Consider the following 57671-nt stretch of genomic DNA (forward strand, 5'->3'; position numbering starts at 1 on the left):
GTACGAGGAGTTGGTGGCCCACCACGGCACCCACGGCCAGGCCGCGTTCTTCCTCTCCTCCCGCGGCCGGGACATCGAGGAACTGGCGGACCGTCACCGCCGGACCCGCGCCGCGCTGGCGGAGGTGACGGCGGCGATCCCGCTGACCTGGCGGCAGAGCCGGGTGGAGCGGCGGGATCTGGACCGTTTCCTGTTCGCGCCGGAGGACGTGGTGGTCGTGGTCGGTCAGGACGGGCTGGTCGCGAACGTCGCCAAGTACCTCGCCGGACAGCCGGTGTTGGGCGTGGACACCGACCCCGGCCGCAACCCCGGGGTGCTGGTGCGGCACCGGCCGTCGGAGGCGGCCCGGCTGCTGCCGGTCGCGGACCGGGAGGTCGTCGAGCTGACGATGGTGGAGGCCGTGGCCGACGACACCCAGCGGCTGCTCGCCCTCAACGAGATCTACCTGGGCGCCGCCGGCCACCAGACCGCCCGCTACCGCCTGGGCCTCGACGACGACGGGGGTGTCGCCGAGGCCCAGGCCTCCTCCGGGGTGCTGGTGGGTACCGGGACGGGCGCGACCGGCTGGCTGCGGTCGGTGTGGCGGGAGCGAGGCGCGGAGCTGCGGCTCCCGGGACCCGCGGAGGAGCGCCTGCTGTGGTTCGTACGCGAGGCATGGCCCTCGCCCGCCACCGGTACCTCCCTGGTGGCGGGCGAGTTGACGGCCTCCGCGCGGCTGCGGCTCACGGTCGAGTCCGAGCGGCTGATCGCGTTCGGGGACGGCATGGAGGGCGACGCGCTGGAGCTGACGTGGGGGCAGTCGGTACGGGTGGGGGTGTGCCGGGAACGGCTGCGGCTGGTGGGGTGACCGGACCCCCTGAGGGGCCCGGCCACGTCACCGCCATGGGTCGGGCCCGGCGCCGCCCGCCCGTCACAGCCGTGGGTCGACCGGCTCCGACTCCAGGGCCAGCACCCCGAACACCGCCTCGTGCACCCGCCACAGCGGCTCGCCCTCGGCCAGCCGGTCAAGGGCCTCCAGGCCGAGCGCGTACTCGCGGATCGCGAGCGAGCGCTTGTGGTTCAGGAAGCGTCCCCGCAGCCGGGCGAGGTTCTCCGGCCGGGTGTACTCCGGGCCGTAGATGATCCGCAGGTACTCCCGGCCCCGGCACTTGATGCCCGGCTGCACCAGCCGCCCCTCGCCGCTGCGCACCACGGCACCCAGTGGCTTGACGACCATGCCCTCGCCGCCGCGGCCGGTCATCTCCAGCCACCAGTCGACGCCCGCCCGGACCGACTCGGGGCCGGCCGTGTCGACGTACAGGCGTCGGGTGGTCTGGAGCAGACCGGTGCTGTCGTGCTCCACCAGCCGGTCAAGGAGGGCCAGTTGCTCGTCGTGCGGCAGACCCGTCAGGCTGCGGCCCTGGACCGCGAGGATCTGGAACGGCGCCAGGCGGACGCCGTCCAGGCCGTCCGTGGTCCAGCAGTAGCGGCGGTACGCCTCCGTGAACGCGGCCGCGTCCGAGGCCCTCGCGCGCTGCCGGTCGAGGAGGTCACCGACCTCGACGCCCCGCGCCGCCGCGCCCTCCAGCGCGGCCAGCGCACCCGGGAACACCGCCCCGGAGGCGGCGCCGACCGCGGCGTACTGCGAGCGCAGCAGCCCCGACGCCTTCAGCGACCACGGCATCAGCTCGGCGTCCAACAGGAGCCAGTCCGTCTCGAGTTCGGCCCACAGCCCGGCCTCGTCGATCGCCGCGCGCAGCCGCCCGAGGATCTCCTCGGTCACCGACTCGTCGTCGAAGAACGGACGCCCGGTGCGGGTGTACAGCGAGCCGGTCGGGCCGTCCACGCCGAAGCGCTTGCGCGCCGCCTCCGCGTCCCGGCACACCAGCGCCACCGCCCGCGACCCCATGTGCTTCTCCTCGCACACGACCCGCGCGACCCCGTCCTCGGCGTACTGCCTGAACGCCTCGGCCGGGTGCTCCAGATAGCCATCGAGGTGGCTGGTCGCCGTCGGGGCCATGGTCGGCGGGAGGTACGGAAGCAGCCGCGGGTCCACCGCGAACCGGCTCATGACCTCAAGCGCCGCCGCCGCGTTCTCCTCGCGGATCGCGACGCGTCCCTGGTGCCGGGTCTCGACGACCCGCCGTCCGTGCACGTCCGCCAGGTCCAGCGGCCGCCCGTCGTGCCCACCCGGCGCCTCCGACCTCAGCGGCTTGGTCGGCTCGTACCAGACCTGCTCCGCCGGTACGTCGACCAGCTCGCGCTCCGGCCAGCGCAGCGCGGTGAGCTTGCCGCCGAAGACGGCGCCGGTGTCCAGGCAGATGGTGTTGTTGAGCCAACTGGCCTCCGGGACCGGGGTGTGGCCGTAGACGACCGCGGCCCGGCCCCGGTAGTCCTCCGCCCACGGGTAGCGCACGGGCAGCCCGAACTCGTCGGTCTCCCCGGTGGTGTCGCCGTACAGGGCGTGCGAACGCACCCGTCCCGACGTACGGCCGTGGTACTTCTCCGGCAGACCGGCGTGGCAGACCACCAGCCGGCCGCCGTCGAGGACGTAGTGGCTGACGAGGCCATCGATGAACTCCCGTACCTCGGCGCGGAACTCGTCCGGCTCGGTCTCCATCTGGCCGATGGTCTCGGCGAGGCCGTGGGTGTGCTGGACGTTGCGGCCCTTCAGGTAACGCCCGTACTTGTTCTCGTGGTTGCCGGGCACGCACAGGGCGTTGCCCGACTTCACCATCGACATCACCCGGCGCAGCACACCCGGGCTGTCCGGGCCGCGGTCGACGAGGTCACCGACGAAGACCGCGGTACGGCCCTGCGGGTGCACTCCGTCGGCGTATCCCAACTTGCCGAGCAGGGACTCCAGTTCGCTCGCGCAGCCGTGGATGTCACCGACGATGTCGAAGGGGCCGGTGAGGTGGGTCAGGTCGTTGAACCGCTTCTCGGTGACGACGGTGGCGTGCTCGATGTCCTCGACGCCGCGCAGGACGTGCACCTTGCGGAAGCCCTCGCGCTCCAAGTGGCGCAGGGAGCGGCGGAGTTCGCGGATGTGCCGCTTGATGACCCGCACCGGCATGTCGGCCCGGTCGGTGCGGCCCGCGTTGCGCTCGGCGCACACCTCCTCCGGCACGTCCAGCACGATGGCGATGGGCAGCACGTCGTGCTGTCTGGCCAGGTCGATCAGCTGCTTACGGGCGTCCGACTGCACGCTGGTGGCGTCCACGACGGTACGGCGGCCGGCGGCGAGCCGCTTGCCGGCGATGTAGTGGAGCACGTCGAAGGCGTCCTTCGTCGCGCTCTGGTCGTTCTCGTCGTCGGAGACCAGGCCGCGGCAGAAGTCGGAGGAGATCACCTCGGTGGGCTTGAAGTGCCTGCGGGCGAAGGTCGACTTGCCGGAGCCGGACGCGCCGACGAGGACGACGAGGGAGAGGTCGGTGACGGGCAGGACCCGTCCCTGGATCTGGGTCTGGTTCTCGGTCATGCGGCCTTCGCCTCCTTCTCCTTGCGTACGGTGAACACAGCCATCTGGGTGGGCGGTCCCACCTCGGGGTCGTCCGGCCCGACCGGCACGAACTCCACCTCGTACCCGTGCCGTTCGGCCACCGCCGCGGCCCAGGCCCGGAACTCCTCCCGCGTCCACTCGAAGCGGTGGTCGCCGTGCCGGACATGGCCGGCCGGGAGGGACTCCCAGCGGACGTTGTACTCGACGTTCGGGGTCGTCACCAGGACGGTCCGCGGGCGCGCGGCGCCGAACACGGCGTACTCCAGGGCGGGCAGCCGGGGCAGGTCGAGGTGCTCGATCACCTCGCTGAGCACGGCGGCGTCGTAGCCCTTGAGCCGCTTGTCGGTGTAGGCCAGCGAGCCCTGGACGAGCTTGACGCGCGAGGCCTGCCGCTCCCCCATGCGGTCCAGCTTCAGCCGCCGGGAGGCGATGGTGAGCGCGCGCACCGACACGTCGACGCCGACGATCTCGGTGAACCGCGGGTCCTTGAGCAGTGCCTGCACCAACTGCCCCTGTCCGCACCCGAGATCGAGCACACGCGCGGCACCGGACGCCTGGAGCGCGGTGATGATCGCGTCCCGTCGCTGCACGGCGAGCGGCGTCGGCTTCGCCTCCTCCTCGGTCTCGGCCTCGACGGCGTTGTCGATCTCCTCGACCTCGCTGTCGTCGGCCTCGGCGAGGCGCACCAGTTCCAGCCGCTCCATGGCCTGGCGGGTCAGCGACCAGCGGCGCGAGAGGTAGCGGCTGGTGATGAGCTTCTGCTCCGGGTGCTCGGACAGCCAGCCCTCACCGGCGCGCAGCAGCTTGTCGACCTCGTCCTCGGAGACCCAGTAGTGCTTGGCGTCGTCGAGGACCGGCAGAAGGACGTACAGATGCCGCAGTGCCTGCGCGAGGGTCAGCGCGCCGGACTCCAGTTCGAGCCGCACATACCGCGAGTCGCCCCACTCGGGGAACTGGGCGTCCAGCGCGACGGGTTCGACGGTGACGGTCCAGCCGAGCGGTTCGAAGAGCTGCCGTACGAGACCCGGACCTCCTCTGGCCGGCAGCGCGGGTACCTCGACGCGCAGCGGCAGCGGCTGCGCGGCCCGCTCGGGACGGGCGTTGCACACCCCGCGCATGGCGCTGGAGAAGACACCGCTGAGCGCCACGGCGAGCAGCGAAGAGGCCGCGTACGGACGGTCGTTGACGTACTGCGCGAGCGCGGCGTCGGGCGCGCCGCCGCGGCCGCCTTTGCTCTTTCCCTTCCGGACCAGCGCCACCGCGTCGACCTCCAGCAGCAGGGCCGCCGTGCAGCGTTCGGGCCGCGCCTCGGGGTAGAGGACATGGGCCCGGCCGTAGGAGGTGGAGAACGCCTGGGCCTTCCCGGGATGCTTGTGGAGCAGGTAGCCGAGGTCGGTGGCGGGGCGTTCCGGGGTGCCGGTGGTGGTGATCGAAAGGAACACGGGCGTGCCTCAAGTAGGGTCTGAACTGCTGATATGCACACCGTACAGACCGGACATCGGCAGCACTCGGGAATTATCCGCCTGGAGGCTCACGTGACAGACACCGGATCGGGCGCTCACCCCATGGACACGAGCAGGCCCCACTCGGCGCGTATGTACGACTACTTCCTCGGCGGCAAGGACAACTACCCCGTCGACGTGGCCGCGGCCGAGCAGGTGACCTCCCTCTTCCCCGCCGTCAGCGCGATGGCGCGGACCAACCGCGCGTTCATGCACCGCGCTTCCCGGCTGCTCGCCGAGCGGGGTGTGCGCCAGTTCCTCGACATCGGCACCGGCATCCCGACCCGGCCGAACCTCCACCAGATCGTCCAGGAGATCGCACCCGAGGCCCGGGTGGTGTACGCGGACAACGACCCGATCGTCCTGCGGCACGCGGAGGCGCTGCTGCACAGCACGCCGGAGGGGCGGACGGCGTACGTCCACGGCGATGTGAGGGAGCCGGGGAAGATCATCGCCGCCGCGCGGGAGACGCTGGACTTCACCCGGCCGATCGCGCTGTCGCTGGTGGCGCTGCTGCACCTGGTGGGGGACGAGGACATGCCGGCGATGATCCTGCGCCGGCTGCTGCGCCCGCTGCCGCCGGGCAGTTACGTGACGCTCTCCCACGCGACCGGCGACTTCGATCCGCAGACCTGGGAGCGGGTGGTGGAGGTGTACCGCAAGGGCGGCGCCACGGCCCAGGTGCGCTCCCGGGCGGAGTTCTCCGCCTTCTTCACGGGTCTCGAACTGCTCGACCCCGGCGTGGTACTGGCCGCCGAGTGGCATCCCGAACTCGGGGAACGGCAGGGCGGTACGGAGATTCCGCTGTACGTGGGGACAGGCCGCAAGCCGTGACGGGGGACCGTCCGGTGGATGACTTGTCGCGACCGCCCGGTGGATGACCTGTCGCGACCGTCCGGCGGATGACCTGCTCCACCGGACGGTCCTGCGACGGCTCAGCCCAGCTGCGACTGCACCTGCGAGGAGATGAGCTCCAGGTGCTCCAGGTCGTCGAGGTCGAGGAGCTGGAGGTAGAGGCGCTGCGAGCCGACCTCCTGATACCGGCCGATCTTGTCGACGACCTCGCTCGGGGAGCCCGCCAGGCCGTTGGCCTTCAGCTCGGGCACCTCACGCCCGATCGCGGCGGCGCGGCGGGCGACCTCCTGATCGTCCTTGCCGACACAGACGACGAGGGCGTTGGAGTAGACGAGGCTGTCGGCGCCGCGGCCCGCTTCCTCGGCGGCGGCGCGGACGCGGCCGAACTGGCGCTCGCTGTCCTCGACGGAGGCGAACGGCATGTTGAACTCGTCGGCGTACTTCGCGGCGAGGCGGGGGGTGCGGGTCGGGCCGTGGCCGCCGACGAGGACCGGGATCTTCGCCTGGGCGGGCTTGGGCAGCGCCGGGGAGCCGGTCAGGTCGTAGTACGTGCCGTGGAAGTCGAAGGTGTCGCCGAGCTTCGTCTCCCACAGGCCGGTGACGATGGCCAGCTGCTCCTCCAGGCGGCCGAACTTCTCCTTCGGGAACGGGATGCCGTACGCCTGGTGCTCCTCCTCGAACCAGCCCGCGCCGAGGCCGAGTTCGACCCGGCCGCCGGACATCTGGTCGACCTGCGCGACCTGGATGGCGAGGACGCCGGGGAGCCGGAAGGTGCCGGCGGTCATCAGGGTGCCGAGGCGGATGCGCTTGGTCTCGCGGGCGAGCCCGGCGAGGGTGATCCAGGCGTCGGTGGGCCCGGGAAGCCCGTCGCCCGAGCCCATCTTCAGGTAGTGATCACTGCGGAAAAAGGCGTCAAAGGCGAGATCCTCCGTGGCCTTGGCAACGGTCAGAAGGGTGTCGTAGGTCGCCCCCTGCTGGGGCTCGGTGAAAATGCGAAGATCCATACCTCCATCCTGCACGCTCCGGCCCCGGTCAACCCCACTGGTCCCACCGGCCCCGCGCCGCCACGGTCGGGTGAAAATCCGTCAACGCGGCACACGGGGGCTGCCCGGGCCAGTGACCCGGCGAAGGTGATGATCGTTGCTGGGGCGGAGCCGGACCGACCGGCGCCCGCGCCGGCCGGTCAGCGCCGGGCGTCAAGGTGTCGGCCTCCCGTGGGGGCCTGGGCCGAGGAGGCCGTCATGTCCGAAGAATCCGTCCCGCAGCAAGGTGGCGAAGCCGGCCGGCCGAAGGGCTTGTTGCAGCAGATGGAGGAGCTGATGGCGGCCCTCAACGCGGACCTCTCCGCCCTGGACGCCGACCTCCAGTCGGCGGGACGGGGGGCGGAGGAGACAGAGGCCAAGTAGCGCTTCGGCGGCGGCTGAGCGGATCGCCCCGCGGGCAGTCGGCGGCGCTTCGGTGCCGCCGGTGAGCGGGCGTTGTCGCGGGCGCAGGGGGGTCCCCGCGTGGCGGGGATCATCCAGGCCAAGGCCGGTCAGCGCACCAGGGAGACCGGGGCCCTGCACCGACCGGTCACCGCCACGAGTAACGGCGCCCGCCCCCACCTCCCGGGACCCAGCCGCCACCCCGAAATCACAGCGCCCTCACCTCCCCCCGGCTCCACCCCGCGTCGCCGCCCCGGACCCAACCCCCCTCACCCCGCCTCCCGTTGCGGTATCGCCGGATCGCACTCCGCCAGCTTGCGCAGCATGTCGCGGACGCGGTCTCTGGATTCGTCCGCCGCGTCGATGGCCTCCATGCACTGCCAGTACGTGCCCTCGTCGTCCGCCGAGCAGGCGAGGCCCACCAGGGCGATGCCCACCTCGCCGAGGAGGCCGCCCAGGTAGAGCAGGGCCTGGCGGGCGTCGCCGAGTTCGGTGAGCTGGGCGGCGCGCAGGTCGGCGGTGTCGAGGTCGGGGCGGTCCAGGACCCCGCAGCCCCGGCCCGCCAGCTCCGTCAACCCCAGTGCCTCACCGCGCAGTTGAGGCGGTCCGTAGACCGCGAGTCTGCTCCCTATGGCCTGCGCCAGCGCTTGGGCCTGCCAGACCTCGGTCATGACCTGTGGCGCGTCTCCGCTCCCCGCGAGGGCACGCCTGCTCGTCACGATGAGCCGCACCGCGTCCATGGCTGCCCCGTCCACCCGAACTCCGTTGTCCACTACCCAGAGTGAAGGGACACGGGACGAAAAGCCAGAGGAAGGCGGAAATCTGTGGACAACGAATCGATTTCAGACCGGATTTCGACTGCGGAGAGTGAAAACGGATCGTACGGCTCCCCGGAGTCGTACCCCTCCCCGCAGACAAGGGAGCTCTACGGCGCCGGAAACCTCCGCTCGTTCCGGTCGATCTTCGCGTCCAGCGCCGCCAGCGGGTCGATCCCCAGCACCTCGCACAGCTGGAGCAGATACGCGAGCACATCGGCGACCTCGTCCGTGACCCGGTGCGCGGAGTCGGCGTCGTCCATGACCCGCGCCGACTCCTCCGGCGTCAACCACTGGAAGATCTCCACCAGTTCGGAGGCCTCCACGCTGAGCGCGGCGACCAGGTTCTTGGGGGTGTGGTACGGCTGCCAGTTCCGGGCCGCCGCGAACTCGGCCAGCCTGCGCTGAAGCCCCGCCACATCGAGATGCTCTGTCACGGCTCCAGGTGTACCACCGTGATCCCGTCCGTCCCCGCGGCCCAGGACGCGTCCGTGGTCGTACCGAGCAACCGGATGTGCCCCCGGTCGCACATCCGGGCCGCGAGCCGCAGCAGTTCGCCGCGTTGGCGCGGGTCCAGTCGGCGGTCGACGTCATCGGCGAGGACCGTCAGCGCCTGCATCGCCGCCGGCACCTCACCCGCCGGGTCGACCTCCAGCACCCCGGGCCCGGTGAACAGCACCAGGGCGAGCGCGATGTACCGCAACTCGCCGTCGCCCAGCCGCCCGAGCGCGGTCCGCGGACCGGCACCGCGGTCGAGCACCGCCCGGATCGTCCCGTCGCCGAGGGACTCGGCCAGCACGTCCGCCACCGGCCCCGCGCACCCGGCACGCACGGCCGCGACGAACTGCGCGTGCCGTCGGCCGCATTCCGCGCGGGTCCGCCCCAGCACGTCGGCGAGGTTGTCGCAGCCGCCGAGCAGCCGCCCGGAGCCGACGGGGACGGGCAGCCGCATCCGGTCGGGGCGCGGATCACAGGCGAACACCGACCGCAGCGCGACCACCATCTGTTCGGCGGCGGCGAGCACCCGGCGCTGTCCGTCGGTCTTGCCCGCCACGCGTAAGGGGAGCAGCGCGGTGCCGAGCCGGTCGTCCGGCAGCGGAGCACGGGTCACCGGAGTGGCCCCGGCGGTGTGCCAGGCGGCCTGCACGGCGCGGCGCGCGGGGTCGCGCAGGGCCGTCTCCAGCAGGACGAGGCCGCCGGACGTCAGCCGCTCCCCCACGATCCGCAGGTCGGGCTCGGCCTGGACGGCGACGTCGAGCCGGACCTGACCCTCGGGCCCGTCGGCCGTGCAGCCGATCCGGAAGCCGCGCCGCCGCTGGGCGTCGGGCCGGGCCCGCTCCGGCACGCACGCGTGCGGGTCGACGAACACCTCCCCGAGCTCTGCGCCACCCCCGAGCCGGGCCAGCGCCTCGTACGCCCGCAGCGCGCTCGTCTTGCCGCAGCCGCTGGGCCCGGAGAACAGGGTGAACGGCCCGAGCGGGAACGCCGCACCTCGGTGCGAGGCGAACGCGGACAGCCGCAGCTCGGTGAGGTGGGGGCGCAGAGAACGGTGGTCGGCGGGGGCGGGAGGCGCCGAAGAGGCTTCCGCGGCCCGGGGCCGTCCCTGCGACGGCACCACGGGCTCGGCGGAGACTGCCGACGTCGACAACACTGAGGACACAGCCATATCCGGACCGTAGGACTCCGCCACCGGCCGAACCGTTCCTCCGGGACAGCCTTCCTACGATCGAGGGACCGCACGCCCCCTGGCGCCCCCCTCACGCTCCCCGCTCACACCCCCGAAGCGCCCGCGGCCCCCTCCATCAGCCCGCTCACCTCGGTCCCGGGCGGCGTCAGCAGGAACACATTGCGGTCGACCCGGTGCATCCCGCTGTTCAGCCCGAAGACCACGCCCGTGCTGAAGTCGAGGACCCGCTTGGCGACGTCTCCCTCCGCGCCGGTCAGATCCAGCAGCACCGGTATGCCCGCCATCAGCGTCTCGGCGACCTCGCGGGCGTCCCCGAACACATTGACGCGGAGGACGACGAACCGGCGCCTGCGCTCCGTGACCGCTTCCGGCATCGCCCGATGGCCCACCGAGGACGGCCAGGCGTCCCGGCCACGCAAGGGAACGACCTGGGCGAGCCCTTCCCACTGTTCATCGGTGACGTCGTGGCTGTTCACCGGCTCCCCCCGAAATCGCTCGCCTTCATTGCCTGCACCAGCCAATTCTTACGCCAAGTCACCCGTTCGGCCCAACAGCGACACGGACCGCCACCGTCACACCCCCTCACATCGGGCCACCGAGCGCTGTGTGGCCGACGTAACTCCTCATGATCAAGCCATGTGACATCGACGTAATGGGCGATTCGTACGCTCTCGGCCATGAGCCGGCCGTCAGGAAAGAGCAGCGTGTGACCCCCACCACCCCCACGTCCCAGGTGCGCTCGGTCTGCTCCTACTGCGGAGTGGGCTGCGGGATCGTGCTGGACATCGGGAGGGGTCCTGACGGCCGCCGTACCGTCCTGAAGGCCACCGGCGACAAGGCGCACCCGGCGAACGCGGGGCGGCTGTGCACCAAGGGCGCCACCACGGCCGAGATGCTCGCCGCGCCCGGCCGGCTGACCACCGCGCTGGTCAGGGACGACCGCGGTGAGGAGCCGGTGCCCACGCCGATGGCGGACGCGGTCGCCGAGACGGCCCGCAGGCTGCGGCGGATCATCGACACGCACGGCCCGGACGCCGTCGCCTTCTATGTCTCCGGGCAGATGAGCCTGGAGGCCCAGTACCTGGCGAACAAGCTCGCCAAGGGGTTCGTCCGCACGAACCAGATCGAGTCGAACTCCCGGCTGTGCATGGCGAGCGCCGGGGCCGGTTACAAGACGTCGCTCGGCGCGGACGGCCCCCCGGGGTCGTACGACGACTTCGAAGGAGCCGATGTCTTCTTCGTCATCGGCTCGAACATGGCCGACTGCCACCCGATCCTCTTCCTGCGGATGATGGAGCGGGTCAAGGCGGCCGCCCGGCTGATCGTCGTCGATCCGAGGCGTACCGCGACGGCCGCGAAGGCGGACCTGTTCCTCCAGATCAAGCCGGGCACCGATCTCGCCCTCCTCAACGGTCTGCTCCACCTCCTCCTCGCGAACGGCCACACCGACCCCGCCTTCATCGCCGCGCACACCGAGGGCTGGGAGGCGATGCCCGAGTTCCTCGCCGACTACACGCCGGCGGCCGTCGCGGAGCTCACGGGGCTGGCCGAGGAGGATCTGCGCACGGCGGCGCGGCTGATCGGCGAGGCCGGTGAGTGGATGAGCCTGTGGACCATGGGCCTCAACCAGTCCACGCACGGCACCTGGAACACCAACGCCCTGGTCAACCTGCACCTCGCGACCGGCGCCATCTGCCGCCCCGGCTCCGGCCCGTTCTCCCTCACCGGCCAGCCGAACGCCATGGGCGGCCGGGAGATGGGCTACATGGGCCCGGGCCTGCCCGGCCAGCGGTCGGTCCTGATCGACGCCGAGCGCGCGTTCGTCGAGGACCTCTGGGAGCTGCCGCCGGGCACCGTCCGCAAGGACGGCGTGGGCAAGGGCACGATCGAGATGTTCCAGAAGATGGCCGACGGCGAGATCAAGGCCTGCTGGATCATCTGCACCAACCCGGTCGCCTCGGTCGCCAACCGCCGTACCGTCATCGAGGGCCTGGAGGCCGCCGAGTTCGTCGTCGCGCAGGACGTGTTCAGCGACACGGAGACCAACGCGTACGCCGACGTCGTCCTGCCCGGCGCGATGTGGACCGAGGGCGAGGGCGTCTTCGTCAACAGCGAGCGCAACCTCACCCTCACCGCCCCCGTCGCCGACCCGCCCGGCGAGGCGATGGCGGACTGGCGGATCATCGCGGCCGTCGCCCGCGAGATGGGGTACGAGAAGGGCTTCTCGTACGACAGCGCCGAGGACGTCTTCGAGGAGATCCGCCGCGCCTGGAACCCCGTCACGGGCTGGGACCTGCGCGGGGTGACGTACGAGCGGCTGCGCTCCACCCCCGTGCAGTGGCCTGCCGCCGCCGAGGACGGTCCCGCCCGCAATCCGATCCGGTACGTCGAGGGCGGCACCCCGCGCTTCCCGACGCCGACCGGCCGGGCCGTCTTCCACGCCCGGCCGCATCTGCCGCCCGCCGAACTGCCGGACGACGACTTCCCCTTCGTGCTGAACACCGGGCGGGTGCAGCACCAGTGGCACACGCTCACCAAGACCGGGAAGGTCGCCAAGCTCAACAAGCTGAACCCCGGCCCGTTCGTGGAGCTGCACCCCGAGGACGCGCGGGCGCTCGGGATCGTCGACGGTGACGGGGTGGAGGTGGCCTCGCGGCGCGGCCGGGCGGTGCTGCCCGCGGTGGTCACCGACCGGGTCCGGCCGGGGTGTGTGTTCGCGCCGTTCCACTGGAACGACCTGTTCGGCGAGTATCGATGCGTCAACGCGGTGACCAGCGACGCCGTCGACCCGATCTCCTTCCAGCCCGAGTTCAAGGTGTGCGCGGTCTCGCTGGCGAAGGTCCACGAGCCGACACCCACGATCCCCGCTCCTCAGGCGATCGTCCCCACGTCCGTCACCCCGGGCACCGACCTCTTCGGCCTCGCCCCCGCTCCGCCGCCCGTCCTCAGCGCGCAGGAGCGGCTCTACCTGACCGGCTTCCTCGCGGGCATCGACTCCGGCGCCCCGGGCGTCCCCGTGCTCCCGCCGGACGCGCCGTTCAGTCCGGAGCACGCGCTGTGGGTGAACGGCGTCCTCGCCGGCATGTACTCGCGTTCCGCCACGGTGCCTCAGGAGCGCCCCGGCCGCGAGATCGTCGTGCTGTGGGCCTCCCAGACCGGCAACGCGGAGGACTTCGCCGGCGCGGTCGCCGACCGGCTGTCCGAGAGCGGGCATCGCGCGAGCCTGCTCGGCATGGACGCCACCGACCCCGGCACCCTCCCCAAGGGCGCCGACCTGCTGCTGGTCACCAGCACCTTCGGCGACGGGGACGCCCCCGACAACGGCTCCGGCTTCTGGGAGCTGCTGGCCGCCGAGCAGGCCCCGCGCCTGGACGGGGTCCGGTACTCGGTGCTGGCGTTCGGCGACTCGTCGTACGACGACTTCTGCGGCCACGGCCGCCGCCTGGACGCCCGCCTCGACGAGCTGGGCGCGGTCCGGCTCGCCCCGCGCACGGACTGCGAACCGGACTACGAGCCGACCGCGGACGCCTGGCTGGACCAGGTGCTCTCCGCGCTGAGCGACACCGAGGCACCGCCACAGGCGCCGAGGAAACCGAAGGCACGCGCCCCCAAGCCCGCTGCCACCACCGCCCGGCTCGTCGGCAACCGGCTGCTGAGCCGGCCCGGCGCGGGCAAGGAGGTGCGGCGGTTCACCTTCGACACGAGCGGCACGCCCCTGACCTACGAGGCGGGCGACGCGCTCGGCGTCCGCCCCGTCAACTCCGCGTCCCTGGTGGAGGAATGGCTGGCGGCGACCGGTGTGGACGGCTCAACGGCCGTGTCCGTGGCGGGAGTCGACGAGGTCTCCTTCGCCGAGGCCCTGCACCGCCACCTCGACATCACCCGCATCACCCCCGACTTCCTCCGTTTCGTCGCCGAACACACCCGCGACGACCGTGAGTTGCGCCGACTGCTCCGCCCTGACAACAAGGACGGCCTGGCGAAGTGGAGTTGGGGACGGCAGGCGGTCGACGTCCTCGCCGAGCACCCGGTCCGCGCGAGCGCGGCAGACTGGGCGACCGTCCTCAAGAAGCTCCAACCCCGCCTGTACTCCATATCGTCGAGTCCGCTGGCCGACCCGCACCTGGTCTCGCTGACCGTCTCCGTGGTCCGGTACGAGAACCTGCACGGCAGGCCGCGCGGTGGGGTCTGCTCGCCGTTCCTCGCGGACGCGGACCCCGACACCGAGGTGCCGGTGTTCGTGCAGTCCTCCCCGCACTTCCGCCCGCCCGCCGACGCGACCACCCCCATGGTCATGGTGGGCCCCGGCACCGGAGTCGCCCCGTTCGTCGGCTTCCTCCAGGAGCGGCGCGCGCTCGGCCACCGGGCGCCCAACTGGCTGTTCTTCGGCGAGCAGCACCGCGCCAGCGACTTCTACTACGAGGACGAGCTGACCGAACTCCTCACGGAGGGCACCCTCGCCCGTCTCGACACCGCCTTCTCCCGCGACCAGCGCCAGAAGGTCTACGTCCAGGACCGGATGCGCGAACACGGTCCCGAGCTGTGGCGCTGGCTCCAGGACGGCGCCCACTTCTACGTCTGCGGCGACGCCTCCCGCATGGCGAAGGACGTGGACCGGGCGCTCAGGGACATCGCGGTCACGCACGGCGGTCTGAGCGAGGACGAGGCGGGAGCGTATGTGAAGCAGCTGGCGACGGCGAAGCGATATGTACGGGATGTGTACTGACCGTACTTTTTTACCGGTCTCACACCGGACTCTTCACCTCCGCTGCCCGCCCCGCTCACCGGGTCCGATTACGGTTCCGTGCCGTGCACTTGGCAGACATGACGCCGGTGGCATCAGGCCGGCGGACGCAGTCGGCGGTGTCCGCCGCCCCGGAACACCCGGCCCAGGGGCCACCCGCGCAGTGGCATCGTGTCCTGACCCTGCTGGCCGACGTCAGCCTCTTCATCGGCACCCGCGCGGTCTGGACCCAGGCGGCCTCGCACCGGGTGGCGGTGGCCGCGGTCATCTCCGTCTGTTACGCCTCGATCCTCGGGTGCGGCGTCCTGGCCCTGACGGTCCGCCGCCACCGCTCCCTGGCCCGCCTCGACCTGCTGATCCTGCTGACGGCCGTGACGCTGACGGTGTGCGCCTGGGTGCTGCTCCACCAGGGCGGCGACGAGGCCCAGCTGACGACACAGGCGGCCAAGGAGCTGGCCGCGGGCCATCCGATGTACGGCAGGCCGTGGCCCTGGCTGTTCGGCCGCACGGTCGCCCTCACCCCCACGGTCACCGGCACCTACGACCTCACCTACGGCTATCCCCCACTGGCCCCGCTCCTGACCGTGCCCTTCCTCGGGCTGGGCCACGGGGCCGCCCCGGCGACGGCGGTGAGCACCGCCGCACTGATCGTGGGCGCGGTGCTGCTGTGGCGGATGCTGCCCGCCCCCTGGCGCCCGACGGCGACCATGGTCTTCCTGGGCTTCGGCATGCTGCCCCAGTACGCCCGGCTCGGTTACCCGGCGATCGTGGGCCTGGCCCTGCTGGTCCCCGTGGTCGTCGGCTGGCCACGCATCGGAAAGGGCGGCCGCCTGGGCACGTCCGGCCTGGCCCGCGCCGCCTGTCTCGGCGCGGCCTGCGCCGCACAGCAACTCCCGTGGTTCCTGGCCCCGTTCCTCCTGGCCGGCCTCTACGCCGTACGCAGGGGCGAACTGGGCGCCCGCCCGGCGGCCCTGCTCCTGCTCCGCTTCACCGGGACCGCGGCCACCGTATGGCTCCTGCTCAACACGTACTTCGTCGTGAGCGAGCCGAAGGCCTGGCTGGAGGGCGTCGCCCTGCCGCTCACCCAGGGGGCGGTGCTGCACGGCCAGGGCCTGGTGGACGTGTCCCTGTACCTCACGGACGGCAGCGACCGCCTCGACTGGTACTCCCACGCGAGCCTGCTGCTGGCGGCGGGCCTGTTCCTGGTCTTCGTGCTCTTCGTACGCCGGCTCGGCCCCGCGGCGACGGCCCTGCCCTGGTGCGCGTTCTTCCTGGCGACGCGCTCGCAGGACGGCTACTACCTGATGATGACGCCCCTGTGGCTGGCCTCGGCGGTCACGGCACCGGCGTCGGAGTTCGCGGGGGCGTGGCAGCCACGCCTGGGCGCCCAGCGCATCCGGGTCGCCGTAGCCGCGCTGGCCCTCACCCCGGCCCTCCTGGCGGCCGGCCTCGCCGCGACGGGCGAACCACCCCTCCACCTGACGATCACCGCGCTGCACCGCTCCCACCCGGTCAAGGCGTCCCGCCTCGCCCTCACGGTCACCAACACGTCCGGCACCCCGCTCGCGCCCCACTTCATGCTGACCGCGGGCCAGGGCATGAGCCGGTACTGGCGGATCGTGCGGGGCCCGAAGTCCCTCCCGGCCCACACCACGGCGCGCTACGAGCTCGGGCCGCCCGCCGAGCCGTACGGCGGGCGGTACGTCATCCCCAGGGCCGGCGCGCAGCTGCGTCTGCGGGTGTTCACGGCCGTACCCCAGACCCTGTCGACCACCTACGTCAGGCTGCCGTCCGGGTGAACCGGAGCGTCGCGGTGACCGTGGTCAGGCCGCGGATCATGCCCAGCTGGTTCCATCCCATGCCGAAGTGCTCCCGGTCCACGGAGAACTCGGTATCCAGGGTGACCGCGTCGGCGTCCGCGCCGACGAGCCGGGCGGTGAAGGACTGGGGGCGGCTGATGCCGCGCACGGTCAGCTGACCGATCACGTGCACCTTGTCGCCGTCCCGCAGCTCGGCGCTGCGCACCGCGAAGGTGATCTCGGGGTGGTTGTCGGCGTCGAAGAAGTCCGCCGACCTCAGGTGCGTGTCCCGCTTGGCGTTCTTGGTGTCCAGGGAGGCCACGTCCAGGGTCAGGGTGCCCACGGCCGACCCGTCGGTCCGCACCTCGCCCTGACCGTTGACGGCGCCGAAGGTGCCCTTCACGGTGACCAGGTTCCACATGGTCTTGTGCTTGATCCCGACGGTCGTGGCGGCGGTGTCGAGCTGCCAGGTCCCGGTTTCGACGGCGACGGTCATGGTTCTCACTCCTGCGAGCTATAGTCCAAATTTGGATGATGCGATGCGACCCACCGTAGCCTCTAATCCAAATTTGAACAACAGATACACTAGAACCCATGGCCGACCACTCCGCATGCCCCTCTTCCGCAGGTGACGGGCTGCTCCCCGCCGAACTGCACGCCTGGATGCTGATGCTGGCCGCGACCGGGGCCGTCGAGCAGGAGTTGCGCTCCGTGGTCAAGGAGCGGCTGGACGTCTCCCACGACGAGTTCCTGATCCTGTGCCTGCTGGCCGGGCACCCCGGCGAGGCGCTGCGCATGACCCGGGTCGCCGAACTCCTGGGCCGCCCTAAGACCCGCCTCACCTACCAGATCGCCTGCCTCCAGCACGCGGGCCTGGTCACCCGCCAGTCCGTCTGTGGCGACAAACGAGGCGTCGAGGTGGCCCTCACGGAAAAGGCCCGAGGCCTCCTCAAAGACGCCTCCACCACCCTCGCCGAGACGGTCAAGGAGGGCCTGTCCCGCGTCATGGGCCCGGCCCAGTGCGAGGCGATGCGCGCGCTGATGCCGGAGGCGACAACAGAGCCGGTCACGCCGGAGGCGTAGAGAACCTCTGTGCCGGCACCCACGGCACAGGCCCACCAACATCCACTGTCTGCGGGCCACCGGCCGCGAAGGAGCCGTAGGGGCGCGCCGGTGTCGAGAGTGCGAACGCGCGGAGGCCCGAAGGGTCGAGCACGATCGCGCTCTCGACACCGGCATGAAGCGCCCCGGAGGCGACTGAGCCATTAATTGGGTACCCGGCGTCCATGCCCACCCTGGAATCAGCTCTCCGTCACCGCGTGGACGGCGAGGTCCGCTTCGATGCCGGGTCCCGTGCCGCCTACTCCACCGATGCCTCCAACTTCCGGCAGACGCCGATCGGCGTGGTCGTGCCGCGTACCCCCGAGGCCGCGGCCGAGGCCGTGGCGGTCGCCCGGGAGTACGACGCCCCCGTCCTCTCGCGGGGCGGCGGCACCAGCCTCGCCGGTCAGTGCACCAACACCGCGGTGGTGATCGACTGGTCGAAGTACTGCGGCCGGCTCGAATCGGTGGATCCCGACGCCCGTACCTGCGTCGTCCAACCCGGCATCGTCCTGGACGAGCTCAACCGCCAACTGGCCCCCACCGGCCTCCGGTTCGGCCCGGAACCGGCCACGCACGCCAACTGCACGCTCGGCGGCATGATCGGCAACAACTCCTGCGGCGCCACCGCCCAGGCGTACGGCAAGGTCGTGGACAACATCGCCCGCCTGGAGGTGCTCCTCTACGACGGCACCCGGTTCTGGTGCGGGCCGACCAGCGACGAGGAGTACGCCGCCATCGAACGGCAGGGCGACCTGCGCGCCACCCTCTACCGGCATCTGCGTACCCTCCGCGACACCCACGCCGACGAGATCCGCGACCGCTTCCCGGACATCCCCCGCCGTGTCTCCGGCTACAACCTCGACTCCCTCCTGCCCGAGCACGGCTTCGACGTCGCCGGCCTGCTCGTCGGCAGCGAGTCGACGCTGGTGACCGTGCTGCGCGCCGAGCTGAGGCTGGTGCCGGTGGTGAACGAACAGACGCTGGTCGTCCTCGGCTTCCCGGACATCGACACGGCCGCGGACGCCGTACCGGCGATCCTGCCGTACGAGCCCATCGCACTCGAAGGCGTCGACTCACGGCTGATCAGGGACGAGCGGATCAAGCGTCTCAACCCTAAGGCACGTGCCCAACTCCCTGACGGAAACGCCTATTTGATGGTGCAGTTCGGCGGTGACACGGTCGAGGAGTCCGACGAGCACGCGCACCGGATGCTGGACGGGCTGCACGAGTCCGAGCACGACGCCACGGTCGCCTTCCTCGACGACCCGTCCCACGAGGCGGAGTTGTGGCAGGTCCGCGAGGCCGGCCTCGGCGCCACCGCGCACATCCCGGGCCGGCCCGACACCTTCGAGGGCTGGGAGGACTCGGCGGTGCCGCCCGAGCGCCTCGGCGACTATCTGCGCCGACTGCGGCATCTCTACGACGAGTTCGGGTATCTCAGCGACACCGGGCCCAGTCTGTACGGCCACTTCGGGCAGGGGTGCGTGCACACCCGGATCCCCTTCGACCTGTACTCGGCCGACGGGGTGGCCGCGTACCGGCGGTTCATGGAGCGGGCGGCCGATCTGGTCGCCGAGTTCGGCGGCTCGTTCTCCGGTGAGCACGGCGACGGGCAGAGCCGGGGCGAGCTGCTGCCGCGCATGTTCGGGGAGCGACTGGTCGCCGCCTTCGAGGAGTTGAAGGGCGCCTTCGACCCGCTCAACCGGATGAACCCCGGGAAGGTCGTGGCACCGTACCGCCTCGACGAGAACCTCAGGCTCGGCGCTGACTGGGCCCCGTATACCCCGAAGGACCTGCATTTCCGGTTCCCGGACGACGGCGGCTCCTTCGCCGAGGCCGCCAACCGCTGTGTGGGCGTGGGCAAATGCCGTCAGCTGACCAGCGAGGGTTCGGTGATGTGCCCGTCGTACCAGGTCACGCGGGAGGAGGAGCACTCCACGCGGGGCCGGGCCCGGCTGCTGTTCGAGATGCTCGACGGTCATGGCGACAGCGCGATCCAGGACGGGTGGCGTTCGCAGGCGGTGCACGACGCGCTTGATCTGTGTCTGGCCTGCAAGGGCTGCAAGAGCGACTGTCCGGCCGACGTCGACATGGCGACGTACAAGGCGGAGTTCCTCTCCCACCACTACGAGGGCCGCTGGTGGCGCAGGCCCCGTGCGCACCTCTCGATGGGGTGGCTACCGCTGGCGGCGCAGGCCGTGGGCCGCTCCCGGCTCGGTCCGGCCGTGAACGCGCTCACCCACGCCCCGGGCCTGTCGAGGGCGGCCGTGGCCGCCGCCGGGGTGGAGAACCGGGAGATCCCGCTGTTCGCCGGGGAGACGCTCCAGCAGTGGTTCGCCCGCCGTGAGCCGTACGGCGACGGCTCGCGCGGCAGCGTCCTGCTGTGGCCGGACACCTTCACCAACCACTTCCATCCGCACGTCGGCCGGGCCGCCGTGGCCCTGCTGGAGCACGCGGGCTGGCGGGTGGAGCTGCCCATCGAGCCGCTGTGCTGCGGGCTGACCTGGATCTCCACCGGGCAACTCGGCGTCGCCGAGCGGGTGTTGGGCCGTACCGTACGACGTCTCGCGCCGCATGTGCGGGACGGCGGGCTGGTGGTCACGCTGGAGCCGAGCTGTTCGGCGGTGTTCCGCTCCGACGCGGGCGACCTGTTCCCCGGCGACCGGGACGTACGGCGGCTGCGCGAGAGGACGGTGACGTTGGCGGAGCTGCTCACCGAGCACTCCCCCGGCTACGCGCCCCCGCAGGTCCCGGAGCGGTCCGCGCGCGCCCTGGCCCAGGTGCACTGCCATCAGCACGCGGTCCTCGGCTGGGAAGCCGACGCCGAGCTCCTGCACCGCGCCGGTGTCGACGCCGAGCGGCTGGACTCCGGCTGCTGCGGGCTGGCCGGGAACTTCGGCTTCGAGCCGGGCCACCTGGACGTCAGCGAGGCCTGCGCGGAGCGCGTCCTGCTGCCGAGGCTGCGGGAGGCCGCCCCGGAGACGGTGGTCCTGGCCGACGGTTTCAGCTGCCGCACCCAGATCGCCGAGTTCGACAGCGGCGGCCACGAGGCGGTGCATCTCGCGGAGCTGCTGGCGGTGGGGCTGCCGGACGGCGGCGCTCACGGCAGCGCGTACGGGGTGGCCCCGGGTGCCCGCCCCGCGCCTCCGGGCCGCCGGGCCCAGGCGCTCGCGCTGGCGGGGAGCGGGGCGGCGGTGGCCGGTGCGGCGCTCGGGGCGGCGCGGTTGCTACGGCGGTGATCCCTCTCGCCCCTGTACCCCCAGGGGTTCTCTTCCGGTCAACGTGAGCGCCATCAAACTGGGAGCATTCCTTTTCTTGAACTATTCGTGTTTAGCGCGGTAGGTTGTCCGCATGACCGCACCCCGGACCCCGACCCCCGCCGATGAGCTGCGCGGTGCCGGCCTGCGGGTGACGGCCGCCCGGGTCGCCCTGCTGGAGACCGTCCGCGCCGGGGACCACCTCGGCGTCGAGATGATCGCCGAGGGTGTGCGCGACCGGGTCGGTCACATATCGCTTCAGGCCGTGTACGACGCCCTCCACGCGCTGACCACGGCCGGGCTGGTGCGCCGTATCGAGCCGCCGGGCAGCCCCGCCCGCTTCGAGGGTCGGGTCGGCGACAACCACCACCACCTGGTGTGCCGGTCGTGCGGTGTCGTCGTCGACGTCGACTGCGCGGTCGGTCATGCCCCCTGTCTGACCGCAGCGGACGACCGCGGCTTCACCGTCGACGAGGCCGAGGTCATCTACTGGGGCCTGTGCCCCGCCTGCTCGTCCACCAGTAGTTCCTGAGCTCCCAGTTTTCCCGAGCTCCCCGTTCCTGAGCTCCAACGATCCGCCCCGTCCGGAAGGATTCCCCCATGTCCGAGAGCAACGCCACCCCCGAGGGCAAGTGCCCCGTGGCGCACGACCGCGCCCTGCACCCCACCCAGGGCGGTGGCAACCGCCAGTGGTGGCCGGAGCGACTCAACCTGAAGATCCTGGCCAAGAACCCCGCCGTGGCGAACCCGCTCGGTGAGGAGTTCGACTACGCGGCGGCCTTCCAGGCCCTGGACCTGGCGGCCGTGAAACAGGACATCGCCGAGGTCCTGACGGACTCCAAGGACTGGTGGCCGGCCGACTTCGGTCACTACGGCCCCTTCATGGTCCGGATGGCCTGGCACAGCGCGGGCACCTACCGCATCAGCGACGGCCGTGGCGGCGCCGGCGCCGGCCAGCAGCGCTTCGCCCCGCTGAACAGCTGGCCGGACAACGGCAACCTGGACAAGGCCCGCCGACTGCTGTGGCCCGTGAAGAAGAAGTACGGCCAGAGCCTGTCCTGGGCCGACCTGATGATCCTCGCCGGCAACGTGGCCCTGGAGTCCATGGGCTTCGAGACCTTCGGCTTCGGCGGCGGCCGCGAGGACGTCTGGGAGTCGGAGGAGGACGTCTACTGGGGTCCCGAGAAGGTCTGGCTCGACGACCAGCGCTACACGGGCGACCGTGAGCTGGAGAGCCCCCTCGGCGCCGTCCAGATGGGCCTCATCTACGTCAACCCCGAGGGCCCCAACGGCAACCCGGACCCGATCGCCGCGGCCCGCGACATCCGTGAGACCTTCCGCCGGATGGCGATGAACGACGAGGAGACCGTCGCCCTCATCGCCGGTGGCCACACCTTCGGCAAGACCCACGGCGCCGGCCCGGCCGACAACGTGGGCGCCGACCCCGAGGCCGCCCCGATCGAGGCGCAGGGCCTCGGCTGGGCCAGCACCTACGGCACCGGCAAGGGCGGCGACGCGATCACCTCCGGCCTGGAGGTCACCTGGACCGCCACGCCGACCCAGTGGAGCAACGGGTTCTTCAAGAACCTCTTCGAGTACGAGTACGAGCTGTCGGCGAGCCCGGCCGGCGCCCACCAGTGGGTCGCCAAGAACGCCGAGGCGATCATCCCCGACGCCCACGACGCGTCGAAGAAGAAGCTCCCGACGATGCTCACCACCGACCTGTCGCTGCGCTTCGACCCGGTCTACGAGCAGATCTCGCGTCGCTTCTACGAGAACCCCGACCAGTTCGCGGACGCCTTCGCCCGTGCCTGGTTCAAGCTGACTCACCGTGACATGGGCCCGAAGTCGCTGTACCTCGGCTCCGAGGTCCCGGCGGAGACCCTGCTGTGGCAGGACCCGCTGCCGGAGGCCGAGGGCGAGGCCATCGACGCCGCCGACGTCGCGGCGCTCAAGGCCAAGCTGCTCGAGTCCGGTCTGTCGGTCGCGCAGCTGGTGTCCACCGCGTGGGCGTCGGCCTCGACGTACCGCAACAGCGACAAGCGCGGCGGTGCCAACGGCGCCCGTATCCGCCTCCAGCCGCAGGCCGGCTGGGAGGTCAACGAGCCCGACGAGCTGGCCCAGGTGCTGCGCGTCCTCGAAGGCATCCAGGCCGGGTTCAACACCGGCGCCAAGAAGGTCTCGATCGCCGACCTGATCGTCCTCGGCGGTGCCGCCGGTGTCGAGAAGGCCGCCAAGGACGCCGGTCACGACATCGAGGTGCCCTTCACCCCGGGTCGCGTGGACGCCACGGACGAGCACACGGACGCGGAGTCCTTCGCCGCGCTCGAGCCCACCGCCGACGGCTTCCGCAACTACCTCGGCAAGGGCAACCGTCTGCCGGCCGAGTTCCTGCTGCTGGACAGGGCGAACCTGCTGGGCCTGAGCGCTCCCGAGCTGACCGTCCTCGTCGGCGGTCTGCGCGTCCTGGGCGCCAACTACCAGAAGACCGCGCACGGCGTCCTCACGAAGACCCCGGGCAAGCTGACGAACGACTTCTTCGTCAACCTGCTCGACCTGGGCCAGACCTGGACCGCCGTCTCCGAGGACCAGACGGTCTTCGAGTCCCGCGACGACGCCACCGGCGAGGTCAAGTGGACCGGCACCCGTGCCGACCTGGTCTTCGGCTCGAACTCCGAGCTGCGGGCGCTGGCCGAGGTGTACGCGGCCGACGACGCGAAGGAGAAGTTCGTGAAGGACTTCGTCGCGGCGTGGGTCAAGGTCTCGAACGCGGACCGCTTCGACCTGGTCTGATGACCTGATCGCCTGACGTGGGGCGGCCCTTGGGGGTCGCCCCACACCCATGCCCGGACGGAATCACCTATGTTGACATAGGTATCGGTGCATACCTATCCTCGCTCCATGCGCCAGGACATCGACCACGTGGCCGCAGGCCTCGCGGCATGCCTGCCCGCTCTCTACCGCGCCCTGGACCGCCAGGTCGGCCAGGACTTCCCGCACCCCAAGCCGCCCGAGGCCCAGCTGGCCCTGCTGCGCCATGTCGAGGCGCACGAGGGCGTGACCGTACGCGAGACCGCGGACGCCCTGCTGATGAAGCCGAACAACGTGAGCGCGCTCGTCACGCAGATGACCGAGCTGGGGCTTCTGGAGCGCCGGCAGGACCCCGCCGACAAGCGGGTCGCGCACCTCCATCTCACGCCGACCTCCCGGCAGCGCCTCACCGAGGTCAACCAGCTGGGGGGCGCCCATCTCGCGCGCGCCCTGCGCGCCCTCACCGACGGCGAACTGGACGCCCTCGGCTCGGCGTTGGGGGCACTCGAGTCGCTCAGCGGACATCTCCACACCCACGCCCGCTGATCACTCACGCCCTCACGAAGGACAGGCACAGCCATGCCCTCCGCCACCCTGACCACCCCTACGGACGCCGCCGCGACACCCCGCGGCCCGCGCGCCAACCCCTGGCTGACCCTCATAGCCGTCGCCTTCGGCCTCTTCATGGTCGGCCTCGACGGCTCGGTCGTCTCGATCGCCAACCCGGAGATCGGCCGGGACCTCAACGCCTCCACCGCCGACCTCCAGTGGGTCACCAACTCCTATCTCCTGGCGCTCGCCGCGGCCCTGATCCTCGGCGGCAAGCTCGGTGACCGCTTCGGCCGCCGCACCTTCTATCTGATCGGCGTCGCGGGCTTCACCGCCGCGTCCGTCGCCATCGGCCTGTCCGGCTCGATCACCGGCGTCATCGTCTTCCGCGCGGTGCAGGGCTTCTTCGGCGCGCTGCTGATGCCGAACACCCTGGGCATGCTGCGCGCGGTGTTCCCGCCGAAGAAGTTCGGGATGGCGGTCGGCATCTGGGCGATGGTCTCCTCGGTGTCGACGGCCCTCGGCCCCATAGTCGGCGGCCTGTTGGTGCAGCACGTCAACTGGGAGTCCGTCTTCTACATCAACGCGCCCATCGGCGTCGTGGCGCTCGTCTTCAGCGCGGCGGTCCTGCCGCAGAGCAAGAACACGGCAGCGGCGGACGAGAAGTTCGACCTCGCCGGGATCGCCCTGCTCGCCCTCGGCCTGCTCTGCGTCGTCTTCGGCGTCGTCAAGGGCGAGACGTGGGGCTGGGCCTCGGGGGGCACCCTGGGCGCGATCGCGGCGGGCGTACTGATCCTGGTGCTCTTCGGCTGGTACGAGACCCGGGTGGCCTCCCCGCTCCTCCCGATGCGGCTGTTCCGCAACCCGGCGCTGACGATCGGCACGGTCATCACCGCGCTGAACTTCTTCGTACTGCTCGGCGTGATCTTCTTCGTCATGCTGTACCTGCAGAACGTGCGCGGCTTCTCCCCCGTCGAGGCCGGTGTCCGCACCCTGCCGCTGAGCCTGGCCTCGGTCGTGGCCTCCCCGCTGGGCGCCGCGCTCACGGACCGCTTCGGCCCTCGCCTGACGATGCCGCTCGGCATGGCGCTCCAGGCCATCGCCTGCTTCACCATGCTGAGTTGGAGCGCGGACTCCTCGTACACCACCATGTGGCCGCCGTTCATCGCCCTCGGCCTGGGCGTCGGCATGGTGATGGCGTCCTCCTCCGACGCGATCGTCGGCAACGCGCCGGTGAAGGACGGCGGAGTGGCGGGCGGTCTGCAGGCGACCGCGCTCCAGATCGGCGGCGCGCTCGGTACGTCCGTGCTGGTCTCCCTCATCACGAGCCGCGTCGGCGCCACCCTCACCGACGAGTTGACCTCCGCCGGCGTCCCCGCCGGGACGTCGACCGCGTTGGCCGAGGCGAAGGACGCGGTGGCCATGGGCGCCGCCCCCGTCTCCGCGGAGATGCCGGAGCGGCTGAAGTCGGCGGTCGCCGAGGGCAGCCACCAGGCCTTCATGAACGGCGTACACACGTCGGTGCTGGTCGCGGGCGCGCTGTGCGTGCTGGGGGCGGTGGTGGCGGCGACGGGGGTACGGCGGGCGCCCGGCCGCTAGACCAGGGTGCGCACGGGGCTGCCGTCCAGGAACGCGGCGATGTCCTCCACCGCTTCCCGGTAGTACGTGCGGTAGTTGTGCTCGGTGACATAGCCGAGGTGCGGGGTGGCCAGCACGTTCGGCAGGGTGCGCAGGGGATCGTCGGCGGGCAGGGGCTCGGTGTCGAAGACGTCGAGACCGGCGCCGGCGATCCAGCCCTCGCGCAGGGCACGCAGCAGCGCCGCCTGGTCGACGATCGCGGCTCGGGAGGTGTTGACCAGGAAGGCGTGCGGGCGCATGGCACGCAGTTCGGGCTCGCCGAGCAGGCCACGGGTGCGGTCGGACAGCACGAGGTGGACCGAGACGAAGTCACTGCGACGCAGCAAGTCCTCCTTGCTGTCGGCGAGTTGGACGCCCTCCGCCGCGGCCCGCTCGGCGGTGAGGTGCTGACTCCACGCCAGCACCTCCATGCCGAAGGCGGACGCGACCCGCGCCACCCGCGAACCGATCTTCCCGAGCCCGAGCAGACCCAGGGTGCGACCGTGCAGGTCCTGCCCCACGGTGGACTGCCACGGCCCGCCCTCGCGCACAGCCCGGCTCTCGACAGTGACCTGCCGGGCGAGCCCGAGCAGCAGCGCCCAGGTCAGCTCGACGGGCGGGGTCGAGCTGCTGGCCGTACCGCACACGGTCACCCCCTGGGCCGCCGCCGCGCCGAGGTCGATGGAGGCATTGCGCATCCCGGTGGTCACCAGCAGCCGCAACCGGGGCAGTCGGCTCAACATTTCGGCGTCGAAGGGGGTGCGCTCCCGCATCGCGACGACGATCTCGCAGTCGGCGAGCTCGGCGGCCAACTTGTCCCGATCGGCGATGTGTTCACGGAACGACCGCACCTCGACCCTGCCGCCCAGACCACTCCAGTCCACCAGGTCCAGGGCGGCACCCTGATAGTCGTCCAGCACAGCGCAGTAAACGGTCATACGGACATTCTGCCCTCAGCCGATCAGCCTCGCGGATGCCAGGTGCCGCGTGGAACGCCCCCCGACCGGCCCCTGTCCGCATCGGCCACCCCACTCACTGCCGCATCCCGCCCATCTCCGCGGCGAAGAGCACGGGATCGCTGTCGTATCCCCGGACCATCCCGTGGAAGCGCCACGCCCCGGACGCGTCCCGGGTGAACTCCGCGACCGTCGCGGCCGTGGCCTCGGCGACACCCGCGAAGTCGTCGGACAACAGCGGCCGGTATCCGTCGAGGACGACCACGCCGGCGTTGAATATCTCGCCGAACGGACGAGGACCGGTGTCCTGGTGGATGGCCACGCCGACCACCACCCGGCCGTAGGCGGACGACACCCGGTCGAACTCCAGCACCATCGCCTCGACGAACCCGAACCCCATGCCGGTCTCGCTGTGCCGGGTCATGTTGATCGTGCCGTCCGGCGACCGACTCTCGTAGTGCACGACATACACCGGCCGCCCGTACGGGTCGTCGACCGGGTAGGTCGCGGCGATGATGTCGAGATGCCGAGGCGGCTCCCCGTACGGGCTCGGATCCCATCGAAGCTTCACTTCGACCTTGCCCAGCCCGTCCCCGACCCCACTCACTCCGCCACTCCCCCTCACACCGGGGCGAGACGCCCCCGCACCGTGAAGTATGCGTCGTGGCCAGGACTTTGATGCCCCGCCAACGGGCCCGCGGTTGGTCAAGACTTCTCCGGCCCGGTGCGCGCCGTTCCTCGTCCGCCCACGTGTCAGCGGGACTCGGCCAGCTCCAGCGCCACGTCCACGATCATGTCCTCCTGGCCGCCGACGAGCCCACGCCTGCCGACCTCCACGAGGATCGTGCGTACATCGAGGCCATGGCGCTCGGCCGCCGTCTCCGCATGGCGCAGGAAGGAGCCGTAGACCCCGGCGTAACCGAGGGTGAGGCTCTCGCGGTCGACGCGCACCGGGCGGTCCTGGAGAGGTCGTACGAGGTCGTCGGCGGCGTCCTGGAGCGCGAAGAGGTCGCAGCCGTGGGCCCAGCCGTTGAGGTCGGCCACGGCGACGAACGCCTCCAGCGGGGTGTTGCCGGCGCCGGCGCCCTGCCCCGCCAGCGAGGCGTCGACCCGGGTGACGCCCTCCTCCACCGCGGTCATCGAGTTGGCGACCGAGAGGGAGAGGTTCTCGTGGGCGTGGACGCCGATCTCGGTCGCCGGGTCGAGGACGTCCCGGTAGGCGCGGACGCGACTCCGGACGCCGTCCATCGTCAGCCGGCCGCCGGAGTCGGTGACGTAGACGCAGTGTGCGCCGTACGACTCCATCAGGGCGGCCTGTCCGGCGAGCGTCACGGCGTCGGCCATGTGGCTCATCATCAGGAAGCCGGACACGTCCATGCCCAGCTCACGGGCGGTGGCGATGTGCTGCGCGGAGACATCGGCCTCGGTGCAGTGGGTGGCCACCCGCACCGACCGGACCCCGAGCGCGTACGCCCTCCTGAGCTCCTCGACGGTGCCGATGCCGGGCAGCAGCAGGGTGGTGAGACGGGCGTTTTCGACATGGGCGGCGGCGGTCTCGATCCACTCCCAGTCGGTGTGGCTGCCGGGACCGTAGGCGAGGGAGCCGCCGGCGAGGCCGTCGCCGTGGGAGACCTCGATGGCGTCGACACCGGCGGCGTCCAGCGCGGCCACGATCCGGCCGAGCCGCTCCGGCGCGAGGCGATGGCGGATGGCGTGCATGCCGTCCCGCAGGGTGACGTCCTGGATGAAGAGCCTGTCGACGACGGTCATGCGCCCGCTCCCTGGAGTTCGCTGCCGCGGGCGGCCATGGCCTCGGCCATGCGCAGGGCCGCGCTGGTCATGATGTCGAGGTTCCCGGCGTAGGCCGGGAGGTAATGGGCGGCGCCCTCGACCTCCAGGAAGACGGACACCTGGTGGGTGACCCGCTCCGGGGTGAGGGTGTGCACGGGCTGGTCGGCGGGGACCGGCGCGATCTGCACCCGCCGCTTGAGCCGGTAGCCGGGCACGTACGCCGCCACCCGCTCGACCATCGCGGCGACGGAGGCGCGGATCGCCTCGCGCGTCTCCTCCTCCGGCGCGTCCACCAGGGCGAGCACGGTGTCCCGCATGACCAGCGGCGGCTCGGCCGGGTTGAGGACGATGACAGCCTTGCCGCGCCCGGCGCCACCGACGCTCTCGATGGCGTGACTCGTCGTCTCGGTGAACTCGTCGATGTTGGCGCGGGTACCGGGGCCCGCGCTCTTCGACGCGATGGACGCGACGATCTCCGCGTACGGCACCGGCGCCACCCGGGAGATCGCGGCGACCACCGGGATCGTGGCCTGACCGCCGCAGGTGACCATGTTGACGTTGTCCGCGGCGACATGGTCGGCAAGGTTGACCGCGGGGACGACCATCGGGCCGATCGCGGCCGGCGTCAGATCGACGAGCTGCTTGCCGTACGGGGCGAGGACAGCGGCGTTGGCGACATGGGCCTTGGCTGAGGTGGCGTCGAAGACGATCCGGATGCCCTCGAAGCCGTCCATCCGGACCAGCCCCTCGACGCCCTCGGCCGTGACCGGGACACCCAGCCGCCGGGCACGGGCGAGCCCATCGGAGGCGGGGGCGATGCCGACCATCGCGCCCACCTCCAGGGTGTCGGAAAGTCGCAGCACCTTGATCATCAGGTCGGTGCCGATGTTGCCGGAGCCGATGACGGCCACCTTGGTCTTCATACGGAGGTTCCTTCGTCGGCGGAAGCGCAGAAGCGGACGGACACCGATCCGAGGCCGCTGATCTCGGCGGCGAACACGTCACCGGGCCCGGCGACGACCATCGGCCCGAGGGCGCCGGAGAGCACCACCTGGCCCGCCCGCAACGGGTCGCCGACCTCCCGCGCGGTGCGTGCCAGCCAGGCGAGTGCGATCAGCGGGTCACCGAGACAGGCCGCCCCGTCCCCGCGGGAGACGGTCTCGCCGCCCCGGGCGAGCGTCATCACGGCGCTCACCGGTTCGAACTCGGCGAGGGTCTTCGTCGCCGCCCCGAGGACGTACAGGCCGCTGGAGCCGTTGTCGGCGACGGTGTCACCGAAGGTGATGTCCCAGCCGGCGACACGGCTGTCGACGATCTCCAGGCGGGCAGCGCGTAGGCCACGGCACCGCGGACCTGCTCCGCGTCCAGGGGCCCCTCGGCGAGGTCGGCGCCGAGCACGAACGCGATCTCGGCCTCCACCTTCGGCTGGAGCAGCCGCCCGGTCGGCACGAGGCCGCCGTCGGTGACCCGCATGTCGTCGAAGAGGACGCCGAAGTCGGGCTGGTCCACGCCGAGTTGGGCCTGGACGGCAGGCGAGGTGAGGCCGATCTTTCGTCCCGTGACGCGGGCGCCGGTCGTCAGACGGTGGGCGGTGAGCAGCTCCTGAACGGCGTACGCGGCCTTCACGTCGTCGCTGCCGATCAGATCGCGCACCGGGGAACAGGGCACAAGGTCGGCGGCGGCCACGATCAGGCGCCGGGCCGCCGCTGCCACGGCGTCGTCGCCGCCACGGGGGTTTTGGTTCATGCCCTCAGCTTGGGGAGCCGGGGCACGCGACGCCCAGCAAAAAGTTCCGCGAGCCGGAACTCGGAGGGCGACGTCTCAGTGCCGCAGCAGCTCCTCGCCCCGCCTCCAGACGTCGGCGCCACAGCAACTCCTCGCCCCGCCCCCAGACGTCAGCGCCGCAGCATTTCCTCGCGCCGCCCGAGGGTCGCGGTGATGCCGGCCGCCGCCGCCCGGACGCTGTTGGCGTGCCGGGCGGGCTGGAAGCGGTGCACAGGGCCGGTCACACTGACCGCGCCCAGGATCTCGTCCGCCGCCCCGAAGATCCCGGACGCGACGCAGACGAGGCCGACCGCCGACTCCTCGTACTCGAAGGCGACGCCCTTCGCCACGACGTCGGACAGCTGGCGGGTGAGGACGTCGACGTTGGTGAGGGTCCTGGGCGTCCGGCGTTCCAGCGGTCCGCGCAGCACCGACTCGCGGACGTCGGCGGGCGCGTGGGCGAGGAGGACCTTGCCGAGGGCGGTGGAGTGCAGCGGCATGCGCCCACCGAGCCGGCTGGGCGAATCGGCCTGCTGATGCCCGCCCATCTTGGCCACGTAGACCACCTCGACGCCCTCCCGGATGCCGAGGTGGACCAGTTCGTGCGTGCGCTCGTACAGGTCCTCCAGGAACGGAGTCGCCACCTCCAGCAGCCCGCGCTCGACGGAGGCGCGCATCCCCAGTTCGAAGACGAGGCTGGACAGCCGGTACCGGCCCTCGACCCGGTCGAGCAGCCGCCCGGCCACCAGATCGCCGAGCGTGCGGTGCAAAGTGCCCTTGGCCAGCCCGGTACGCCGCTGCAACTCGGCGAACCCGAGCGTGGTGTCCTCGACGGTGAACGCCTGCAGCACGGCGAGCGCCTTGCTCAGCACACCACTCGGCGCACCCTCACCCACACCAGCCGCCCTTCACCACCGCCCGGCTCAGGAGCCCTTCGCCACCGGCTCCAGAACCGCGACGCACTCCACATGATGAGTCATCGGAAAGATGTCGGTCTGGACGGGGACAGGGAAAACCACAGGTCAACCAGGGTTTTCCCACCCCGGCGACGGCCTCGCGGGCGCCATGAGCGTCAAACGAGCGTCACGGGCCGACAAAGACAGCAGCCATACACACACCGTCGGCTTCAGGGCGGCAGATCGTCGGCAACGGCGCCACGCACCTCTCGAACGTGCGGGGGAAGAGAGGCTCATGCCAGGCGCGGTTGGCCATGGCGGCAAGGTGGGTACCCTGGCGAATGATCTCCGCCTCGCTGACGCCGCGCCGCTTGGCGGCCTCCCTGATGACTACGAGGTCTCGGGTCGGCGTAGGCGGTGGTTCGCTTCATGGACATGTACCAAGCGTGCCGGATTGATGGGTACGTCGATGCGCGAACGACTTCACGACGCGAAGGCGACGCCCATGGAACGCCTCAAAAACAATCCAAGTGTCGGACCCGCGTCATGGCTCGCCCGTCGTCCCCCGCTCCGCTGCCCCGACCGCCATAATGGAGGCATGACCTCCAGCCCGCAGCACGCCGCACCCGAGCCCTGCGTTCCTCCCGGGCCCGGCCGCCGAGGACCTCGCGTTGGACCGGGAGAAGTTCCGGCGGCGTGTGCCGGAGTCGCTGGATGAGCTGCGCGGCCCCACCCAGGGCGTCGTCGAGCTGCCTCTGCACCTCGCTTGGTCGGGGCTGACCTCGTACGACCTGCGCAACCCGCGCCAGCGCATGAGGCTGTACCGCACCGTCCTGCGACGGCGTCAGCCGCTTTATGCGACACTCGCGGCCCGGGCCGCTTCAGCGTGCGCAGGCGCGCAGACCTTATGCCCTGAACTCCCATACTATGTGCCACTTTGGTGGCTGACGGGCTCAGGCTGTGACTTCCGGGTGCTTCGGGCTGAGGTAGCGCACGCAGGTCTGCTCGGAGTGGGGCAGCAGCAGGCTGTGCAGTTCCTCGGCTGCGGTCTTGAGGAGGTTGCCGTCCCGCGTGGCGTGGAGGGTTTCGAGGACGAAGGCGACATGGGTGGAGTCCTCGGTGACGCGGGTGCGGTGGGCGTCGCGGTGGTTCCAGTGCCGGGTCAGGATCCCGTCGGCGTCCGCATAGACGATCTCGCCGGGCTTGGGGTTCTCGACGGTGTCGGGTTCGCCGAGCGGGATGAACTCCTCACTGCCGTCTGCGTGCCTGATGTCGACGTCTCCGGCGACGTGGTCGAGGTCGAAGGCGCCTGCGGGCATGCCGTGATGAACGGAAGCGGCGTTGTAGGAGTCGACGGCCGGGTTGATGCGCGGCAACGTGCCCTTCTTGGCCATGCGGCGCCCCAGCGCGTCGACGCTGGGCCGGATACGACGGGGATTGGTGCCGAAGGAGCGGTAGGCCGCGTGCCACGCCTCGATGCGTGGATCGCTCTCGTCGGCGGGACCCCAGGTACCGGCGGCGAGCTGCTGCTCGAGCTCCTCGATCGCGGTGGCCGTGCCGGGCCAGGGTTCGTGGCCGCGCAGGCCGGTGGCCGTGACCACGGCGATCAGAGTGTCGGGGAAGGCGTCGGCGACGGCGGGCGTGATGCGGAACATGGTCATGGGCAAAGGCTCCGTTCGGCTCGGGCGTGAGGGAGGCAGGCGGTTTCAGGGCTTCCAGGGACCGATGCGGTCCAGGCGGCGGCGCTGCTGGTCGGCGGCGGGTACGTCCAGGCCCTCGCCGCGGGAGGTGAGGCGGTCGGCGACGCCGGTCCGGTGCTCGACGGGCTTGTGGTCGTCGTACTTGTACTTGGCCCGGACCTCCTTCACGTCCAGCACGAGGCCGCGGATGCCGGGCAGCATCCGCCCGTACGGCGGCTGATCCGCCGCGACGGGAGCGTGGTCACCGTCGGGCTGGAAGTGGACCATCTGCCGGCGCAGCAGTTCGGCCTTGGCCTCGGGGTTGTCTACGATGCGGGCGTGACAGCCGAACTGGACGGCCGTGTAGTAGCTGGTGGGCACGCCATCGGTGGGCCGCGTGCCGGGCGCCGCACGCCAGGGGCCCGGTACGAAGGCGTAGTCGCCGATCACGGTGAAGGTGACGTTCGGGTCGTGCTCGAGCGATTCCCAGACCGGGTTCGGGCGGGCCAGGTGGATCAGCAGCCGGTTGCCGTCCGGGACGAAGTGCGTGGGCACGGTCGTGGGTGCGTGGCCGGGCAGGCCGTTGACGCTGAGCAGTCCGAAGTCGTGGCCTTCGGCGATCCAGGTCTGCCATTCGGCCTCGTCCAGGGCCGCGTCCCAGGGCTGGATGAACATGCGGTGGTCCTTACGCTCGGGGGGTTCAGGTAACGGCAAGGAGGCTGACCGCGACCGCGGCGGTGCACAGGCCGACGAGCTGCCCCTTGTGGATGCGCTCGGCGAGCACGCTGCGGGCGAGGAGAACGGTGCCGGCCGGGTAGAGGGCGGTGATCACGGCGACGACCGTGAGGTCGCCGCTGCGTGCGGCGAGCAGGAACAGCAGGTTGGCGAGCGAGTCCAGCACACCGGCGGTGGCCGACAGGGCGTAGGCAGGCTTCTCGGGACCCAGTCTGCGGTGCAGCAGTCCGGCCGCGGTCAGAGTCACAGCCGAGGAGACCGCCCTGCCGATGATCAACGGGGCTACACCACTGTCGGACGGCGCCTGGTGCAGGAAGATCAGCTGCAGGGCGATCGCCGCGCCTGCGCCGAGGGCAAGCAGCAGCGCCGTGCGCGTCGGCCGGGACGAGCCCGCCCCATGACCGGCGCTGACCAGCACCACGGCGACCAGGGCGAGCGGCAGACCCAGGAGGCCGGCCATCCCCAGGTGCTCACCCTGCAGCAGGCCCACCGCGACCGGGAGCGCGGCGGACACCAGCGCGGTGACCGGGGAGAGCACGTTCATCGGGCCGATGGCGAGAGTCTTGTAGAGCAGCGCGAAGGCGGCGGCCGAAGCCACGCCGGAAGCGGCACCCCAGCCGAGCGCGGCAGGGCTGAACGAAGCACCGAGCACGGGCCACAAGAGCAGCTCGACGGCCAGGCTGGCCGGCGCGGCGACCATCACGGTGCGCAGCACGTGGGCCTTTCGGGCACCCAGACCACCGAGAAAGTCGGCGCATCCGTAGGCGAGTGAGCTGCCCAGAGCCAGCAGCAGAGCTATCACGATACGATCCCTTGCGGTTACAGTAGAACGACTAAACCGTACAGCGAATCGACCGCACTGTGCCAATCGACCGACTGCGTGGCGTATTCCACTGACCGACCGACGGGGATGGTGACCAGGTGACCGAAACAGCGGCGGCCTTGCGCACACTCGCGCACAACGTCCGCTCAGCTCGTACGCGGGCGGGCCTGTCACTGGACGAGCTCGGCCGCCGGGCCAAGGTCAGCAAGGGGGCCCTGGTCGGACTGGAAAGGGCGCAAGGCAATCCGAACTTCGCGACTCTCGTCCGGCTGGCCGACACGCTGGGTGTCTCGGTCTCCGCGCTGATGGAGGGTCCCGCCGAAGGGCGCGTGCGCGTCGTCTCGGCCGACGCCGTGATGCCGCTGTGGGCGGGTGAGCTGGGCAGCGAGGCCCGGCTCATGCTCACCACCTCGGGCCCTGCCCCGGTAGAGGTGTGGCGCTGGCGCCTCGAGCCGGGCGAGGAGTACCCGAGCCATCCCCATCAGGCCGGCGTCGTGGAGACCGTCAGCGTCACCGCCGGGCGCATGGTCCTGGTCGTCGACGGCACGGAGTACCCCGTCGAAGCCACGCAGACCGCTACATTCGACGGCGACGTGCCCCACACCTATCGCGGGGCGGGCCACGAGACCTGCCATCTGATCATGACCGTCCATCTGCCGTCGGGGCCCGCCTGACCGCGAGGCCGAAGCATTGGTGCACGTCACTGAGAGAAGCGGAAGTTGATCTGGTCATCGGCCTCGTCGAGGCTGCTCACCGGCGCCGCACCCCGGTAGACGTCCCGCATGGCCGGCCTCATGAGCGCCGGCACGTCCGCCGCGAAGTTCGTGACCGGGAAGGAAAAGGGCGTGCGGTGGGCGACGGGCGGGGTGACAGCGGTGACGTCGATGCCCTTCTTCTTGTACGCGGCCACCGCAGCGCGCGTTCCCGCGGCGGTTCCAGGGAATACGACACCGTGCCGTCCCACCATCTGCTGGTAGGCGTCAGAAAACGGGTACGCGACCCACCTCGCCAATCCAGGCGGAGGCCAGGTTCGGCTGGCAGCCGGTGTTCTTGATGCTCCTGGTCTCGTCGAGTTCGTCGAGGGGCTGGAGCACCGCCGTTCACGATGCCGCGCAGCAGCGCCGAGCGGGTGAGTCGCTGCAGCAGCACGGCGATGGCCAAGACCAGGACAGTCTGCCCGCCGACACAGAAGGATGACCAGGAAGCACCCCATGGCCGGGGCGATGAACAGCGCGGCCAGTGGGCCGTCACCGCGCTCGGGTGTGCGCGACGCGGTCTTGCTGGAGGTGGTCATCGAGGACTCCCTCGGGGCGGACTCTCCTAGGCCACTTACTTTCGTAGCAGAATTATGTTTGTGTCAATGCCAGTGCAGTGATCGGTTCCTGAGAAGAATCGCGGGGCGAGCTGAGGGGCATGGTTTTGCATCGGAAGAAAACGGAGGGTGCCGACTGGCTGCCGCTCAGTGCCGGTGAGCGCGCGGTGGGCATCGAGGTGCTCGTCAACGGACCGCTGTCACGCGGTGAACTCGCCCGCCGCCTGGGGCTGTCGGCCGGCAGCCTCACCCGGCTGACGAAGCCGCTCATCGAGTCGGGGCTCCTGATGGAGGTAGCGGAGGAGGCCGGGGGTGCGGTTCGTCGGCACGGACGTCCGTCGCAGCCCCTGGACATCGTCATGGACTCACACGATTTCGCCGGATTCAAGATCACCGAGGACATGGTGTACGGCGTCGTCACCACGCTCAGGGGCGAAGTCGTCGAACGCCACAGCACACCGCTGACCACGCCCGACCCGGACGAAGTGGCGAACTTGCTGGCGGCCGTGGCACGGGAGTTCGCCACCCGCAGTCCTCGACTCGCCGGCATCGGCATCGGCGTGGGCGGCCGGGTCGAAGGCCGCTCGGTGGTCAGCGAGTCGGTCTTCCTGCCCTGGCGGGACGTACCCCTGGCCGCGCTGGTCGAGGAGCGCACGGGGCTGCCGGTGGTGGTCGACAACGACGTGGCCGCGCTGGTGGAGGCCGAGTCCTGGTTCGGCGCGGGGCGCGGCCTGGCACGGTTCGCGGTCCTGACCATCGGCGCAGGTGTCGGATACGGGCTCGCGCTCGACGGCAAGGTGGTGCGGTCGGCCGAAGACGGGCTCGACATCGCCCGGAGGTGGATCGTCGACCCGGCAGGGCCGCTCGCCTGGTGCTCGGCGTCGGCGGGAGCTGACCGGTCTGTTCGGGCGGCGGGCGCCACACCGCCCGAACAGCAGTGCGGTAGGCGTCAGTTGAGGTCGGGCACCTGGTCACGGGTGACAACATGGTCGTGGCTGTAGACCTTGGCCAGGTGCTCGACGGTGTTGCTCTTCGTCAGGTGCTCGACGTTCCAGGTGTTGAACAGCACCCAGTCGGCGCCGCTCGTCACGAGTCGGTCCGGGTCCGGGATGGGGCCGTTCTCGTGCAGCGCTACGGGGATGGACGGGCCGACCACACCCGTCGTCGCGTCGTACATCGCCTTCTGCGGGTCGTAGTTCTGGTCACCGGCGTACGTGTCGGCGCCGGCGATGTCGACGTAGTCCTTGCCTGGGTAGCAGGCGGCGGAGGCGGCGGGCTCTCCATTGAAGCCCATGAGCCAGACAGCGTTGGTGACCTTCTTCTCGGCGAAGCGGTCGAAGGCGAACTTCCACAGCCGCTGGTACTGGGCGCCGCCCTCCTTGCTCCACCAGAACCAGGTGCCGCCGGCCTCGTGGAAGGGCCGCCAGATCGCGGCGGCACCGGCCTCACGGAGCTTGTGCATCTGGGCCGCGGCGTTGTCCAGGCGCTCGACGAAGGACGTGTACTCGGCGGTGCCCGGGGTGAGGACCTTGTCGATGGAGACGGTCTGCTTGGAGCCGTCGTAGTCGTCGGAGTACGTGGGCGCCCCCATGTGGTAGCCGAACATGGGGATGCCGCCGGCCTGCCACCACGCGATGGCCCGCTCGGTGGCGCCGCCCGGGGCGTCGCAGATGTCGAGGCCGCGGATCGCGGGGTACGTGCCGGTGTGGTCGTGGATGTAGTTCATTTCGTAGTCGGGGCCGTCGATCCAGGTCGACTCCTGCTGCCCGGCGATGATCTTGTGCCGGTACTGGGCCGCCACGAAGGCCATCAGGTTCACGGCCTGCTGATTCGCACCAGGCGCGACCGGGCCTGCGGCTCTCGGCCGGGGGCGGCGAGGGGCGGCGGTCTCACCGGCGACGGCGTTGGCTGCCACCGCGGCCGTGCCGGGGACGGCGAGGATCGCGGCGGCGCCTGCCGCTCGGCGCAGGACCGTGCGGCGGGAGGCATGCTGTGGGGACATGGCGAACTCCTGGGGATACGGATGGTGGGGTGAAGGCGCGGTGTACGAACACGGTGCGCGGGGTGGGTGGCACGCCCGGCGGGCATGGCCCCGGCTCTGACGGACCTGCGGCCCGCGACGTCGCTCACCTGTTGGCCCCAGACCGTAGGAGCGCCATCGGGCCCTGGCAATACCTTCCACAGAGAAACTTCGAACACTGATGAAAGTTTTGGTGGGCTTCGATTACCGAAGGAGTGTGGTCCATGTCTCCAAGGAGTTCATGACCTGCGGCATGTCCCGTGCCGCCGAGGGCACGATGCGCAGTCCAAAGGCACGCTGGTCGGCGGTGGCCCGACGGTGCCCCAGCGCCAGCCACAAGCACCAGGCGATGGCGGCGAGCTGGCTGCGCAACATGCCGGCGAACGCAGAAACCTCTGCCGGTCCGCTCGGCCCCCCCCCGGCATCGAGGTACGCCGCCAGCAGCGGACGCACCACGCGAGGATCACCGGCGGCGGCGGGGCCGTTGAACGGGGTGGCGAAGCGGAAAGCGACATTCACCGCTTCCCACCAGGGAGCGTCTGACCTGGCTCCTTCCCAGTCGATCAGCGCGTAACCGTAACGCGTGCGCAGTACATTGGCGCGGGAGGTGTCTCCGTGCACCCAAGCGGTGCCGGGGGGGGTCGCACAGTGCCTCCTGAATCAGCGCGGTCGCTTCCTCGACCACAGGGAGGAGGGCGCGTGCCGGCGTGGCGACCGGATGTCCGCCTGCATCTGCCTCGGCCACCCACTCCCGCCACTCCGCCGGGGGATGCAGGGGCATTCCGTCGTCGGCCGCGACTCCTGTAGCAGCGCCCAGGAGAGCGATGCGGGCCACAGTGCTTCCCACCCACTCCGCGGCCTGTGAGATCTCGGCATCGGATGTCATGTCGACTTGACGCAGATCGTGCCCTTCGAGCCATTCACTCACCCGCACCAGCGTGTCACCCGCTGGGTTGTGCCAGTGGCCAACGGCCGGAGCGGGCGGCTCGACGGGGCGCGGCATCGCGATCCCCGCATCCCACGCAGCGCTCTCCAACCGGTGCACCCGGTGCGCCTGTTCGCGATGCCAGTCGCCCAGCAACCGGCCCGTCCGCACGACCCATCGGCCATGCGTGGTGGTCAGCACGCGACTGTCCGACGGGGCGCCCCCGTTGGCCAGCGGGCGCCACGGCCCCAGCGGCCGGCCAAGCCCGAACATCGCTGCGAGCGCAGCCGCATCAAGATTCATGCGGAGAGACTGCTGTGCATCGTGGCCCTGCCGCACACGGTTTCTCCGGAGCAGGACTCGCCCCGGCGGCAGCAGGAGCGGCGCCTGGGGGCGAGGTATCCACCCCGACCCGGTCCTGCCCCGTCAGACGGGTGCGTGCCCCGTCGTACCGCGCTGCACGAAGTGGGCCGTCGGGGACCAGCGTTCGGTGACGGGACGGCCGTCGATGTGGTCCAGTGCGGCTTCCGCGACCATCACCCCGAAGCCGTGAACGTCGACGGTCATGGTGGTCAGCGGTGGTGAGGCGAGGCGGCAGAGCGCGGAGTCGTCCCAGGCGATCAGCGACAGTTCGGTGGGCACCTCCAGGCCGAGTTCCTTGGCGGTGGCCAGCCCGGCGGCCGCCATCACGTCGTTGTCGTAGAGGATCGCGGTGGGCCGGCGGTCCCGTTCGAGGAGTTCCGCGGTGAGCCGGGCCCCGGACTCGGCCGTGTAGTCGCCGTCGACCGTCACCGTCTCGATGCCCGCCTCCTTGCACGCCTCTTCCTGGGCCAGGGTGCGGGCCTGGGTGTGCAGGAGGGAGCGTGGTCCGGCGACCCGGGCGACGACGCGGTGCCCGAGGCTCGCGAGCCGGGCCACGGCGTCGCGGACGGGGCCGCCGTCGTCGGTGCGCACGGCCGGCAGGGAGGGGGCGTCCGGCCAGGTGCCGACGAGGACCGCCGGAAGCCCCAGCTCCTGCAGGACGGCCGGCCTGACGTCGTCCTCGACGAGGTTGACCACGGCTACCGCGTCGACCAGACCTGTCTCGGCCCACCGACGATAGGCGGTGATCTCCTCCTCGTACGTCGGCACGACGTGGAGCAGCACCGACATGTCGCGTGCGACGAGGCGCTCCTCCATGCCGGCGATGAACTCCATGAAGAACGGCTCCACGCCGAGCAGCCGGGTCGAGCGCGCGAGGACGAGGCCCAGGGCACCCGGCTGGGTGCGGTCGCGGTGGGCAGCGGTCATTCGGTCTCCGGTGTCGCGGGGCAGAGGCTGTTCACGGAGCGCAGCACGGGTGTGGTGGTCAGGACAGCGGGGTCGAGGGTGTGGCGGGTGCGGACGTGGAATGTGTGACTTTCGCCAGGCAGCAGCGTGACCAGCATGTCGTCGACGGTCGCGTCGTCGGCGACGTGGTCGGCCAGCACGGCGATGTCGCGGGCGAACGAGGTGGCCCGGACGTCGACGCGGTAGCCGCCCGGCTCCGCGTGGGCCTGCGCGCTCAGCGCGTCCACCCGGTAGGCGAGGTCGCGGTCCTCGCAGAAGGTGTGGACGGCGCGTACGCCCTCGGACGACGCCACGAGCACCTCCTGCCTCGCCTCTTCCGGTGTGAGCAGTGAGTCGTCCGGTGCCACGGTCACGACCGAACGGGGCCCCACGCGGAGCTCGACTTTAGCATCGGCCTTGACGACGCCTTCGAGTGTCTGGCGCTCCAGAACGAGGCGGCCGGTCCAGGCTTCGTCGGTGTCGTTGACGGCGACCACGGCGAGCCTGCCGTCCCGGGGCTGGAAGGTCAGCATGCGCGGGGCGTAGGCGTCGCGCAGCGCGTACCACAGTGGCTTGGGGCGTTCGTCGCTGTCCACGGCGGACCAGGAGGTGACGGGCCAGCAGTCGTTGAGCTGCCACACCAGGGTTCCGGCGGTCCGCGGCCACCAGGAGCGGAAGTGCTCGATGCCGTAGGCGACGGCGCGGGCCTGGTTGAGTTGCGTGGCCCAGTGCCAGTCGGTGAAGGACTGCGGGGCGGGCAGGTGGGGGGCCAGGCCGCGGTCCAGCTTGCCGTTGCCGTCTTCTGCCTTCTGGTGGAGCAGGAACGCGGGCGAGGTGGGGGCGAGGGGTTCGTCGTGGATCCAGCGGGTGAGGGTGGCCCAGGTGGGCGGGCCCTGGAAGCCGAACTCGGAGCAGAAGCGCGGGATGTGGTCGCGGTACGTCGTGTAGTCGAGCCGGTTCCACACCTCCCATTCGTGGCGCGTGCCGTGGTCCTGGTCGTTGGGGTGGATACCGCCCACGGGGGCGCCGGGGGTGTAGGGGCTGCCGTCGGCGTAGGGCGTGGTCGGGTCGAGTTCGGCGACGATCCGCGGCAGGACGTCGGTGTAGTAGCCGAGTCCCCAGGTGCGACCGGCCAGTTGCTCGGGCCAGCCCCAGTCGGCGTAGCCCCACAGGTTCTCATTGCCGCCGTTCCACAGGGCGAGGCTCGGGCGCCCGGCGAGGCGGGTGACGTTCTCGCGCGTCTCGGCCTCGACCTCACCACGCAGCGGCTCCTCCTCGGGATAGGCGGCGCAGGCGAACGGGAAGTCCTGCCAGACGAGCATGCCGCGCTCGTCACACACGTCGTAGAAGTCGTCGGTCTCGTAGATACCGCCACCCCACACGCGCAGCATGTTCATGTGGGCGCCGAGCGCCTGGTCGACGCGGCGTTCGAGGCGTTCGCGGGTGATGCGGGTCAGGAAGTGGTCGTCCGGGATCCAGTTGGCGCCCTTGGCGAAGACGCGAGTGCCGTTGACGACGAAGGTGAACGGTGTACCGGTCTCGTCGGGGATCGTGTCGACGGTGATGTTGCGGAAGCCGACACGGCGGTCGACGGTGTCGAGCGGATCGTCGTGCCGTTCGGTGGTGGCGAGGGTGACGTGCAGGTCGTAGAGGGGGTGGTCGCCGTATCCGGCGGGCCACCACAGGCGGGCGTCGGGGACGGTGAGCCGGAGCACGGCGGTGGTGTCGTCGGCGGTGACGGCGGCGCGCGCCTGCTGTCCGGCGACCTCGGCGGTGAGAACCAGTTCCGGTCCGTCCGCGGCAGCTCGCTCGATGTCCGCGTGCAGTTCGACGACGCCGGTTCCGTCGGCCCCGACGCTCACCAGCGGTCGGACGCGAGCGAGGCGTGCCGTGTGCCACCGCTCCAGGCGTACGGGCTTCCAGATGCCGGCGGTCTGCAGGTCAGGCCCCCAGTCCCAGCCGAAGCTGCATGCCATTTTGCGCACCATGTTGAACGGGTGCGGGTAGACGTGGTCGCGCCGACCGAGTTCCGTTTCCCTTTCCTCCGCGTACTGGAGGGCCGAGGCGAAGTCCACGGTGAGTTCGTTGGCGCCGTCCATCAAGTGGGGTCGGACGTCGAAGCGGTAGCTGCGGTGCATGTTGGCGGTGGTGCCGATGACGTGCCCGTTCAGGGTGATGGTCGCGACGGTGTCCAGGCCGTCGAAGACCAGGTCCACGCGCTCCCCGTCCTGGGCGGCGGTGGCGTCGAAGGTGAGGCGGTACTGCCACTCGGTGCGGTGCATCCACACCAGCTCCTCCTCGACGCGGTCGAGATAGGGGTCGGGTATGAGGCCCGCTGCCATCAGGTCGAGATGCACGCTGCCCGGCACGGCGGCCTGCACCGTGCGCCCGCGGACGGCGTCCGGCACCGGCCCACGCGTCGCGCTCAGCTGCCAGCCCTCGTGCAAGGTCGTACGCGCCATGTTCACTCCTGTCGGATCGGAACCTGCTCCCGGGACGTCCGTCTCCGCTGGGCTCTGGTGTTCTCCCAGCGAGACCACAGGTTCCGAGCATTGTTACGTTGACGAATTAAGTAAGTCAACGAGTGGGATGCATCCTGACGGCCCTTGGAGGGGGAAAGATGTCGATCAATGGATGCGGGTGGCGTGGATCAGCCAGAGCGTGGCGGCCAGACCTGCCGCGGAGACGCCGCACAGCAGCAGCGGCACCGCGCGGAAGATCGGCGCGGTGAAGAGTCCGACGCCCGCGTATGCGTACGGAGCCAGGGCCGGAACCACCGCGAGCACGAGACTGACGGCCATGCCCACGCAGGAGACCGTGATGATGGCCTGGGCCGAGGAGCGCAGCACGGTCGGCGCTACCAGGAACCGGCCGACCGTGGACGTGGGGTATGCGCCGAGGAGGACGGTTCGGGCGCCCGGTCGCGTACGCCCTTCAGACACAGCAGGAGCGGCAGGCCGGCCGCGGCGAAACCGAGGAAGACCTCCGGGTAATGGGCGGAGCCGACCGCGCCGATCAGCATCGGGCCGAGAATCGCACCGGCCCCGAAGTGCGCGTTGAGGATATTCAGCAGGGCGGTCGAGCGGCGCCCGAAACCGACCGCGAACAACTGGATGAGGCCGTAGCCGATACCGCCGAAGCCGAGGCCGGCGAGCAGCGCCGCGGCCAGGGCGGGGCCAGGGCGGCGCGAGTGCGACGCCTGCGGCCCCGACCGCCATCGGCACGTACGAACTGGCGAGGATCTGCCGGTTGCCGAGCCTTCGGAGGAGCCGGTCGAAGAGCAGCACCCCGGCGACACCGCCGACGAAGTGGGTGCCCAGTCCGAGACCCCCACCCGACGGGGAGAGCCGAGCTCCTCACGGAAGGCCGGGATCGCCGGACCGTACAGAGCCTGCAGCGCGTCGGTGAGGACGAAGCCGACGCGCGACGCGACGACGACGGCGTCGTTGAAAAGCGGCGCGGGGTAACCGATCGAGCATGCCGGGCTCTGGTGCCCTCACGGCGTGGGCATTAGGCTCCAGCAGTGTTACGTCGCCAACTTAAGTAAGTCACGAGGCATCGACACCCCACTGCGAGGAAGCACCGACTGTGTCAGCTCAATCCCTCATGCCCAGCCCTGACCTGGTTCACCTGCACGCCGCAGGCACCGCCCTCGTCCTGGACCTGTCGGCGGACACCCTCCCCCGCATCCTGCACTGGGGGGCCGACCTGGGAGAACTCTCTGCCACCCATCTCCACTCGCTCCGGCTCGCCGCACAGCGCCAGCCGATCGGCTTCTCCGTGGACCGGCCCGTCGAAGTCTCCGTTCTGCCCGAGCAGTCTGCAGGCTGGCTGGGCACTCCGGGCCTGGTGGGCCACCGCGGCGGAGCGGACTTCTCGTCAGCCTTCCGTGTCACCGGCACCGAACTCACGGCCGGCGAAGGCCCCCGCGGGAACCGGCCCGGCACCGTCGTCGTGCACGCGCGGGACGCTGTGGCAGCCCTCGATCTGACGCTGACCATCGAGCTGACCCCCGAAGGGCTGGTGCGCCAGCGCGCCACCGTGGCCAACCGCGCGGACACCCCGTTCGCCGTGGACGCGGTCAACCTCACCCTCCCCGTGCCGCCCGCGGCCGTGGAACTCCTCGACTTCACCGGCCACCACCTGCGTGAACGCAGCCCGCAGCGCACCGCTTTCACCCAGGGCCTCCGGGTCCGCGAGAACCGTACGGGCCGCACCGGTTTCGACTCTGCGTACCTGCTCGCGGCCGGCACCCAGGGCTTCGGCAACCGCAGCGGCGAGGTGTGGGCCGTGCACACGGCCTGGTCCGGCAACCACCGCACCTTCGCAGAGCGCACCTTCCACTCCGTGGCGCTGCTCGGCTCCGGGGAACTGCTCCTCTCCGGCGAGATGCTGCTCGGCGCCGGCGACAGCTACACCACGCCCTGGCAGTACGGCGCCTACGGGCACGGCCTGGACGAGGTGTCGGCCCGCTTCCACCGCCATCTGCGGGCCCGCCCGCACCACCCGTCCTCGCCCCGCCCTGTGGTCGTCAACACCTGGGAAGCGGTCTACTTCGACCAGGACCTGGACCGGCTCAAGCAGCTCGCGGACGCGGCGGCGGCGGTGGGCGCGGAACGGTTCGTGCTCGACGACGGCTGGTTCGGCGCACGCCGTGACGACCGGCGGGCACTTGGTGACTGGTACGTCTCCGACGAGATGTGGCCCAAGGGGCTCGGCCCGCTGACGGACCATGTCACGGCGCTCGGCATGGAGTTCGGGCTCTGGGTGGAGCCGGAGATGATCAACGAGGACTCCGACCTAGCCCGTGCGCACCCCGACTGGATCATGGCGCCCGGCAACCGCCTGCCGGGCGCCGCCCGCAACCAGCAGGTCCTCGATCTCGCCCGGCCCGAGGCGTACGCGTACATCCTCGACCGCTTGGACAGCCTCCTGACGGAGTACCCCATTGCGTACCTGAAGTGGGACCACAACCGGGATCTCGTCGAGGCCGGACACCAGCCAACCGGACGGGCCGGTGTCCACGACCAGACACTGGCCGTCTACAGGCTCCTCGACGAACTGCGGTCGCGGCACCCGGGCGTGGAGATCGAGTCCTGTTCGTCGGGCGGCGGCCGCGTGGACCTCGGGATCTTGGAGCGCACGGACCGGGTGTGGGTGTCCGACTGCATCGACGCGCTGGAGCGGCAGCAGATCCAGCGGTGGACCAACGTGCTGGTGCCGCTGGAGTTGATGGGGACGCACGTCGGTTCGCCGGTATCCCACACCACGGGCCGCAGCCATCCGCTCGACTTCCGGGCCGGCACCGCGCTGTTCGGCCACTTCGGTATCGAGTGGGACCTGACCTCCGCCGCGCCGGAGGATCTGGAGCGCCTGAAGCAGTGGGTGGCTCTGTACAAGGAACTGCGCCCGCTGCTGCACTCAGGGACGGCTGTGCACGCCGACCACGCCGACCCCGCGTACCAGGTGCACGGCGTGGTCGCCGAAGACCGGTCGGAGGCCGTCTACGCGCTGGTCGCCACCAGCACGTCCGAGCTCTACCCCACCGGCGCGATGCGGCTGCCCGGCCTCGACCCGGACACCGTCTACCACGTACGCCCCCAGGCTCCGGGCGACATCCCGGACGGCAACGCACACCACTGGGGACTGCACCTGCCGTGGTGGACGAAGGAGGGCGTCGAACTTCCCGGAGCCGCACTCGCGGAGGCCGGACTGCAGGCGCCGGCGCTGCATCCGGAGCGGCTGGTGCTACTGCGGGTGACACGCGTGTGATCCCCGCAAGCTGACAAGCCCCGACACAAGGCCGGGGCCCACCGACCGTGTGTCGGCGGGCCCCGGCCTTGTCGTGGTTGCGCTACGTGCTTGAGTCGAGCCGCACCACACATGCCGTCGGCCCCTGCGTCCCACTGTCGAGCCGGAGCTCGCCGCGCTCAGCGTCCCAGTGCACGCTCCAGCCCTTCGCCGCCGCGGGGAAGACGACCTCCGGCCGAGCCTCCCGGCCACGCAGGTGCGGGACCGGCAGCAGGACGTGGTCCGGGGCGTCGGGCATCCGCCACACCGTCAGCAGGGTCTCGTGCGGGGAGGTGGCGGAGCGCAGGCCGGTGGCGATCCACGCACCGTCGGTACCGGTCAGGCCCAGTGGCCAGAACGGCAGGGCGGACGCCACGAACGGCAGCACCTTGCGGTGCACGGCCACCGCCTCACGCACCAGGTCCAGTTGCTCCTGGGTCATCCGGTTCAGGTGGCCGGAGAGGTACAGCCTGCCCAGCACACCGGTGGCCAGCGTGAACGCCGCCTCGTCGGGACGCATCTCGGGCTGCGCGTAGGCCCAGTTGCCGCACTGCTCGGGCAGGACCGAGGCCGGCGCGGCTGCCGCGATCGGCGGATACAGGAGCGGATTCTGCTGGTCGGAGGTCGACTGAAGGTGCAGCCGGGACAACAGCGCGTAGTCCATCCGCATCGCCCCGGACGCGCAGTTCTCGATCAACAGTCCTGGGTGACGGTCCAGCAGGGCGTCGAGCCAGTCCAGATGGGCCCGGTTGTGGTCAAGCAGTCCCGCGCCAGGAGCGAGGCCGCCGAGGTCGGTGCCCGGGCCCGGCATGATGTTGTAGTCGAACTTGAAGTAGCCGACGCCGAGCTCGGCCACCAGGCGGTCCACGACGTCGTCCAGGTGGGTGCGGGCCGCAGGGTGCCGCAGGTCCAGGTGATGGCGGCCGTGTTCGGTGACCCGTGTGCCGCCGCGCTGGAAGAACGCCTCGTCGGGCAGGGTGCGGGCCAGCGGGGAGCGGACCCCGATCACCTCCGGTTCGAGCCAGATGCCCGGCACCATACGGCGTTCCCGGATACGGTCCATGACCTCGACGAGCCCGCCGGGAAAACGCGTTGTCGACGGGCGCCACTCCCCCACGCTGTCCCACCAGCCGCCGTCCTCGTCGTACCAGCCCGCGTCCACGCAGAAGATGTCGGCGCCCGCCGATGCGGCGGCGTCGATCAACGGCAGCAGTCGCGCCGTGGTCGGATCGCCCATCAACGTGTTCATGTAGTCGTTGAAGACGACGGGTAGGAGAGCCGGACGGGTGCGCAGCAGGGTGCGGCGCTGCAGGGTCAGAGCAGCAATGGCCTCATCCACTCCGCCTGCCGCCACGGCGAGCGACACCGGGACCGTGGTGAACCCATGACCGGGTCGGAGATCGGTGGACCACTGGTGTTCGGTGTCGGTGGGACCGAGCAGGGCAAGGTAGGCACCGTGCCGGCGCTCGCCGACTTCCCAGTGCCAGGCCCCGTTGTGCTCGATCTGCCAGGCCAGCGCCCAGGAGTCGTCGCGGGCCACCAGGGCGCCGGTGGGCAGGTGTTCCCCGGTGGACCACGAGCTGCGTGAGGTCAGCCCGAAGCGGCTGCGGGGTGCGTGGTGGTGCACCTCGGGGTCCATCACGGCGAGGCCGACGCACCTCAACGGCGTGCGGTGCCAGCGCGATTCGGCGACCCAGTCACTGTCGCCGTACACGAGATCGAAGTCGTCGACCCCCAGCCCGGCGTCGGTGAGGAAGGCGCCGGTGCATGCCGAGGTGACGGCCTGCACCGTGAGCGTCACACCATCGGTCGCCAGTTCGGTCCAGGTGTGGACCGCCGGGCTGCCCGGGGCCGCGCGGAAGACGCTGGTAGCGCTCAGGCCGGTGGCCGGGTCGCGCTGGGAGACCGTCAGTTCCGCACTGCCGTCGCCGCTCATGGTGCTGCTGTGGTCCACGTAGCGCAGGCGGGCGCCAACCGTGGTGTCGGCGTAGCGATGGCTGCCGGGGAACCGTCCCTGGCCGAGGAGCTGGACCTCGACCAGTGGGGCGGCATCCGCCAGAGAGGGCGGCGGAGCGGTGGCTGCGCCTGCGGGGCGCAGTGACAGCAGCCGGACCGGTCGGTCGGGGGCGATCCCGAGCATCAGCTCGGCGCCGCCACCCGCCCAGGTCAGCAGGTCGTCCGTACTCGACATGTCTCACACCGCCACGGCGGCGTCTGCATCGATGTCGACCCAGCCGCCGGCCTCATGGTCGTACGTGAGGTGATCACGATCGGAGGTCGCCTTCGGCTCGGGGTCCGCCGTGAGAAGACGGCCGCGCAGATCGGGGTTGGGGGCCGCGTCGGCCAGGGTCTGGGTGTACGGGTGCTGCGGGGTGAGGATGACGTCGTCGGCCGGGCCGCGCTCGACGATCCGGCCGCGGTTCATCACCAGGATGCTGTCGGAGAAGTGCCGTGCCGTGGCCAGGTCGTGGGTGATGTACAGGACGGCGAGGTCGTCCTCCCGCTGCAGCCTCGCCAGGAGATTGAGAATGCCGAGGCGGCTGGACACGTCCAGCATGGAGACCGGCTCGTCGGCGACGATGACCCGCGCACCGGGCGCGAGAGCGCGGGCGATGGCGACACGCTGACGCTGTCCGCCCGAGAGTTCGTGCGGACGCCGGTCCATCAGGTCGACCGGCAGACTCACCCGCTCCAGGAGCTGCGCCGCGTTCTCCCTGACCTCCTCGCGCCCCTTCGCTCGGCCGTGCAGTATCAGAGGGCGGGCCAAATGGTGCTCGATGCTGTGGAACGGGTTGAGCGAGGCGAACGGGTCCTGGAAAACCATCTGGACGTGGTCGCGATAGTGGCGGTCCTCGACCCTCGCCCCGTCAGGGCCTACGGCGGCGATCGTGCCGGACGAGGGCTTCTCCAGCCGGGCGATCATGCGGGCGACCGTGGACTTGCCGGAGCCGGAGGCACCGACCAGGGCCACGGTGCGTCCGGGCGCGAGGGTGAAGCCGACACGGTGGACGGCGCGCATCCGGGTCCGGCGCAACCCGGACCTGAGCGTGAAGTCCTTGACGAGATCCCGTACTTCCAGCGTGGTCATCCAAGGCTCCCGGTGGTGGTCGCGTCGCGCTGCACGAAAGCACCCCGTTCGCCCGTCAACCGCGGGAAGGAATCGAGGAGTCGGCGCGTGTATGGGTGCTGCGGCCGGTGGTAAATCGTTTCGGCCTCCTCGTACTCGACGATCTCGCCGCGCAGCATCACCGCGATGCGGTCGCTGAGTTCGAGCAGCAGCGGTAGGTCGTGGGTGATGAAGATGACGGCGAATCCCAACTCGTCGCGCAGGCGCAGGATCTCGCGCAGGATTCCGCGTTGCACCAGGACATCGAGGGCGGTGGTGGGCTCGTCCATGATCATGACCTGCGGGTCGAGCAGCAGGGCCATGGCGATCATCACGCGCTGCCGCATGCCGCCGGATAGTTCGTGCGGATACGAGTCCATCCGGCGGGGCTCGACACCGACGAGTTCCAGCACCTCCGCGCAGCGCGCCCGGCGGTCCTGCTTGGACATGTCGGGGCGGTGCGTGGTGAGGACGTCGTCCAGCTGTGCGCGTACGGAGGTGACGGGGTTGAGGGCGTTCATCGCCCCCTGGAACACCATCGAAAGCTTCGACCAGCGGAACGCGCGCAGTTCCTCACGGCGCAACGCCAGCAGGTCCAGGTCCTCCCCGTCGCGGTCGTGGAAGGTGACCGATCCGGAGGAGACGTCGGCCGGCCACTCGTGGAGGCGGTTGATCGCGTACGCGAGGGTGCTCTTGCCACAGCCCGACTCGCCGGCGAGGCCGAGGATCTCGCCCCGGTGCAGGGTGAGGGAAACGTCCTTGACGGCGTGCACGGGCGGATCGCTCTGGTACACGACGTTCAAGTCCCGCACCGTCAGGACTGGCTCCCGGGCGGCGTTCTCGGTTGCCGGAGCGGCGTCCGGCGACAGGTTGGCGGTCATGCGGCGGTGCTCCTGACAGCGGAGGTCCGGCTCTTTCGGGAAGCCGCGCGCTTGCGGCCGACGCGGCGCAGTCGCGGGTTGATGATCTCGTCGAGGCTGAGGTTGATCAGCGCGAGGCCGCAGCCGAAGGCGGCGATGATCAGGCCGGGTGGCACGAACCACCACCACGCCTCCCGCTGCAGCGCGAAGCCGTTCTGCGCGAAGTACAGCATCGTGCCCAGCGTGGAGGAGTTGGAGGCGCCGAGTCCCAGGAAGGACAGGCCGGCCTCGCTGAGGATGGCGGCGATCACCGCGAAGACGAACTGCGAGGCCAGCACCGGCAGCAGGTTCGGCAGGATCTCGACGCAGATGACCCGCCAGGGCTTCTCTCCGGCGACCTTGGACGCGGCCACATAGTCGCGGTTGCGTACGGAGAGGGTCTGGGCGCGCAGCACGCGCGCGGAGGCCGCCCAGCCGGTGACGGCGAGGACGAGGGCGATGGTCCACGATCCACGCTGCTCGGCGGGGACGAACCCGGAGATGACGATGACCAGTGGCAGGCCGGGGATGACCAGCATGACGTTGGAGAACAGCGAGAACGCCTCGTCGAGGATGCCGCCCGCGTAGGCGCCGATCACTCCGAAAAGGGCGGACAGGGCGGTGGCCATGACGCCGACGAGGAGCCCGATCTGAAGCGATCCACGGGTGGCGTGGGTGAGTTGGTCGAGGACGTCCTGGCCGGTCTGGGTGGTGCCGAGCCAGTGGTCGCTGCTGGGTGAGGTGAGGCCGATGTTGCGGATGGTGTCAGGGTTGCCGGCGAGCAGCGGTCCGACCAGGCCGAACAGGGCGATGACCACCACCAGGCCGAGCCCGATCGCCAGCTTCGGCGACCAGGTGGGGAGCATGGCCCGCCAACCGGTGCGCCGAGTGGAAGCGGGGGCGGACGCGGCGCCGGGTTCGGCGCCCGGGGGCAGTTCCTCCAGCCCGTTGGAGGGGGGAATGACACTCGTCATGAAGGGTCCTCAGTTGCTCGCTCGGGTACGGGGGTCGATCAGCCCGTACAGCAGGTCCACGATCAGGTTGGCCCCCAGGACCGCGATGGTGATGACCAGGAAGATGCCCTGCATCAACGCGTAGTCGTTGTTCTCGACGGCCTGCAGCAGACGGCCGCCGATGCCGGGGTAGGAGAAGACCTGCTCGGTGATGACGGAGCCCGACACCACGAAGCCGAGCGAGGTCGCGAACCCCGCCACCGAGGGAAGGGCCGCGTTGCGTGCGGCGTAGCGGATCATGACGCGGTTGCTGCGCAGACCCTTGGCCCGGGCCGTGAGGATGTAGTCCTCGGCCGCGGTAGAGACCATCATGTTGCGCATCCCGAGGAGCCATCCGCCCACGGACGAGATCACGATGGTGAGCGCGGGCAGGATGCCGTGATAGATGGCCGAGGAGATGAACGGCCAGTTCCAGCCCATGGCGAGGGACACGTCGTATCCGCCGAGCAGGGGGAACCACTGCAGGCCGGAGGAGAGCAGCGCCGCCAGGATGAGGGCCAGCCAGAAGTACGGCACGGCCGCGAGCACGGTGGTACTGGGGATGATCGAGTCCAGCCAGGTGCCGCGCTTCCAGCCCACCACCGTCCCGAGGGCGAGACCGAGGACGAAGGAGATCAGCGTCGCCATGCCGATCAGGACGATGGTCCAGGGCAGCGACTGCCCGATCACGTCCGACACCTTCGCGGGGTACGAGCTGACCGAGACGCCGAAGTCGCCGTGCAGCAGATTGCCCAGGTAGGAGACGTACTGCTGCACGAGTGAGTCGCTGTTGTCGGCCCCGAGGAGGAGTTCGTAGGCCCGGCGTGCCGAGGGGTCCACCGTGCCGCCGCGCTGTTGCAGCTTCGCCATCAGCGTGTCCACCGGGTTCCCCGGCATCATCCGCGGGATGAAGAAGTTGAGGGTGACGGCCGCCCACAGGGCGATGAGATAGAAACCGAGTTTGCGGGCGTAGTACCTCATCGCTCACTGCCGATCATGATGCGCTCCTCCTCGTCGGGCTTGTTCACGTCCCCCTGCCTCACTTGGCGGGCTTGAGGGTCATGTAGATCTGCGAGTAGTCGGGACGGCCCCAGACCGCGGGGAAGGCGTAGAGGTTGTCCTCGGAGGGCCAGCCGGTGAACTTGCGGGCGTTGTACTCACTCGTGGTGCCGCCGGTGAGGACCGGGATGTACGGCATCGACTTCTCGATCTCGGCCTGGACGGTGTCGTAGTACGGCTGCCGGGCGGCGGTGTCCTGCGGGTCGATGGCCTTCAGGGCGTTGAGGGCGTCGTCCACCTCGGCGTTCTTGAACCGGGCGAAGTTCGGGTTGGCCGTCTCGCCGACCGGTGCGGTGGTCTTCGAGGAGAAGAAGTAGCTGTACAGGTAGTACGGGTCGGGGGCGGGCCCCTGGTTCAGGGAGTCGATCAGCAGCTGGTACTGGCCACGGCCGCGGGCGTCCGACCACTCGTTCCATGACACCTGCTGGGCGGTGAGCTTGATGCCCGCCTTCTTCAGCTGCTCGGCCATCGTGTTGACGGCGGTGATGTAGTCGGTCCAGCCGGAGACGACCTTGACCGTGAGCGCCAGCTTCTTGCCGTCCTTGGCGTAGATGCCGTCGGAGCCCTTGGCGTAGCCGGCGCTCTTCAGCAGGTCGTCGGCCTTGTCCGTGCTCGGGTTCATCGGCGCGGTGCGATCGGTGAGCTTGGAGGACACGACCGCCTTGTCCCGCTCGGGCAGGGCGAAGCCGGGCGAGATCTCACTCGCGGTGTTCTCGAAGGCCAGAGCGTTGAGCTGGGTACGGTCCAGTGCGTAGTAGATGGCCTTGCGGACTGCCGGGTCGGTCTGCGGCCCTGAGCAGCCGAGTTCCGTGCTGGAGCAGGTGAACAGGGCCATCTGGTTCATCGGGACGGTGATGGCCTTGTAGCCCGGATAGTTCTTCTCGACGTTCTGGATGTCGGGCACGGGTCCGGTGAACCAGTCGATCTGTCCGGCCTTGAGGGCGTCGGCGGCCGACTGGTTGCCGGACAGCGCCACGAAGCGGACCTTCTTCAGGGCCGGGGCGCCCCCGTAGTAGTCCTCGTTGGCCTCGAGGGTGAACGCCTGCGGCTTGAACTCGGCCAGCTTGAAGGGGCCTGTGCCGACCGGCTCCTTCACCACGTCCTCGGCCGGCTTGGCCTTCTTCGACCAGATGTGCTTGGGCACGATCCAGGACTTGCCGAGGATCTGCGGGCCGTCACTGAAGGACGGCTTGTCGAAAGTGATCTTCACGTGCGTGGCGTCGACGGCCTTGGCGGTTCCGTTGTATCCTGCGCCGTTCATGCCGGGGTTCTTGCGGATCATGTCGAGGGTGAAGACGACGTCGTCCGCGGTGAACTGCTGCCCGTCGCTCCACTTGGCGTCCGACCGCAGGCTGATGGACAGCTCGGTGCCCTCCTTGTTCCACGAGAAGGCCGTGCCCAGGCGGGGCTTGGGCTGCTCCTTGCGCGCGATGTTGTAGAAGAACAGCGGCTCGAAGATGGTGCCGGGACCGTCGATCACGGTCGGCGAGTACGGGTTGAAGTTGATCTGGTAATCGCCGCTCTGACCGGTGTAGGCGACCAGCGTGTCGGAGCCGCCACCGCCGGCACCGCCCCCTCCGCCGCTGCAACCCGTGAGCACGAGGCCGAGGGCCATGGCCCCCGCGATGCTGACACGACGCGACTCACTACGAAACCTGGACATATTCAGCCACTCTCCCGAGGCGGTCCTTTGCCGGACGGGCGGGCCCCCGGAGCCGCCTCTCGGGCCGGGAACCATACTTGTGTGGCGAGATTGTTAAGCTGGCGAAGAAAGAAAGTCAACACATCGACGGGAAGTCGAGATGCTTTCGTTGGGCAGTCGCGCGACCCTGGAACCCGCTCGCCCTCCGCCACCGGTACGGCTTACGGCCTTCCGGTATCGCGACAGCACTGCTCACCGCGTGCGGCCATTGCTATGTTCGTGCTGCAAATAAACTGATCGACGCCGGGCTACCGGCTGAAGCGGAGCGCCCGCTGGGGCGCCGGGAGGATGTCGATGGGTGGGCCGGCAAGGGATATGCCCCATGCGACCAGCAGGGCCGCGGTGCTGGACGTCATCAGGGCGGCCGGAACCATCAGCCGCGTCCGGTTGATCAAGGCGACGGGATTCACGGGCGCCACGATCTCGACCGTGGTGCGGCGCCTCATCGACGACGGACTGGTGACCGAGGTGGGTCGATCGGAATCCACCGGAGGCAAACCACGGACCCTGCTGGCCCTCAACCAGAGTTCGCGCTACGCGGTCGGTGTCCATCTGGACCACTCGGGAATCACCTACGCGCTGACCGACCTGGGCGGCTCGATGGTGGCCCGGATGTCCAGGGCCGGCGCGGGAACGGACGACCCCCCCGCTGTGGTGGCCCGCATGGCGGACGAGGTGAACAAGCTCATCCAGGGTGTGGGCATCAGGCGTGAACTGGTCCTCGGCCTCGGGCTGGTGTCACCCGGGCCACTCACACCGACCAGTGGCATGCTCCTGACACCCCCCACGATGCGGCACTGGGAGGAGTTCCCCCTCGACCAGGCGCTGGCCGAGGCCACCGGGCTGCCGGTTCTTCTGGAGAACGACGCCACCGCGGCAACCCTGGGCGAGCACTGGTCGGGCATGCTCCGTGGCACTCCGAGCTTCGCCGCCGTCTACATGGGTACCGGCATCGGCGCCGGACTCATGATCGACGGGGTCGTCTACCGCGGCCCCAGCGGCAATGCCGGCGAGATCGGCCACATGTGCCTCGACGTCGACGGCCCTGACTGCTGGTGCGGTGCGCGCGGGTGCACGGAAGCACTCGCCGGTCCGGCCGCCATCGTGACCCAGGCACGCGCCGACGCACGGATCGCCAGGGCCGCCGGGCTGACCCAGGGGCCCGGCGGACAGCGCCCCTCAGTGGCGGCCGATTTCGCGGCTGTCGCCCGGGCCGCCCGGCTCGGGGACGCCGGCGCCCGGAAACTCCTGGAGAACTCCGCACGCTGGCTCGCCCTCGCCACCCGAGCACTCGCCAATGTCATGGATCTGGAGACGGTCGTCCTCACCGGCCCCGGCCTGGCGGTCGCCGGTTCCATGTACCTGCCCGTGATCCAGGAGGAGTTGGACCGCACCTTCTTCGCCCGCGCCGCACATCCGGTCGTCACACGCCTGTCGGACTCGGCTGCCACCGCTCCCGCCATCGGAGCGGCCTCGATGGTGCTGCGGGCCGAACTGGTACCGCTGCGCCAAGGGAGCCTTCCCCTGCCGACCGCACTCGGCGAGCCGGACCCCGAAGTAGCGGTCAGCGCCACCGCGGACCGTACCCAGCCGGTGCCGTAGCGACAGAAAGTGCACCGCCCCGCCCCGGCGCGGTGTTTCGCACGCAGAGATCGACGGCCGCCCAGCCCTTCAGGTGCCGGGCGGCCGTCACTTTCGAGCCCGGCGCAGGGGTCGCGCGTCTACGCACGGGACGCAAGAACTTTAATCGGGAGCCGAACTTATTCCCTTGACCCTCTTGCCAGAGGTCGCCCGCGCTCCTAACGTCAAGCAGGCCGGCAGCCCTCGACATCCAAGCCGCCTGCACCTGCTTGCGGGCCTCGGCCCGCATCTTCCGTACGCCACCATGGCTCGTCATCGAGGCAGACAGCTCGGCTCCTGCCGGCTCGCACGCTGTCATCGAGCCGGAAAGGCACGCGCACGGAAAGTTCGGCTCGCACATTTACTGCCTGACACCGATGTCGAAGCTCGACACAGCGAGGCCCCGCCGGGCGGCGCCTCCCGCGGATCATGCGACGAAGGGACACGACAACCATGTACGGGGCTCTCGACATCGGAGGGACGAAGATCGCCGGCGCAGTGGTCAGTCAGGAAGGCCGGGTGCTCGCACGCGCCGAGAGACCGACGCCCGTCCACGACTCCGCGAGTACGGTCATGGCTGCGGTCACCGCCGTCCTGAACGAACTGTCCACGCAGCCGTCGTGGCGGTCCGTGTCCTGTTGGGGCATCGGGAGCGCCGGCCCGGTCGACACCGGCGCCGGTCGCGTCAGCCCCGTCAACATCCCCGCCTGGCGCGACTTTCCGCTGGTCGACAAGGTCGCAGCACACCCCGGCCTCCCCACCGGAAGACGGCCGATCCTCCTCGGTGACGCGGTCGCCATGACAGCGGCCGAACACTGGACGGGCGCCGCACGAGACGTCGCGAACGCACTGTGCATGGTGGTGTCCACCGGTGTCGGAGGCGGCCTCGTCCTTGACGGGCGTCTGCACACCGGAACCACCGGCAATGCCGGTCACATAGGCCACATCAGCGTGGACCTTGACGGGGAGCACTGTCCCTGCGGATCCCGGGGCTGCGTGGAACTGCTGGCCAGTGGTACCGCCATCGCGCGGCATGCCCTGGATGCGGGGTGGCTCCCCCCGTCGGGGACCGCGGCAACAGCAATGTCCGTCGCGGCCTCGGCGCGCGGCGGCAACGCCACCGCCCTCGCCGTGTTCGACCGGGCTGCACAGGCGCTGGCCGCCGGGATCGCCGCCACCGCCACCCTGGTGGAACTCGACCGCGTCGTCATCGGTGGCGGCGTCGCACAAGCCGGCGACGTGCTCTTCACTCCCCTGCGCCGCCATCTGGCGTCCTACGCGACCTTGAGCTTCACCCGCGGACTGGACATCGCCCCGTCACAGCACGCCATGGACGCCGGTCTCATCGGCGCCGCGGCAGCCGCGGCCTCCACGCTCCGGCCCGGGACGAGAGCTCCGCTCGAACTCCACCGCACCGCCGTCTGACCACCGTCTGACCCCAGTCGCGGCCTGGCCGACCGGGCCATGCCGATGAGCCACATCCATGCATCGGAGGTACTGCCCACAGATGCGATCACAGGAGAGGCACGTGAAGAACCCCCTCAGAGCCGACGGTGTCCGTCGACGGCTGACAGCGCTGACAGCGCTGACAGCAGTCTGCGCCCTCACCGTCGGCCTGTTCGCCACCGCCGCCACGGCGGCCCCGGCAGCGTCGGACCGCCATCGCCCCACGTCGCGTCCAGTGCACTTGACGGACTCACGGGCGACCGCCGAGACCCGCTCCTTGTTCTCCTACCTGCGAGACGGGCGCGGCAAGGGCATCCTGTTCGGCCACCAGCAGACCACCGAGTTCGGGGTCACGTTCGACAAGGCGGACGGGGTCGCGTCGGATGTACGGGCCGGAGTCGGCGACTACCCCGCCGTGTTCGGCTGGGACATGAGCGACCAGGGCTACGGGTCCTCTCCCGGCACACCGGACGAGAAGTTCACCACCTTCGTCGAACTGATCAAGGACGCCCACCGCACCGGGGCAATCAACACCATCAGCGCCCATATGAACAACTTCGTCACCGGCGGCAACTACGGTGACACCACCGGCAATGTGGTCCAGCGCATTCTGCCGGGCGGTGACCACAACGCCGAGTTCACCGCCTATCTCGACCGTGTCGCGCGGCTCGCGCATGCCATCAGGGACGACGAAGGCAACCCGATCCCGGTCGTCTTCCGTCCCTTCCACGAGAACAGCGGTTCCTGGTTCTGGTGGGGCGCCGCCCACGCCTCACCGTCCCAGTACATCGAGTTGTGGCGCTACACCGTCGAGTACCTTCGCGACACCAAGCACGTGCACAACTTCCTCTACGCGTACTCGCCCGGCGGCGGCTACGGCGGAAAGGACGACGTCTACCTGCGTACGTACCCGGGTGACAACTACGTCGACATCCTCGGCTACGACAACTACGACGGCACCGACGGCTCGCAGCAGTGGCGCAACGCCGTGGTCACCGACCTGGGCATGCTCGCCCGCATAGCGCAGGAGCGCGGCAAGGTGTCCGCGTTCACCGAGTTCGGCGAGAGCGGCGCCCTGAAGCCCAACGGCCAGAACGGCAACCTGAAGTGGTACACCCAGCTCCTCGACGCTCTCGCCGCGGATCCGGATGCCGCACGGACCTCGTACATGATGACGTGGACAAACTTCGGCACCGACCAGTT

The 57671-nt window shown here is 70.5% G+C and carries 44 protein-coding genes and 5 pseudogenes (2 of these 49 cut by a window edge); 17 read left to right on the forward strand and 32 right to left on the reverse strand.

Annotated elements, in window-relative coordinates; genetic code table 11:
• A protein-coding gene (locus OG885_RS12275; RefSeq protein WP_405730319.1) for a hypothetical protein crosses the window boundary here: on the forward strand, window positions 1-847 show its 3' portion. 44 nt of this gene lie to the left of the window's left edge; 847 of the gene's 891 nt are visible here — the last part of the coding sequence; its start codon lies off the left edge, out of view; the stop codon is at window positions 845-847.
• Between the two features lie 63 nt (window positions 848-910).
• On the opposite strand, the gene OG885_RS12280 is transcribed toward OG885_RS12275, so the two are convergent.
• Together OG885_RS12280 and OG885_RS12285 are read right to left on the reverse strand one after the other, a co-directional pair.
• Window positions 911-3460, reverse strand: coding sequence for a polynucleotide kinase-phosphatase (locus OG885_RS12280; protein ID WP_405730321.1), 2550 nt, complete (start codon window positions 3458-3460; stop codon window positions 911-913).
• Window positions 3457-4923, reverse strand: coding sequence for a 3' terminal RNA ribose 2'-O-methyltransferase Hen1 (locus tag OG885_RS12285; RefSeq protein ID WP_405730323.1), 1467 nt, complete (start codon window positions 4921-4923; stop codon window positions 3457-3459). The genes OG885_RS12280 and OG885_RS12285 overlap by 4 nt, the downstream gene beginning before the upstream one ends.
• 123 nt (window positions 4924-5046) lie before the next feature.
• On the opposite strand from OG885_RS12285, the gene OG885_RS12290 reads away from it, so the two are divergent.
• Window positions 5047-5817: an SAM-dependent methyltransferase gene (locus OG885_RS12290; RefSeq protein WP_405742704.1), complete on the forward strand. Its 771-nt coding sequence runs from the start codon at window positions 5047-5049 to the stop codon at window positions 5815-5817.
• A 101-nt stretch (window positions 5818-5918) separates the two neighbouring features.
• Here the strand turns inward: OG885_RS12290 and OG885_RS12295 are convergent, their stop codons facing one another.
• On the reverse strand, window positions 5919-6842 hold the full coding sequence (locus tag OG885_RS12295; protein WP_405730325.1) for an LLM class F420-dependent oxidoreductase: 924 nt from the start codon (window positions 6840-6842) through the stop codon (window positions 5919-5921).
• A gap of 237 nt (window positions 6843-7079) precedes the next feature.
• On the opposite strand from OG885_RS12295, the gene OG885_RS12300 reads away from it, so the two are divergent.
• A complete protein-coding gene (locus OG885_RS12300) occupies window positions 7080-7244 on the forward strand; it encodes a hypothetical protein (protein WP_165951269.1) in 165 nt (54 codons plus the stop codon).
• A gap of 287 nt (window positions 7245-7531) precedes the next feature.
• Here the strand turns inward: OG885_RS12300 and OG885_RS12305 are convergent, their stop codons facing one another.
• From OG885_RS12305 to sepF, 4 genes are all read right to left on the reverse strand, one after another.
• Entirely contained in the window at window positions 7532-8002 is a 471-nt protein-coding gene (locus OG885_RS12305) for a DUF6099 family protein (RefSeq protein ID WP_405742706.1), read from the reverse strand.
• Between the two features lie 185 nt (window positions 8003-8187).
• A complete protein-coding gene (locus tag OG885_RS12310; protein ID WP_329333723.1) occupies window positions 8188-8514 on the reverse strand; it encodes a nucleotide pyrophosphohydrolase in 327 nt (108 codons plus the stop codon).
• A complete protein-coding gene (locus OG885_RS12315) occupies window positions 8511-9743 on the reverse strand; it encodes an ATP-binding protein (protein ID WP_405730328.1) in 1233 nt (410 codons plus the stop codon). Before OG885_RS12315 ends, OG885_RS12310 begins: the two co-directional genes overlap by 4 nt.
• A 104-nt stretch (window positions 9744-9847) precedes the next feature.
• Window positions 9848-10240 (reverse strand): cell division protein SepF, encoded by a 393-nt coding sequence (gene sepF / locus OG885_RS12320; RefSeq protein ID WP_399950463.1) that lies wholly within the window; start codon window positions 10238-10240, stop codon window positions 9848-9850.
• A gap of 230 nt (window positions 10241-10470) precedes the next feature.
• Between sepF and OG885_RS12325 the strand changes: the two genes are divergently transcribed.
• Window positions 10471-14490 (forward strand): molybdopterin-dependent oxidoreductase, encoded by a 4020-nt coding sequence (locus OG885_RS12325; RefSeq protein WP_405730331.1) that lies wholly within the window; start codon window positions 10471-10473, stop codon window positions 14488-14490.
• A gap of 98 nt (window positions 14491-14588) precedes the next feature.
• Complete coding sequence (locus OG885_RS12330; protein ID WP_405742708.1) at window positions 14589-16307, forward strand: hypothetical protein; 1719 nt, start codon at window positions 14589-14591, stop codon at window positions 16305-16307.
• Here the strand turns inward: OG885_RS12330 and OG885_RS12335 are convergent.
• Window positions 16288-16803 carry a YceI family protein gene (locus tag OG885_RS12335; RefSeq protein ID WP_405730333.1) on the reverse strand — a complete coding sequence of 172 codons (516 nt, stop codon included), beginning with the start codon at window positions 16801-16803 and terminating at the stop codon, window positions 16288-16290. The genes OG885_RS12330 and OG885_RS12335 overlap by 20 nt on opposite strands.
• Before the next feature lie 98 nt (window positions 16804-16901).
• Here OG885_RS12335 and OG885_RS12340 point away from each other — a divergent pair, with 98 nt between their 5' ends.
• From OG885_RS12340 to OG885_RS12365, 6 genes are all read left to right on the forward strand, one after another.
• Entirely contained in the window at window positions 16902-17390 is a 489-nt protein-coding gene (locus tag OG885_RS12340; protein WP_405730335.1) for a MarR family winged helix-turn-helix transcriptional regulator, read from the forward strand.
• Between the two features lie 203 nt (window positions 17391-17593).
• Window positions 17594-20650: an FAD-binding and (Fe-S)-binding domain-containing protein gene (locus OG885_RS12345; protein ID WP_405730337.1), complete on the forward strand. Its 3057-nt coding sequence runs from the start codon at window positions 17594-17596 to the stop codon at window positions 20648-20650.
• A gap of 112 nt (window positions 20651-20762) precedes the next feature.
• Complete coding sequence (locus OG885_RS12350; protein WP_329333732.1) at window positions 20763-21200, forward strand: Fur family transcriptional regulator; 438 nt, start codon at window positions 20763-20765, stop codon at window positions 21198-21200.
• A 68-nt stretch (window positions 21201-21268) separates the two neighbouring features.
• Window positions 21269-23461, forward strand: a complete 2193-nt coding sequence (gene katG / locus OG885_RS12355; RefSeq protein ID WP_405730340.1) for a catalase/peroxidase HPI — start codon at window positions 21269-21271, stop codon at window positions 23459-23461.
• 108 nt (window positions 23462-23569) lie between these two features.
• A complete protein-coding gene (locus OG885_RS12360) occupies window positions 23570-24025 on the forward strand; it encodes a MarR family winged helix-turn-helix transcriptional regulator (protein ID WP_405730342.1) in 456 nt (151 codons plus the stop codon).
• Between the two features lie 33 nt (window positions 24026-24058).
• The gene (locus OG885_RS12365) at window positions 24059-25627 is read left to right on the forward strand and encodes an MFS transporter (RefSeq protein WP_405730344.1); all 1569 of its coding nucleotides are present in this window, start codon (window positions 24059-24061) and stop codon (window positions 25625-25627) included.
• Here OG885_RS12365 and OG885_RS12370 read toward each other — a convergent pair.
• The 10 genes and pseudogenes from OG885_RS12370 to OG885_RS12415 all read right to left on the reverse strand — a co-directional run bounded on the left by OG885_RS12370 (window position 25624) and on the right by OG885_RS12415 (window position 34268).
• Window positions 25624-26583: a D-2-hydroxyacid dehydrogenase family protein gene (locus OG885_RS12370; protein WP_405730346.1), complete on the reverse strand. Its 960-nt coding sequence runs from the start codon at window positions 26581-26583 to the stop codon at window positions 25624-25626. The two genes, OG885_RS12365 and OG885_RS12370, sit on opposite strands and share 4 nt — an antisense overlap.
• Before the next feature lie 94 nt (window positions 26584-26677).
• Window positions 26678-27208, reverse strand: coding sequence for a TerD family protein (locus OG885_RS12375; protein WP_405730348.1), 531 nt, complete (start codon window positions 27206-27208; stop codon window positions 26678-26680).
• Window positions 27209-27354: 146 nt separating this feature from the next.
• Complete coding sequence (gene dmpG / locus OG885_RS12380) at window positions 27355-28371, reverse strand: 4-hydroxy-2-oxovalerate aldolase (protein WP_405730350.1); 1017 nt, start codon at window positions 28369-28371, stop codon at window positions 27355-27357.
• Window positions 28368-29315: an acetaldehyde dehydrogenase (acetylating) gene (locus tag OG885_RS12385; protein ID WP_405730352.1), complete on the reverse strand. Its 948-nt coding sequence runs from the start codon at window positions 29313-29315 to the stop codon at window positions 28368-28370. Before OG885_RS12385 ends, dmpG begins: the two co-directional genes overlap by 4 nt.
• Window positions 29312-30138, reverse strand: a pseudogene (locus OG885_RS12390) (2-keto-4-pentenoate hydratase). Before OG885_RS12390 ends, OG885_RS12385 begins: the two are co-directional and overlap by 4 nt.
• A gap of 149 nt (window positions 30139-30287) precedes the next feature.
• Window positions 30288-31028 (reverse strand): IclR family transcriptional regulator, encoded by a 741-nt coding sequence (locus OG885_RS12395; protein WP_405730354.1) that lies wholly within the window; start codon window positions 31026-31028, stop codon window positions 30288-30290.
• A 211-nt stretch (window positions 31029-31239) separates the two neighbouring features.
• Window positions 31240-31489 (reverse strand): annotated as a pseudogene (locus OG885_RS12400) (CopG family transcriptional regulator).
• Between the two features lie 516 nt (window positions 31490-32005).
• Window positions 32006-32713, reverse strand: a complete 708-nt coding sequence (locus tag OG885_RS12405) for a B3/4 domain-containing protein (RefSeq protein WP_405730356.1) — start codon at window positions 32711-32713, stop codon at window positions 32006-32008.
• Window positions 32714-32758: 45 nt separating this feature from the next.
• Window positions 32759-33406, reverse strand: coding sequence for an FMN-binding negative transcriptional regulator (locus OG885_RS12410; RefSeq protein WP_405730358.1), 648 nt, complete (start codon window positions 33404-33406; stop codon window positions 32759-32761).
• A gap of 25 nt (window positions 33407-33431) precedes the next feature.
• Window positions 33432-34268, reverse strand: coding sequence for an EamA family transporter (locus tag OG885_RS12415; RefSeq protein ID WP_307945910.1), 837 nt, complete (start codon window positions 34266-34268; stop codon window positions 33432-33434).
• Window positions 34269-34387: 119 nt separating this feature from the next.
• Here OG885_RS12415 and OG885_RS12420 point away from each other — a divergent pair, with 119 nt between their 5' ends.
• Window positions 34388-34963 carry a helix-turn-helix domain-containing protein gene (locus tag OG885_RS12420; RefSeq protein ID WP_405730360.1) on the forward strand — a complete coding sequence of 192 codons (576 nt, stop codon included), beginning with the start codon at window positions 34388-34390 and terminating at the stop codon, window positions 34961-34963.
• A gap of 26 nt (window positions 34964-34989) precedes the next feature.
• Here OG885_RS12420 and OG885_RS12425 read toward each other — a convergent pair whose 3' ends face one another.
• Together OG885_RS12425 and OG885_RS12430 are read right to left on the reverse strand one after the other, a co-directional pair.
• A complete protein-coding gene (locus OG885_RS12425) occupies window positions 34990-35199 on the reverse strand; it encodes a hypothetical protein (RefSeq protein ID WP_307949571.1) in 210 nt (69 codons plus the stop codon).
• A 191-nt stretch (window positions 35200-35390) separates the two neighbouring features.
• Window positions 35391-35583, reverse strand: a pseudogene (locus tag OG885_RS12430) (hypothetical protein); the annotation flags it as partial.
• A 119-nt stretch (window positions 35584-35702) separates the two neighbouring features.
• On the opposite strand from OG885_RS12430, the pseudogene OG885_RS12435 reads away from it, so the two are divergent.
• A pseudogene (locus tag OG885_RS12435) lies at window positions 35703-36467 on the forward strand (ROK family protein); the annotation flags it as partial.
• Window positions 36468-36550: 83 nt separating this feature from the next.
• On the opposite strand, the gene OG885_RS12440 reads toward OG885_RS12435, so the two are convergent.
• From OG885_RS12440 to OG885_RS12465, 6 genes and pseudogenes are all read right to left on the reverse strand, one after another.
• Entirely contained in the window at window positions 36551-37603 is a 1053-nt protein-coding gene (locus tag OG885_RS12440; RefSeq protein ID WP_405730362.1) for a glycosyl hydrolase, read from the reverse strand.
• 222 nt (window positions 37604-37825) lie between these two features.
• Window positions 37826-38245: pseudogene (locus tag OG885_RS12445) on the reverse strand (phosphotransferase); the annotation flags it as partial.
• Window positions 38246-38972: 727 nt separating this feature from the next.
• Complete coding sequence (locus OG885_RS12450) at window positions 38973-39836, reverse strand: LacI family DNA-binding transcriptional regulator (protein ID WP_386749196.1); 864 nt, start codon at window positions 39834-39836, stop codon at window positions 38973-38975.
• On the reverse strand, window positions 39833-42316 hold the full coding sequence (locus tag OG885_RS12455; protein WP_405730364.1) for a glycoside hydrolase family 2 protein: 2484 nt from the start codon (window positions 42314-42316) through the stop codon (window positions 39833-39835). Before OG885_RS12455 ends, OG885_RS12450 begins: the two co-directional genes overlap by 4 nt.
• Before the next feature lie 165 nt (window positions 42317-42481).
• Window positions 42482-42703 (reverse strand): hypothetical protein, encoded by a 222-nt coding sequence (locus OG885_RS12460; RefSeq protein WP_405730366.1) that lies wholly within the window; start codon window positions 42701-42703, stop codon window positions 42482-42484.
• Between the two features lie 8 nt (window positions 42704-42711).
• On the reverse strand, window positions 42712-43188 hold the full coding sequence (locus OG885_RS12465; protein ID WP_405730368.1) for a hypothetical protein: 477 nt from the start codon (window positions 43186-43188) through the stop codon (window positions 42712-42714).
• A 272-nt stretch (window positions 43189-43460) separates the two neighbouring features.
• Here OG885_RS12465 and OG885_RS12470 point away from each other — a divergent pair, with 272 nt between their 5' ends.
• Complete coding sequence (locus tag OG885_RS12470; RefSeq protein WP_405730370.1) at window positions 43461-45626, forward strand: alpha-galactosidase; 2166 nt, start codon at window positions 43461-43463, stop codon at window positions 45624-45626.
• Window positions 45627-45708: 82 nt separating this feature from the next.
• On the opposite strand, the gene OG885_RS12475 is transcribed toward OG885_RS12470, so the two are convergent.
• The 6 genes from OG885_RS12475 to OG885_RS12500 are packed head-to-tail and all read right to left on the reverse strand — an operon-like array spanning window position 45709 to window position 53363.
• Window positions 45709-47835, reverse strand: a complete 2127-nt coding sequence (locus OG885_RS12475; RefSeq protein ID WP_405730372.1) for an alpha-galactosidase — start codon at window positions 47833-47835, stop codon at window positions 45709-45711.
• A gap of 3 nt (window positions 47836-47838) precedes the next feature.
• Complete coding sequence (locus tag OG885_RS12480; RefSeq protein ID WP_386749188.1) at window positions 47839-48732, reverse strand: ABC transporter ATP-binding protein; 894 nt, start codon at window positions 48730-48732, stop codon at window positions 47839-47841.
• Window positions 48729-49631: an ABC transporter ATP-binding protein gene (locus OG885_RS12485; protein ID WP_386649572.1), complete on the reverse strand. Its 903-nt coding sequence runs from the start codon at window positions 49629-49631 to the stop codon at window positions 48729-48731. Before OG885_RS12485 ends, OG885_RS12480 begins: the two co-directional genes overlap by 4 nt.
• Entirely contained in the window at window positions 49628-50623 is a 996-nt protein-coding gene (locus OG885_RS12490; protein WP_405730375.1) for an ABC transporter permease, read from the reverse strand. The genes OG885_RS12485 and OG885_RS12490 overlap by 4 nt, the downstream gene beginning before the upstream one ends.
• A gap of 9 nt (window positions 50624-50632) precedes the next feature.
• Window positions 50633-51622: an ABC transporter permease gene (locus OG885_RS12495; protein ID WP_405730377.1), complete on the reverse strand. Its 990-nt coding sequence runs from the start codon at window positions 51620-51622 to the stop codon at window positions 50633-50635.
• A 58-nt stretch (window positions 51623-51680) separates the two neighbouring features.
• Window positions 51681-53363: an ABC transporter substrate-binding protein gene (locus OG885_RS12500; RefSeq protein ID WP_405730379.1), complete on the reverse strand. Its 1683-nt coding sequence runs from the start codon at window positions 53361-53363 to the stop codon at window positions 51681-51683.
• 354 nt (window positions 53364-53717) lie between these two features.
• Here OG885_RS12500 and OG885_RS12505 point away from each other — a divergent pair, with 354 nt between their 5' ends.
• From OG885_RS12505 to OG885_RS12515, 3 genes are all read left to right on the forward strand, one after another.
• Entirely contained in the window at window positions 53718-55004 is a 1287-nt protein-coding gene (locus OG885_RS12505; RefSeq protein WP_386749180.1) for an ROK family transcriptional regulator, read from the forward strand.
• A 471-nt stretch (window positions 55005-55475) separates the two neighbouring features.
• A complete protein-coding gene (locus tag OG885_RS12510) occupies window positions 55476-56447 on the forward strand; it encodes an ROK family protein (protein ID WP_405730381.1) in 972 nt (323 codons plus the stop codon).
• A 103-nt stretch (window positions 56448-56550) separates the two neighbouring features.
• Window positions 56551-57671, forward strand: partial view of a glycosyl hydrolase gene (locus OG885_RS12515; RefSeq protein WP_405730383.1) — the 5' portion only. It continues 949 nt past the right edge of the window; only the first 1121 of its 2070 coding nucleotides appear in the window; the start codon lies at window positions 56551-56553; its stop codon lies beyond the right edge, outside the window.

Origin of the sequence: Streptomyces sp. NBC_00028 (assembly GCF_045041065.1) — a bacterium.
GTDB lineage: Bacteria > Actinomycetota > Actinomycetes > Streptomycetales > Streptomycetaceae > Streptomyces.

Bases quoted from the DNA above. Each gene is read 5' to 3' on its own strand.
- OG885_RS12280 (WP_405730321.1), bottom strand. From the start codon at position 3,460: ATGACCGAGAACCAGACCCAGATCCAGGGACGGGTCCTGCCCGTCACC.
- OG885_RS12290 (WP_405742704.1), top strand. From the start codon at position 5,047: ATGGACACGAGCAGGCCCCACTCGGCGCGTATGTACGACTACTTCCTC.
- OG885_RS12295 (WP_405730325.1), bottom strand. From the start codon at position 6,842: ATGGATCTTCGCATTTTCACCGAGCCCCAGCAGGGGGCGACCTACGAC.
- OG885_RS12300 (WP_165951269.1), top strand. From the start codon at position 7,080: ATGTCCGAAGAATCCGTCCCGCAGCAAGGTGGCGAAGCCGGCCGGCCG.
- OG885_RS12305 (WP_405742706.1), bottom strand. From the start codon at position 8,002: ATGGACGCGGTGCGGCTCATCGTGACGAGCAGGCGTGCCCTCGCGGGG.
- OG885_RS12315 (WP_405730328.1), bottom strand. From the start codon at position 9,743: ATGGCTGTGTCCTCAGTGTTGTCGACGTCGGCAGTCTCCGCCGAGCCC.
- OG885_RS12330 (WP_405742708.1), top strand. From the start codon at position 14,589: ATGACGCCGGTGGCATCAGGCCGGCGGACGCAGTCGGCGGTGTCCGCC.
- OG885_RS12335 (WP_405730333.1), bottom strand. From the start codon at position 16,803: ATGACCGTCGCCGTCGAAACCGGGACCTGGCAGCTCGACACCGCCGCC.
- OG885_RS12340 (WP_405730335.1), top strand. From the start codon at position 16,902: ATGGCCGACCACTCCGCATGCCCCTCTTCCGCAGGTGACGGGCTGCTC.
- OG885_RS12345 (WP_405730337.1), top strand. From the start codon at position 17,594: ATGCCCACCCTGGAATCAGCTCTCCGTCACCGCGTGGACGGCGAGGTC.
- OG885_RS12350 (WP_329333732.1), top strand. From the start codon at position 20,763: ATGACCGCACCCCGGACCCCGACCCCCGCCGATGAGCTGCGCGGTGCC.
- katG (WP_405730340.1), top strand. From the start codon at position 21,269: ATGTCCGAGAGCAACGCCACCCCCGAGGGCAAGTGCCCCGTGGCGCAC.
- OG885_RS12360 (WP_405730342.1), top strand. From the start codon at position 23,570: ATGCGCCAGGACATCGACCACGTGGCCGCAGGCCTCGCGGCATGCCTG.
- OG885_RS12365 (WP_405730344.1), top strand. From the start codon at position 24,059: ATGCCCTCCGCCACCCTGACCACCCCTACGGACGCCGCCGCGACACCC.
- OG885_RS12370 (WP_405730346.1), bottom strand. From the start codon at position 26,583: ATGACCGTTTACTGCGCTGTGCTGGACGACTATCAGGGTGCCGCCCTG.
- dmpG (WP_405730350.1), bottom strand. From the start codon at position 28,371: ATGACCGTCGTCGACAGGCTCTTCATCCAGGACGTCACCCTGCGGGAC.
- OG885_RS12385 (WP_405730352.1), bottom strand. From the start codon at position 29,315: ATGAAGACCAAGGTGGCCGTCATCGGCTCCGGCAACATCGGCACCGAC.
- OG885_RS12405 (WP_405730356.1), bottom strand. From the start codon at position 32,713: ATGACCATGTTCCGCATCACGCCCGCCGTCGCCGACGCCTTCCCCGAC.
- OG885_RS12410 (WP_405730358.1), bottom strand. From the start codon at position 33,406: ATGTTCATCCAGCCCTGGGACGCGGCCCTGGACGAGGCCGAATGGCAG.
- OG885_RS12440 (WP_405730362.1), bottom strand. From the start codon at position 37,603: ATGTCCCCACAGCATGCCTCCCGCCGCACGGTCCTGCGCCGAGCGGCA.
- OG885_RS12450 (WP_386749196.1), bottom strand. From the start codon at position 39,836: ATGACCGCTGCCCACCGCGACCGCACCCAGCCGGGTGCCCTGGGCCTC.
- OG885_RS12455 (WP_405730364.1), bottom strand. From the start codon at position 42,316: ATGGCGCGTACGACCTTGCACGAGGGCTGGCAGCTGAGCGCGACGCGT.
- OG885_RS12470 (WP_405730370.1), top strand. From the start codon at position 43,461: ATGCCCAGCCCTGACCTGGTTCACCTGCACGCCGCAGGCACCGCCCTC.
- OG885_RS12475 (WP_405730372.1), bottom strand. From the start codon at position 47,835: ATGTCGAGTACGGACGACCTGCTGACCTGGGCGGGTGGCGGCGCCGAG.
- OG885_RS12480 (WP_386749188.1), bottom strand. From the start codon at position 48,732: ATGACCACGCTGGAAGTACGGGATCTCGTCAAGGACTTCACGCTCAGG.
- OG885_RS12485 (WP_386649572.1), bottom strand. From the start codon at position 49,631: ATGACCGCCAACCTGTCGCCGGACGCCGCTCCGGCAACCGAGAACGCC.
- OG885_RS12490 (WP_405730375.1), bottom strand. From the start codon at position 50,623: ATGACGAGTGTCATTCCCCCCTCCAACGGGCTGGAGGAACTGCCCCCG.
- OG885_RS12495 (WP_405730377.1), bottom strand. From the start codon at position 51,622: ATGAGGTACTACGCCCGCAAACTCGGTTTCTATCTCATCGCCCTGTGG.
- OG885_RS12500 (WP_405730379.1), bottom strand. From the start codon at position 53,363: ATGTCCAGGTTTCGTAGTGAGTCGCGTCGTGTCAGCATCGCGGGGGCC.
- OG885_RS12505 (WP_386749180.1), top strand. From the start codon at position 53,718: ATGCCCCATGCGACCAGCAGGGCCGCGGTGCTGGACGTCATCAGGGCG.
- OG885_RS12510 (WP_405730381.1), top strand. From the start codon at position 55,476: ATGTACGGGGCTCTCGACATCGGAGGGACGAAGATCGCCGGCGCAGTG.